The organism is Streptomyces sp. NPDC058664, from assembly GCF_042716635.1.
Lineage (GTDB): Bacteria > Actinomycetota > Actinomycetes > Streptomycetales > Streptomycetaceae > Streptomyces.
Map to the genome: position 1 here is coordinate 57,172 of NZ_JBHXRW010000031.1, position 42,671 is coordinate 99,842.

34 protein-coding genes and 1 pseudogene (1 of these 35 running past the window's edge) are annotated in these 42,671 nt (G+C 71.3%); 14 read left to right on the forward strand and 21 right to left on the reverse strand.

What is annotated here, in order from left to right; translation table 11 throughout:
* The 7 genes from araB to ACFWUY_RS24525 all read right to left on the reverse strand — a co-directional run.
* Window positions 1–621 carry the 5' portion of a ribulokinase gene (araB, locus tag ACFWUY_RS24495; protein WP_384112834.1) on the reverse strand. It extends 1,086 nt beyond the left edge of the window, so the window shows 621 of its 1,707 coding nt (coding positions 1–621); it begins with the start codon at window positions 619–621; its stop codon lies off the left edge, out of view.
* Window positions 622–993: 372 nt separating this feature from the next.
* Complete coding sequence (locus ACFWUY_RS24500) at window positions 994–2,040, reverse strand: LacI family DNA-binding transcriptional regulator (protein WP_384112837.1); 1,047 nt, start codon at window positions 2,038–2,040, stop codon at window positions 994–996.
* Window positions 2,041–2,372: 332 nt separating this feature from the next.
* Window positions 2,373–3,380, reverse strand: coding sequence for a galactofuranose ABC transporter, permease protein YjfF (gene yjfF / locus ACFWUY_RS24505; protein WP_384112840.1), 1,008 nt, complete (start codon window positions 3,378–3,380; stop codon window positions 2,373–2,375).
* On the reverse strand, window positions 3,377–4,486 hold the full coding sequence (locus tag ACFWUY_RS24510) for an ABC transporter permease (RefSeq protein WP_384112844.1): 1,110 nt from the start codon (window positions 4,484–4,486) through the stop codon (window positions 3,377–3,379). The genes yjfF and ACFWUY_RS24510 overlap by 4 nt, the downstream gene beginning before the upstream one ends.
* On the reverse strand, window positions 4,483–6,045 hold the full coding sequence (locus ACFWUY_RS24515) for a sugar ABC transporter ATP-binding protein (RefSeq protein WP_384112848.1): 1,563 nt from the start codon (window positions 6,043–6,045) through the stop codon (window positions 4,483–4,485). Before ACFWUY_RS24515 ends, ACFWUY_RS24510 begins: the two co-directional genes overlap by 4 nt.
* Before the next feature lie 67 nt (window positions 6,046–6,112).
* Window positions 6,113–7,114 carry an ABC transporter substrate-binding protein gene (locus ACFWUY_RS24520; RefSeq protein ID WP_384112855.1) on the reverse strand — a complete coding sequence of 334 codons (1,002 nt, stop codon included), beginning with the start codon at window positions 7,112–7,114 and terminating at the stop codon, window positions 6,113–6,115.
* A 446-nt stretch (window positions 7,115–7,560) separates the two neighbouring features.
* On the reverse strand, window positions 7,561–8,820 hold the full coding sequence (locus ACFWUY_RS24525; RefSeq protein ID WP_384112858.1) for an FAD-binding protein: 1,260 nt from the start codon (window positions 8,818–8,820) through the stop codon (window positions 7,561–7,563).
* A 465-nt stretch (window positions 8,821–9,285) separates the two neighbouring features.
* Between ACFWUY_RS24525 and ACFWUY_RS24530 the strand changes: the two genes are divergently transcribed.
* The gene (locus ACFWUY_RS24530; RefSeq protein ID WP_384112865.1) at window positions 9,286–10,368 is read left to right on the forward strand and encodes an aldose epimerase family protein; all 1,083 of its coding nucleotides are present in this window, start codon (window positions 9,286–9,288) and stop codon (window positions 10,366–10,368) included.
* A 143-nt stretch (window positions 10,369–10,511) separates the two neighbouring features.
* Here ACFWUY_RS24530 and ACFWUY_RS24535 read toward each other — a convergent pair whose 3' ends face one another.
* From ACFWUY_RS24535 to ACFWUY_RS24560, 6 genes and pseudogenes are all read right to left on the reverse strand, one after another.
* Window positions 10,512–11,414, reverse strand: a complete 903-nt coding sequence (locus ACFWUY_RS24535; RefSeq protein WP_384112872.1) for a carbohydrate ABC transporter permease — start codon at window positions 11,412–11,414, stop codon at window positions 10,512–10,514.
* Window positions 11,411–12,373, reverse strand: coding sequence for a carbohydrate ABC transporter permease (locus tag ACFWUY_RS24540; protein WP_384112875.1), 963 nt, complete (start codon window positions 12,371–12,373; stop codon window positions 11,411–11,413). Before ACFWUY_RS24540 ends, ACFWUY_RS24535 begins: the two co-directional genes overlap by 4 nt.
* Window positions 12,370–13,707, reverse strand: a complete 1,338-nt coding sequence (locus tag ACFWUY_RS24545) for an extracellular solute-binding protein (RefSeq protein ID WP_384112879.1) — start codon at window positions 13,705–13,707, stop codon at window positions 12,370–12,372. The genes ACFWUY_RS24540 and ACFWUY_RS24545 overlap by 4 nt, the downstream gene beginning before the upstream one ends.
* Window positions 13,708–13,802: 95 nt before the next feature.
* Complete coding sequence (locus ACFWUY_RS24550) at window positions 13,803–15,332, reverse strand: alpha-N-arabinofuranosidase (RefSeq protein WP_384112882.1); 1,530 nt, start codon at window positions 15,330–15,332, stop codon at window positions 13,803–13,805.
* 111 nt (window positions 15,333–15,443) lie between these two features.
* Window positions 15,444–16,442: an arabinan endo-1,5-alpha-L-arabinosidase gene (locus tag ACFWUY_RS24555; protein ID WP_384112885.1), complete on the reverse strand. Its 999-nt coding sequence runs from the start codon at window positions 16,440–16,442 to the stop codon at window positions 15,444–15,446.
* A 177-nt stretch (window positions 16,443–16,619) separates the two neighbouring features.
* Window positions 16,620–16,733, reverse strand: a pseudogene (locus tag ACFWUY_RS24560) (IclR family transcriptional regulator); the annotation flags it as partial.
* A 60-nt stretch (window positions 16,734–16,793) separates the two neighbouring features.
* Here ACFWUY_RS24560 and ACFWUY_RS24565 point away from each other — a divergent pair.
* The gene (locus tag ACFWUY_RS24565; protein ID WP_384112888.1) at window positions 16,794–17,435 is read left to right on the forward strand and encodes a DUF7019 family protein; all 642 of its coding nucleotides are present in this window, start codon (window positions 16,794–16,796) and stop codon (window positions 17,433–17,435) included.
* Window positions 17,436–17,959: 524 nt separating this feature from the next.
* Window positions 17,960–18,550, forward strand: coding sequence for a hypothetical protein (locus ACFWUY_RS24570; RefSeq protein ID WP_384112891.1), 591 nt, complete (start codon window positions 17,960–17,962; stop codon window positions 18,548–18,550).
* Between the two features lie 424 nt (window positions 18,551–18,974).
* Here the strand turns inward: ACFWUY_RS24570 and ACFWUY_RS24575 are convergent, their stop codons facing one another.
* From ACFWUY_RS24575 to ACFWUY_RS24585, 3 genes are all read right to left on the reverse strand, one after another.
* Window positions 18,975–20,033, reverse strand: a complete 1,059-nt coding sequence (locus ACFWUY_RS24575; protein ID WP_384112894.1) for a phosphotransferase — start codon at window positions 20,031–20,033, stop codon at window positions 18,975–18,977.
* A 143-nt stretch (window positions 20,034–20,176) separates the two neighbouring features.
* Window positions 20,177–21,175 (reverse strand): transcriptional regulator TrmB, encoded by a 999-nt coding sequence (locus ACFWUY_RS24580; RefSeq protein ID WP_384112897.1) that lies wholly within the window; start codon window positions 21,173–21,175, stop codon window positions 20,177–20,179.
* A 137-nt stretch (window positions 21,176–21,312) separates the two neighbouring features.
* Window positions 21,313–25,047, reverse strand: coding sequence for a S8 family serine peptidase (locus tag ACFWUY_RS24585; RefSeq protein WP_384112900.1), 3,735 nt, complete (start codon window positions 25,045–25,047; stop codon window positions 21,313–21,315).
* 267 nt (window positions 25,048–25,314) lie between these two features.
* Here ACFWUY_RS24585 and ACFWUY_RS24590 point away from each other — a divergent pair, with 267 nt between their 5' ends.
* The 8 genes from ACFWUY_RS24590 (at window position 25,315) to ACFWUY_RS24625 (ending at window position 35,280) form a co-directional block, all read left to right on the forward strand.
* Window positions 25,315–25,728, forward strand: a complete 414-nt coding sequence (locus tag ACFWUY_RS24590; RefSeq protein ID WP_384112903.1) for a hypothetical protein — start codon at window positions 25,315–25,317, stop codon at window positions 25,726–25,728.
* A gap of 18 nt (window positions 25,729–25,746) precedes the next feature.
* Window positions 25,747–27,198, forward strand: coding sequence for a gluconokinase, GntK/IdnK-type (locus ACFWUY_RS24595; RefSeq protein ID WP_384112909.1), 1,452 nt, complete (start codon window positions 25,747–25,749; stop codon window positions 27,196–27,198).
* A 32-nt stretch (window positions 27,199–27,230) separates the two neighbouring features.
* Entirely contained in the window at window positions 27,231–28,151 is a 921-nt protein-coding gene (locus ACFWUY_RS24600) for a cyclase family protein (RefSeq protein ID WP_384112914.1), read from the forward strand.
* 151 nt (window positions 28,152–28,302) lie between these two features.
* Window positions 28,303–29,883, forward strand: a complete 1,581-nt coding sequence (locus ACFWUY_RS24605) for a GMC oxidoreductase (RefSeq protein WP_384112920.1) — start codon at window positions 28,303–28,305, stop codon at window positions 29,881–29,883.
* Window positions 29,884–30,046: 163 nt separating this feature from the next.
* The gene (locus ACFWUY_RS24610) at window positions 30,047–30,886 is read left to right on the forward strand and encodes an SDR family oxidoreductase (RefSeq protein WP_384112923.1); all 840 of its coding nucleotides are present in this window, start codon (window positions 30,047–30,049) and stop codon (window positions 30,884–30,886) included.
* A 42-nt stretch (window positions 30,887–30,928) separates the two neighbouring features.
* On the forward strand, window positions 30,929–32,398 hold the full coding sequence (locus ACFWUY_RS24615) for a cytochrome ubiquinol oxidase subunit I (RefSeq protein ID WP_384112926.1): 1,470 nt from the start codon (window positions 30,929–30,931) through the stop codon (window positions 32,396–32,398).
* On the forward strand, window positions 32,395–33,453 hold the full coding sequence (locus ACFWUY_RS24620; protein ID WP_384112929.1) for a cytochrome d ubiquinol oxidase subunit II: 1,059 nt from the start codon (window positions 32,395–32,397) through the stop codon (window positions 33,451–33,453). Before ACFWUY_RS24615 ends, ACFWUY_RS24620 begins: the two co-directional genes overlap by 4 nt.
* 63 nt (window positions 33,454–33,516) lie before the next feature.
* On the forward strand, window positions 33,517–35,280 hold the full coding sequence (locus ACFWUY_RS24625) for a cation:proton antiporter (protein ID WP_384112932.1): 1,764 nt from the start codon (window positions 33,517–33,519) through the stop codon (window positions 35,278–35,280).
* Window positions 35,281–35,304: 24 nt separating this feature from the next.
* Here ACFWUY_RS24625 and ACFWUY_RS24630 read toward each other — a convergent pair whose 3' ends face one another.
* Window positions 35,305–37,155, reverse strand: a complete 1,851-nt coding sequence (locus tag ACFWUY_RS24630) for a glycoside hydrolase family 15 protein (protein WP_384112935.1) — start codon at window positions 37,153–37,155, stop codon at window positions 35,305–35,307.
* Window positions 37,156–37,395: 240 nt separating this feature from the next.
* On the opposite strand from ACFWUY_RS24630, the gene ACFWUY_RS24635 reads away from it, so the two are divergent.
* The 3 genes from ACFWUY_RS24635 (at window position 37,396) to ACFWUY_RS24645 (ending at window position 40,987) form a co-directional block, all read left to right on the forward strand.
* Window positions 37,396–38,682: a DUF2254 domain-containing protein gene (locus ACFWUY_RS24635; protein ID WP_384112938.1), complete on the forward strand. Its 1,287-nt coding sequence runs from the start codon at window positions 37,396–37,398 to the stop codon at window positions 38,680–38,682.
* Window positions 38,683–38,992: 310 nt separating this feature from the next.
* Complete coding sequence (locus tag ACFWUY_RS24640; protein WP_384112941.1) at window positions 38,993–39,589, forward strand: potassium channel family protein; 597 nt, start codon at window positions 38,993–38,995, stop codon at window positions 39,587–39,589.
* A 30-nt stretch (window positions 39,590–39,619) separates the two neighbouring features.
* A complete protein-coding gene (locus ACFWUY_RS24645; protein WP_384112944.1) occupies window positions 39,620–40,987 on the forward strand; it encodes a chloride channel protein in 1,368 nt (455 codons plus the stop codon).
* Window positions 40,988–40,990: 3 nt separating this feature from the next.
* Here ACFWUY_RS24645 and ACFWUY_RS24650 read toward each other — a convergent pair whose 3' ends face one another.
* From ACFWUY_RS24650 to ACFWUY_RS24665, 4 genes are all read right to left on the reverse strand, one after another.
* A complete protein-coding gene (locus tag ACFWUY_RS24650) occupies window positions 40,991–41,290 on the reverse strand; it encodes an SHOCT domain-containing protein (RefSeq protein ID WP_384112948.1) in 300 nt (99 codons plus the stop codon).
* Window positions 41,291–41,324: 34 nt separating this feature from the next.
* Window positions 41,325–41,783 (reverse strand): DUF6325 family protein, encoded by a 459-nt coding sequence (locus ACFWUY_RS24655; RefSeq protein WP_384112951.1) that lies wholly within the window; start codon window positions 41,781–41,783, stop codon window positions 41,325–41,327.
* 226 nt (window positions 41,784–42,009) lie between these two features.
* A complete protein-coding gene (locus tag ACFWUY_RS24660; protein WP_384112954.1) occupies window positions 42,010–42,147 on the reverse strand; it encodes a hypothetical protein in 138 nt (45 codons plus the stop codon).
* A gap of 5 nt (window positions 42,148–42,152) precedes the next feature.
* Window positions 42,153–42,551 carry a GAP family protein gene (locus ACFWUY_RS24665; RefSeq protein ID WP_384112957.1) on the reverse strand — a complete coding sequence of 133 codons (399 nt, stop codon included), beginning with the start codon at window positions 42,549–42,551 and terminating at the stop codon, window positions 42,153–42,155.
* Window positions 42,552–42,671 lie beyond the last annotated feature (120 nt).

Here is a 42,671-nt window from a genome sequence, read left to right on the forward strand (position 1 = left end):
GGTCAGCTGCCAGACGATCCAGTCGGCCGCCTCGATCCAGCGGGCGCAGGCGGCGTAGACGGCGGGGTCCTCCTCCAGGACCTGCAGGGCCTTGGCGTACTGCCACTCGGAGGAGATCTTGCCGCCGTACCGTGCGATCCACTTCTCGCCCCGGGCGTGAGCGAGGGCGTTGATGCGGTCCGCCTGGTCCTGGGCCGCGTGGTGCTTCCACAGCTTGGGCCAGGCGTGCGGGCGGTCGGCCCACTCGGGTGTCAGGGCGAGGGGGACGCCGTCCGATGTGGCCGGCAGGACGGTGCAGGCGGTGAAGTCGGTGGCGATGCCGATGACGCGGGCGGGGTCGACTCCGGCGTCGGCGACCGCCGCGGGGACGGCGATGCGCAGGACGTCGCGCCAGTCCTCGGGGTGCTGCAGGGCCCAGTCGGGGCGCAGGGGGGTGCCGGTGAGAGGGAGGCGGTCCTCGATGACGGCGTGGCGGTACTCGTGGACCGCCGAGCCGAGTTCGGCTCCGTCCCGGACCCTGACCACGACGGCGCGTCCGGAGAGGGTGCCGAAGTCGACTCCGATCGTGCACGCCTCGGGGGCGTGACGGTCCGCGAGATCGGGGAAAGCGTGTGGGGTCACGATGCGGTCTCTCTCATCATGGGCAGGGGCGGTGGAACACCTCGCCAATTGTTAGCGCTCACAATTTGGTTCGGCAAGAGCCTGGTGCACTTCTGCCGAACATTCGAGAAGGGCTCAGGGCCTTGGGCGTGAGCGCTCACCCAGGGGGTGCCGACAGTCGCCGCGCCCCGCCCGAGGCGGCCGGCGCGGCGTCCCACGCGCGGGGCTCCCCGCGCGCGGGGCATCGCGCGGGCGGGGCATCACGGGCAGGGCGTCACGCGGACCGCGGGAGCGACGAGAACGGCGACGGAGCGGGCAGACCGGTCACGGACCGCCAGGAGGTGACGCGAGACGAGGCGGCGAAAGACGAGGGGGCGGGAGGCGCCCGTCGCGTCAGACGTCGCCGGAAGGACGCGTGCTCGCGCGCATGATGAGCTGCGGCTCCACCAGGAGATGCTCGGCCTTGCGGGTACGCCCCTCGATGTGGTCCAGCAGGAGCCCGATGCTCCGGCGCCCGATGGCGGTGAAGTCCTGGCGGACCGTCGTCAGCGGCGGAGGGAAGAACTCGGCTTCCGGGATGTCGTCGAAACCGGCGACGGCCACCTGCCCGGGAGTGCGGATGCCGGCCTCGCGCAGCGCCCGCAGGACCCCGAGCGCCATCTGGTCGTTGGCGACGAAGACCGCGGTGACCGGTGTCGCCCCGCGGCGGGACAGCGCGAGTCCGGCGAGCTCCTGCCCCGCCCGGTACCCGGACAGCGGACTCCAGTCGCCCGCCAGTACGCGTGGGGGCTCGATGCCGCTCTCCTCCAGGACCGCACGCCACCCCTCGGTGCGGGCCTCGCTCTCCAGCCAGTCCTCCGGCCCCGCCACGTGCCAGACGGTGCCGTGCCCGGCGGCGAGCAGGTGTTCCGTGACCATGCGGGCGCCGAGCTCCTGGTCGAGGGAGACCCCGGGCAGGTCGAGCTGATGACCTCCCTCCACCGTGACCACGGGGAAGGGTGCGTCGAGTTCGGCGAGCGCCTGCGCGTGCGAGCGCTGGGGGGTGATGGCGACGACGCCCTCCACGCCCCAGGACGCGAGGTGGTCGACGGCGTCCTTGAGCCCCCGCTCCTCCCCCGGGCGCAGATTGACGGTCGAGACGAGATAGCCCTCTTCCCGGGCCGCCTCCTGCAGACCGGTCATGGTGCTGGCCGGACCGTAGAAAGTGGTGTTGACGGCGATGACGCCCAGCGTCCTCGTACGGCGCGTCACGAGGGCGCGCGCGGCGGAGTTGCGCCGGTAGCCCAGCTTCTCGATGGCCAGGGTGACCTGCTCCCTGGTGGCCGCGCGCACGTTGGGATGCTCGCTCAGCACCCGGGACACGGTCTGGTGGGAAACGCCCGCCTCCCGTGCGACGTCGGCCATCGTCGGAGGGCGGACGTCTTCCGCGGGGTGCGCCACGTTCGCTTCCCTTCTGCCTGTTTGCGGCTGGGTGTCGATACGAGAAAAATCCTAGCGCCTCTTGCATCACGACGTTGTGAGCGCTAACAAAAGGCGGAGGGGCAGCCATCGGGAAGCATGGTCGCGGCGAGGCGGGGGCACGGGAGCCGCGGACGGCCCGGCCCCCGTCACCGGACGGAGCGGTGCTCGGGCCCCGACGCCGGAGTCCGTACGCCTGCTCGGGATCCCGACGCCGGAGTCCGTACGCCTGCTCGGGATCCCGACGCCGGAGTCCGTACGCCTGCTCGGGATCCCGACGCCGGGGTCCGTACGCCCGGATCCGGCGGGGACGCCTACGCGGTCGGACGGGAACCTCCGAAGAGGCGCTGGAGGAGGATGAAGACGAACAGCAGGCCGCCGATGACGATGCGGGTCCACCACGAGCTGAGCGTGCCCTGGAAGCTGATGACGGTCTGGATCAGGCCGAGGACCGTCACTCCCAGCGCGGTGCCCAGGACGAAGCCCGAGCCTCCGGTCAGCAGCGTCCCTCCGATGACGGCGGCCGCGATGGCGTCGAGTTCCATGCCGACGGCGTGCAGGGCGTAGCCGGAGAGCATGTAGAAGGTCAGCAGCAGACCGCCCAGGGCGGAGCACAGGCCGCTCACGGCGTAGACCGCCACCTTCGTACGCCCCACGGGCAGGCCCATGAGACGCGCCGAGGACTCGTTGCCGCCCAGGGCGTAGACGCCGCGGCCGAAGCGGGTGTGGTGCAGGACGAGGAAGGCGAGCGCCAGCACGACCAGGGCGACGACCGCCCCGATCGAGACGAACAGGCCCCCGGGCAGGAGGACCCGGGTCTGGGCGATCCGTGTGGTCGTCGGGTCGGTGAGGGAGATGGACTCGGTGCTGATCATGTAGCAGAGGCCGCGGGCGAGGAACATGCCCGCGAGGGTGACGATGAAGGGCTGGATCTCGAAGGCGTGGATCACCCAGCCCATCAGCGCACCGCCCCCGGCGCCGACCAGCAGGACCAGCGGCACGGCCAGGGCGAGCGGGAGGCCGTTCTGTTCGACGAGCCAGGCCGTCAGCATGGTCGACAGGGCCACCATGGAGCCGACGGACAGGTCGATGCCGCCGGTGAGGATGACGAACGTCATGCCGATCGCCACGACGAGCAGGAACCCATTGTCGATCAGGACGTTGAGCAGCACCTGCGCGGAGAAGAAGCCTTCGTACTGCAGGGAGCCGATCGAGAACATCGCGATCAGGAGCGTGGCCGTCACCATGAGCGGCAGACGGGTGGAGTGCCGTGCCGAGAACCGGTGGAGCGGCTTGGTGAGGGAGCTGAGGGTGGTGCTCACGGGTGGACCTCCTGCTGGCGGGCTCCCGCGTCGCCGGCCGCGGGGGCCGGGGCGACCGGTCGGCGACGGCGTGAGAACCGCGCGCGGAACGCGGGCGACTGGACGAGACACACGACGATGACGACCAGGGCCTTGAAGACGAGGGTGGTCTCCGGCGGTACGCCGAGGGTGTAGATCGTGGTCGAGAGGGTCTGGATGATCAGCGCGCCCAGGACCGTCCCGCCGAGGGAGAAGCGGCCGCCCGTGAGGGCGGTGCCGCCGATGACCACGGCGAGGATCGCGTCCAGCTCGATCCACAGGCCCGCGTTGTTGCCGTCGGCGCTGGAGACGTTGGAGCTGATCATCAGGCCGGCCACCGCGGCGCACACGGCGCTGACGACGTAGACCATGACCAGCAGTCCGCCCGCCCTGATGCCGACGAGCCGGCTCGCGACCGGATTGCCGCCCACCGATTCGATCAGCATGCCGAGTGCGGTACGGCGGGTGACGAGGGAGGTGATGACGACGAGGGCCGCGGCCAGCAGGACGGCGAAGGGCAGGGTGAGCCAGTAGCCGCCGCCGATCATCTTGTAGGCGCTGCTCGACACGCTGATGATCTGCCCGTCGGTGATCAGCTGGGCCACACCGCGCCCGGCGACCATGAGGACCAGGGTGGCGACGATGGGCTGGACGCCCAGCCGGGCGACGAGGAAGCCGTTGAGCAGTCCGATCGCGGCGGCGACGCCGATCGCCACCGCGATCGCCGACATGACGGTGCCCAGGCTTCCGGGGTCCTTCGCCGTGGCGATGTGCTCGCACGCGAGGGCGCCGGCGATGGCCACCGTCGAGCCGACCGAGAGGTCGATGCCCCGGGTGGCGATGACCAGCGTCATGCCGAGCGACACCAGGATCAGCGGGGCGCCGAACTGGAGGATGTCGACGAGGCTGCCGTAGAGGTGTCCGTTCTGGACGCGGACGGCGAAGAAGTCGTGGGTGAGGGCGACGTTTCCGAGGAGCAGGGTGGCGAGGACGGCGGCGGGCCAGAAGAGGCGGTGCTGGGTGAACCGCCGGGCGCCGGGCGCCGGGGCCGGGCGCGTCCGGGCGCCCGTGTCGTCGGGTGGGGTCATGAGGTGGCTCCGGTGGCGATGGCGCCCAGGATCCGGTCGGGCGTCAGGGCGGGGTCGTTGGTGAGGGTGGCGACGAGCCGGTGGTCGCGCAGGACGCCCACGCGGTGGCTCAGCCGGAGCACTTCCTCGAGTTCGGCGGAGATGAAGAGGACCGCGGTGCCTTCCGCGGCCAGGCGGGTGACCAGCTTCTGGATCTCCGTCTTGGCGCCGATGTCGATGCCCCGGGTGGGTTCGTCCAGGATCAGCAGCTCGGGGTCGGTGAGCAGCCACCGGGCGAGCAGCACCTTCTGCTGGTTGCCGCCGCTGAGGTTGCGGACCTGTGCCTCGGGGTCGGCCGGGCGGATGTCCAGGACCTCGATCCACCGGGCGGCGATCTCGTCCTGCCGGGCGCGTGAGAGGGGCCTGGTCCAGCCGCGTGCGGCCTGGAGGGCCAGCACGATGTTCTCGCGGACCGTGAGTTCGCCGATCAGGCCCTCCGCCTTGCGGTTCTCCGAGCAGAAGGCGATCTTGCGGGCGATCGCGGTGCGCGGGGACCGCAGGGCGGTGCGTTCGCCGTCGATCCGGAGTTCGCCTTCGTCGGCGTGGTCGGCTCCGAAGAGCAGCCGGGCCGCCTCGGTGCGTCCGGATCCGAGGAGTCCGGCGAGGCCGATGACCTCGCCGCGGTGGATGTCCAGGTCGTAGGGCTGGACGGAACCGGTCCTGGCGAGCCCGCGGGCGCTCAGGAAGGGGGTGTCCGCGGGGCCCGAGGTGGCGGTGGGGCCGGTGTGGGAGGTCTCCGCGAGCTCGTCGAGGGTGCGCAGTTCGCTGCCGACCATGCGGTGGACCAGGGAGACGGGGGTCAGTTCGTCGATCCGGTACTCGCCTTCGAGGCGTCCGTTGCGCAGGACGGTCACCCGGTCGCACAGGTCGAAGACCTGGTCGAGGAAGTGGGTGACGAAGAGGATCGCGACGCCCCGGTCCCGCAGCCGGCGCACCAGGGCGAACAGCTGGGCGACTTCGTCCCGGTCGAGGCTGGAGGTGGGTTCGTCGAGGATGAGGACCTTCGCCTCGATGTCCACGGCGCGGACGATCGCGACGAGTTGCTGGACGGCGAGGGAGTGCGCGCTCAGCGGCAGGCGGACGTCGAGGTCGAGCTCCAGTTCGGTGATGAGCCGTGCCGCGCGCTCGTGGAGGGCCGACCAGTGGACCAGGCCGAGGCGCCGGGGTTCACGGCCGATGAGGATGTTCTCGGCGACCGAGAGGTTGGGGCACAGGTTCACCTCCTGGTAGACCGTGCTGATTCCGGCGTGCTGGGCGTCCAGCGGCTCGGCGAAGCGCTGTGGGGCGTCGTCGACGGAGACGGTTCCCCCGTCGGGCGGGTGGACCCCGGTGAGTACCTTGATGAGGGTCGACTTGCCGGCGCCGTTCTCGCCCATCAGCGCGTGGACCTCACCCGGGAACAGGCGCAGGTCCACGCCGTCGAGGGCGAGGACGCCGGGGAACGCCTTGCGGACGCCGCGGGCTTCCAGGACCGGCCGGTCGGCGCGGGTGGGTGTGCGGGGGGTGGGTGGGGCTGCCATCCGCCCTCCTCTCCTGAGGGATCGGGGCGGCACGAGGGCCGCCCCCGGAATCGGTGCGGGCGGAAGGTCAGTACTGGCGGCCGGGCAGGGCCGCCGCGGCCTGGTCCTGGGTGAAGACGCCCTCCTTGACCTCGACCCGCCGCGGGACGCTCTCCCCCGCCGCGACCTTCTTGACGAGGTCCATGAGCTGCTCGCCGAGGAGCGGGTTGCACTCGACCACCACGTTGATCTTCTTCTCCCGCATGGCGACGAAGGCGTCCTTGATGCCGTCGATGGAGATCACCTTGATGTCGACGCCCGGCTTCTTGCCCGCCTCCTCGATGGCCTGGATGGCGCCCAGGGCCATGTCGTCGTTGTGGGCGTACAGGACGTCGATGTCCTCGTGGGACTTGAGGAAAGCCTGCATGACCTCCTTGCCCTTGGCGCGGGTGAAGTCGCCGGTCTGGGAGGCGACGACCTTGAACTTGGGGTCGCCCTTGATGACCTCGGCGAAGCCGGCCTTGCGGTCGTTGGCGGGCGCGGAGCCGGTGGTGCCCTGGAGCTCGACGACGTTGACCGGCTCGGAGGTGCCCTCGTACTCCTTCACGAGCCACTTGCCGGCCTCCTGTCCCTCCTTGACGAAGTCGGAGCCGAGGAAGGTCCGGTAGAGGGAGGTGTCCTCGGAGTCGACCGCGCGGTCGGTGAGGATCACCGGGATGCCGGCGTTCTTGGCCTCCTTCAGGACGGTGTCCCAGCCGGACTCCACCACCGGTGAGAAGGCGATGACGTCCACCTTCTGCTGGATGAAGGTGCGGATCGCCTTGATCTGGTTCTCCTGCTTCTGCTGCGCGTCGGAGAACTTCAGCGTGAGACCGGCCTTCTCGGCGGACTCGCGTACGGACTTGGTGTTGGCGGTGCGCCAGCCGCTCTCGGCACCCACCTGGGCGAAGCCGAGCACCAGCTTGCCGTCGGAGGAGCCCTTGCCGGCGCCACCGGTGCTGCCGGTGTCCACGGGCTCGGTGGTGCAGGCGGTCAGCACCCCGCCGGCCAGAACGGCGGCGGCGACGGTACGGAGGGCTCTGTGGGCCATGTCGTGTTTCCTCTCGGGACGTGCGTGACACCAGGCGGAGGCCTGAAGGCGATGGGTCCGGTGGCGGCGTGGCCGCGTGCGGGTCGGTCGCGGCCGACGAGGCAGGTGAAGCGTCCGCCCCGGCGGCCGGCGGGCTGGCGAGTGGGACACATTGTGAGCGCTAACAGAGATGTAACTCAAGGGTTCGCACCACCGTTACCCGTTCTTGATATGCGAGATGGGCCCTACTGCCGCCTAGCGAGGCATCCAGGACATCAAGCGCTGAGCTGAATCTTGTGAGCGTTAACACGCTTGGTCGTCTTCCCACGCCGTGACTCGTGAGGTGAAGCCACTGATCGGCGAAGTCCGACCTGTACGTGGCGGCCGGGGCGGCGCCGGGGGCGGGGCCGCCCCGACGCCGCCCCGACGCCGTCCCGACGCCGTCCCGGTCGTGTTCCGCGGACGGTTCACCGCGGGAAGCAGCGGGCGATGAAGTCGTTGCGGAACTTCCCCGCGGGGTCGACGTCCGCCGTCAGCCGCGCGAAGCGGTCGTGGTGGGGGTAGAGATCGCGCAGGGCGTCGGGCTCCGTGGCGAAGAGCTTGCCCCAGTGCGGCCGGGCCGCGAAGGGAGCCAGGGCGCCCTCGATCACGTGCAGGGCCTTCGTCACGGCGGTGGGATCGGGCAGCCAGGTGAAGTGGAAGGCCACCGAGTCCCGCCCGTGGGCGGGACTGAGCCAGAGGCCGTCCGCGGCCACGCTCCGGATCTCCCCCACCCTCAGGTGCGGGGCGAAGGCCCCCCGCACGGCGTGCAGGGCGTCGAAGGCCGCGACGGCGTCCTCACGGGCGACGAAGTACTCCGACTGCAGTTCGTCGCCACTGCTCGGGGTGTGCTCCAGCCTGAAGTGCGGCAGCCGGTACGGGGACGGGCCCGACAGTCCCAGCTGCGGGGTGCAGGAGCCGGCCGGCATGCCGGGGACGGGGTGCCTCGGCCCGTCGGCCCGCACGGCACCGAGCCATCGTGCCGGCGCGGTCGCGGGCCCCGGGGCGTCCGCGCTCCGCTTGAGCCACACCTGGTCGATCAGGGCCCCCCGCCAGCGGGTGAAGAGGCTGACGCTGTACGCGGCGGACATCACCTCGTCGAAGGCGTCGCGGAGGGTGGTGACGGGCAGCCCCTCGTAGACCCACTGCCGGACGTCGAAGGCCGGTACCAGGTCCAGCGTCAGCGCGGTGACGACGCCGAGGGCGCCGAGGGCGACCACGGAGCCGTCGAAGTCCTCGTCACCCCGCTCCGTCGCCACCAGGTCGCCGGAGGCCGCGACGTACTCGACGGCCCGTACGGCCGCGGCGAGGGTGCCGTTGCCGTCCCCCGACCCGTGCGTGCCGGTCGCACAGGCGCCGGCGATCGAGATGTGCGGCAGGGAACCGAGGTTGTGCAGGGCGAGCCCGGCCTCGTGGAGGACACCGGTGATCTCCCCGAAGCGGGTTCCCCCGCTCACGGTGACGGCGCGGGCCCGCCGGTCGATGTCGAGCACGCGGGGCAGGCGTGCCGTGGACACCAGGTCGCCCGACGTGTCGGCGATCGCGTTGAAGGAGTGGCCGGTGCCCAGGGCGCGTACGGCGCGGGAGCCGGCCACCAGCTCCTGGAGCTCCTCGACCGAGGTGGGGGCCCTGAGGCGTTCCGCGCCGAAGGTGATGTTCCCCGCCCAGTTGGTGAGGGTGTCGCTCATGTCCATCCTCCGAGGAGGGACCGACGTCCCCCCGTTTCGTGGCCCTCGGGCGTGTCCGGGGCGAATCGGTGGTCGCGTCCTCGGCGCCGGGATCGGCCTCCAAGGCGACGGCCCTTGCCGTGGACGCGACCCGGGTGCGCTCCCCGCTGCCGGGAGCGCGGTCGACCGGTCCCTCCCTGCCGTTCGTCATATCGAACGGTGTTCCTGATCTCGGTCGCCGCAGGCTAGGATCGCCCCTCCGGTGCGGTCAAGGGTCACCTCCCCGCCCGGTAAATCCCCCGTCGCGCGCGACCGTTGACATCGTCGCGCCGTGCTTCGTACTGTCGCGGCAAGATTTCGAACGCTTGTCGAAATATCGAACGACGGGAGTCCCCGGCGTGCGCATCACCCGGATCAGCACCCACGTGGTGGGCACGCCCCGGCGCGATCTCACCTACGCCTGATCCCCTCGACATCCGGAACGCGATGATGACACCCCACCACCCGCCCCTGCCCCCCGTATCCGAACCCTTCGGCCATCTGCCCGACGGCACGAGGGTGCGCCGGTGGTGGCTGGAGAACGGCGGAACACGCCTCGCGGTGCTCAGCCTCGGCGGCATCGTGCAGTGTCTGGAGAGACCCGACCGGGACGGCCGCCGCGCGAACGTGTCGCTGGGCTTCGAGGAGGTCGACGACTACCTCGCCTCCTCCGCGTACTTCGGTGCCGTCGTCGGTCGCTACGGCAACCGGATCGCCCGGGGACGGTTCGACCTGGACGGCACGCGCCACTTCCTGTCCGTCTCGGGCGGTGAACACACCCTGCACGGCGGTGCCCGGGGCTTCGACCGGCGGAACTGGACCGTGCACGGGTTCGTCCGCGGCACCGACGTCGGCCTCGTCCTCACCCTCACGAGTCCCCACGACGACATGGGTTTCCCCGGGACCCTGAACGTACGCGTGGTGTACACCCTCACCGAGGAGGGCGACTGGCGCATCGACTACCACGCGGTCACGGACCGGCCCACGGTCGTCAATCTCACCAGCCACGTCTACTGGAACCTCGCCGGCGAGTCCGCCGGCTCCGTCCACGGCCACGAACTGTCCATAGCGGGTTCGCGGACGACCCCGGTCGACGCGGAGCTGATCCCGACGGGCCGTCTGGCTCCGGTGGCCGAAACGCCGTTCGACTTCCGGACGCCCAGGACGATCGGGCCGGGACTGTCGGCCGACGACCCCCAGCTCCGGCACGCCGGGGGCTACGACCACAACTGGGTGCTCGACAAGGGGATCACCGCCGCCCCGGAACCCGCCGCCACGCTGTACGAGCCGGTGTCCGGCCGGATGCTGCGCGTCACGACGACCGAGCCCGGTGTCCAGTTCTACTCCGGGAACTTCCTCGACGGCACCTCGACGGGGAGCGGCGGCCGCCCCTACCGGCGCGGGGACGGGCTGTGCCTGGAGACGCAGCACTTCCCCGACTCCCCCAACCAGCCGGAGTTCCCCAGCACGGTCCTGCGTCCCGGCGAGACCTACCGGTCCTCGACCGCGCACTCCTTCACCACGCTCTGACCACGCGCTCCCGCGCGAAGGGACCGTTCCTCCCTCAGGAGGAACGGTCCCTTCGCGCGGTGCGGGGCACGGAGGTCGGACGGGAACCGGCCGGAGCGATGCCGCGGTGTCCACCGGGCCTGCCGGCGGGCACCGCGGCGGATTCACTGACCGGCCAGGCCCGTGTGGGCGATGCCCCGCACGATCTGCCGCTGGAACAGGGCGAAGACGAGCAGCAGGGGCAGGCCCGCGATCACCAGGGAGGCCATGATCTGGGCGTACCGGACCCCGAAGCCGGACTGGACGTTGACCAGTCCCACCGGGAGCGTCATGGCCTGCGGGTCCGTGGTCACGAGGAACGGCCACAGGAAGTTGTTCCACGTGGAGATGAACGTGAAGATCGCGACCGCCGCGAGAACGGGCCGGGACAGCGGCATGACGATCGTCCAGAAGACCCGCCAGCGCCCGGCACCGTCGACGAAGGCGGCCTCCTCCAGTTCCCGGGGAACCCCCTCGAAGAACTTCACCAGGATGAACACCATCGCGGGTACCGCGACTTGAGGGAGGATCACCCCCCAGTAGGTGTCCACGAGCCCCATGCGGACCATCTGGGTGAACAGCGGCGCGATGAGGACCTGGGGAGGCACCATGATCCCGGCGAGGACCAGGCCGTACAGGACCCTGCGCCCCCGGAACACGGTCCGGGTGAAGCCGTAGGCGGCCATGGCGCACAGGACGACGGTGAACAGGGTGGTGAGCCCCGAGACGACGAAGGAGTTCACCGTCCACCGCAGGAGGGTGCCCGACTCCCACACCTTGGCGTACGCCTCGAAGGTGACCCGCGAGCCGATCCACTCCAGCGGTGTCCCGGTCGTCTCCCCCTCCGGCTTGAGCGAGGTGGCGACGGCCCAGAGCAGCGGCAGCAGCCAGGCGGCGGCCAGGACGAGTGCCACGGCGAGCAGCGCGATCCGGCCCCCGGTCCAGCGGGGCCGCCGGCTCTCGGTGCGGGACGCTCGTGCGGTGCGGGTCGCTCGTGCGGTGCGGTCACGGACGGCGGCGAGGCTCATGTGCCGGCCTCCTCTCTGCGCCGGGCCAGTACGGGCTGGACCAGGGAGACGATCAGGATGAGAGCGAAGAAGACGTAGGAGACGGCGGACGCGTAGCCGATCCGGTAGCCGGTGAAGCCCTGCTGGTAGACGTACTGCAGGATCGGCCGGGTGGAGTCGTCGGGTCCTCCGCCGGTCATCAGGTAGACCTGGTCGAAGATCTTGAGCGAGGCGAGCGCCTGGAGGACGAGCACGAGGCCGGTGGTGCGCCGCAGGAGCGGCAGGGTGATGTGTCGGAGCCGCCGCCACGCGCCGGCGCCGTCGAGCTCCGCCGCCTCGTACAGGTGCTGCGGGACGGCCTGGAGCGCCGCGAGGTAGAGCAGGAAGTTGAATCCGACCGTCCACCACACCGTGGTCAGGACGATGGAGAGCATGGCGTAGCGTTCGTCGCTCAGCCAGCCGATGCCGGGTTCCAGTCCGGCGGAGGCGAGAAGCTGGTCGGCGAGCCCGAATCCCGGCGGGAATATCATCTGTGCGAACAGCATGCAGACGACGCCGGAAGGCAGCAGGAAGGGCGCGAACCAGCTGATCCGCCACAGCCACTGCACGACGCGCAGCTGGTGGGCGAGCAGGGCTAGCACGAGTCCGACCAGCACGAGCGGGATGGTGGAGAGCACCGTGAACCAGACGGTGTTGCCCAGCGAGGACCACATCTGCGGGTCGGCCAGCGCCTCCGCGTAGTTGTCCAGGCCGATGAACTCCGCCTCGGTGCCGGTGATGTTCTCGCTGGTCAGGCTCATCCCGAGGCCGCTGATCAGGGGCCAGACGAGGAAGAGGCCGTAGACGACCAGGAAGGGGGCCACGAAGACGAGGCCGTGCTCGGTCCACTTCCTCCGGACGGCTCCGGAGCGGGCCGTGTCGGCGCTGCGGCCCGCTCCGGAGGCCGGGGGCGCCGGAGCGGCGGGGGTGAGCGTGGTCATGACGCGACTCCGGGGAGGGGGTTGCGGGTGTCGAGGAGGCGCCCGAGCCGGAGCTTCGCCTCGGAGAGCGCCTCACGGGGGGTGCGGGAGCCGGTGAGCAGTGTCGAGAACACCTCGCCGAGTTCGATCCACATCCGGGAGGCGGACCCGGCGAACCAGGCCGGCTCGTCGAGCACGACGTCGTCGATCACGTCGCGGTAGGCGGACTGCGGATCGAGGGCGAGGTAGGCGGGATCCGTGAGAACGGGCCGGTACGCCGGGACGTGGCCGCCCGCCGCCCATTCGACGGAGTTCTTCAGCATCCAGGCGACGAAGGCGCAGGCCGCCCGGTCGGTCTCGGTGTCGCGGCCGCGCTGGTGCGGCAGGACGAAGGCGTGGGAGTCGGCCTGTGCCGTGGCCCGTCCGAACAGGGCGGGGATCCTCGCCATCGAGAAGGGTGTCCCTCCCGTGCGGAAGGTGGTGACCTCCCAGTCCCCGTTGAGGTGGAACGCCGTTCGTCCCTGGTTGAAGATGCCCACGGACGCCCCGTAGTCGGCGCGGCGCGTCCACAGCCCTTCCTCCACGAGCGAGGCCATGTACTCGAGCACCCGCAGGGCCTTGGCGTCGTCGAGGGCCAGCCCCCCGCCGTCGGGGGTGAGGACGGTCCCTCCGGTCTGGGAGTAGAAGGTGGAGAAGATGCGCCACGGGGTGATGCAGTCGGGGCCGAGGGTCTCGGTGACGAGGGCGGCCGCGCCGGTGACCTTCTTGGCGGCGCGCAGGGCCTCGGTGAACTCCGTCGCTCCTCCGATGTGCTTGAGGCGCTCCCCGTCCATCAGGCCGGCCTTGCGGCAGATGTCGGTCTGGTAGTAGAGCACGAGGGGGTGGGTGTCGAGGGGGACGGCGTACTGGCGGCCGTCGATCTGTCCCCGCCGCCAGAGGTCCTCGGGAAAGTCCGCCGGGCGGATGCCGGCCTCGGCGAGCAGGTCGGGGTCGAACGGGTCGACAAGGCGTCCGGGGCCGAACCCGGCCAGCCGGGCCATGTGGAGCGCGGCGACCTCCGGCGCGCGGCCGCCGGCCCCCGCCATGCCGAGCTTGGTGTAGTAGGGGGCGCCCCACTGGAGGGTCGTGGCCTCCAGTTCGACGTCCGGGTGGGCGGCGCGGAAGGCATCCAGCATCTTCTGCATGTTGACGCCGTCACCGCCGCCGAAGAGGTGCCAGAACCGGAGCCGGGTCCGGCCGGACGCGGCGGCCGAGGGCACCGCGCAGCTCGCGGTCGAGGCGAGGAGGCCCGTGGTGGCGAGGGCGCTCAGGGAGCCGGCGAGCACACGGCGCCGGCTGGGGTGGGATGGTTGCATAGCGGCTCGTCTTCCCGGGATGCGGAGGAGGGCGGCTGTCGGCCGCCCTCCGGTGCGGAGCCGCCCGGAGGCGGCTTTCCTGCAGGGGCGGCCCGTCAGACCAGGCGGATCATGGTCCAGGACAGCGGTTCGAGGGTGACGCTCAGCACGGAGCCGTCCAGCACGGCTCCCTCGCCCTGATGGGGCGTCACGCGGTCCGGCGCGTCGCGGGTGTTGCGGGCGTCCGGGTCGGCGTCGGCGAGGACGGTGTGCTCGACGATCTCTCCGAGGTCCATGCCGCCCAGTGCGACGCGCAGCGGCAGAGGGTCGCGCTGCGCGCGGTTGACGGCGAAGACGGTGACCGCGCCGGTCCGCGGGTCCCGTACCGCGGTGGCCTGCAGCAGCGGCACGTCGCCGTAGAGGGCGGTGGGGTACGTGGGCGAGTCCACGCGCACGTCGAGGACCTCACCACGGCCGTGGCGCGCGGCGTGGGCGAAGGGGTGGAAGGTGGTCTGGCGCCAGGCCGGGCCGCCGGGTTCGGTCATGATCGGGGCGATGACGTTGACGAGCTGGGCGAGGCAGGCGACCGTCACGCGGTCGGCGTGCCGCAGCAGGGCGATGATCAGGGAGCCGAAGACGACGGCGTCGGTGACGGAGTAGTTGTCCTCGAGGAGGCGGGGGGCTTCCGGCCAGTCGAGCGGCTTCTCCGCCGCCTCGGCCTCGAAGCGGCTCTGGTACCAGACGTTCCACTCGTCGAAGGAGAGGTTGATCTTCTTCTTGGACTTCAGCCGGGCGCCGACGTGGTCGCAGGTGGCGACCACGTTCTCGATGAACGACTCCATGTCCACGGCGGAGGCGAGGAAGGAGTCGCGGTCGCCGTTCTTCTCCTCGTAGTAGGCGTGCAGGGAGATGTGGTCGACAAGGTCGTACGTCTCCTCCAGGACCTTCGCCTCCCAGGCCGCGAAGGTGGGCATGGCCTGGCTCGACGAGCCGCAGGCGACGAGTTCGAGGCCCGGGTCCATCTGGCGCATGGCGCGCGCGGTCTCGGCCGCCAGCCGGCCGTACTCCTCCGCCGTCTTGTGGCCGGTCTGCCACGGCCCGTCCATCTCGTTGCCGAGGCACCAGAGGCGGATGCCGAACGGCTCCTTGTCGCCGTGGGCGATCCGCAGGTCGGAAAGGGCGGTGCCGGCGGGGTGGTTGGCGTACTCCTGCAGTTCGAGGGCCTCCGCCACACCCCGGGTGCCGAGGTTCACGGCCATCATGGGCTCGGCCTGGGGACCGACCTTCTTCAGGAAGGCCATGAACTCGCCGAGTCCGAAGCGGTTGGTCTCCGTGGAGCGCCAGGCGAGGTCGAGGCGGCGGGGCCGGTCCTCGACGGGGCCGACGGAGTCCTCCCACCGGTATCCGGAGACGAAGTTGCCGCCGGGGTAGCGGATGGCCGTGACGCCCAGCTCGCGTACGAGGTCGAGGACGTCGGTGCGCAGGCCCGCCTCGTCCGCCGTGGGGTGGTCGGGTTCGAAGATGCCGGTGTAGACGCAGCGGCCGAGGTGCTCGACGAACGAGCCGAAGAGGCGGGGGTTCACCTCGCCGACGGTGAACGCGGGGTCGAGGGTGAACCGGGCGGCGTGGTCCGGGTTCGGGGTCATGACTTCCTTTCGTGGGGCGGGGGTCCGAGAGGCCGGGGGCCGGAGGGACCGACCTCGGAGGGACCGAAGTCGGAGGAGCCGGGTTCGGAGGGGTCGGGCGGCCGGGCGCGGTCAGCGGGTGAGCGTCGGCCGGCCGTCGGCGCTCCAGGAGAGCGGAACGAGACCGAGCTTGGGAGTGCCCTGGTCCTCGGCGTCGTAGTAGTGGTGGACGAGGACGTCCCGGCCGCGATCGCGGAGCACCGACTGTCCGCCGGGTCCGAGGTACTTCCCGTGGGCGGCCAGCAGCAGGTCGCCGCCGCCCTCCGTCATCGGCCTGCCGTCGCGTCCGGTGTAGGGGCCGGTCGGCGAAGTGGAGCGGCCGACGCGGATGTTGTACGTCGAAGCGGTGCCCGCGCAGCAGCGGTCGTAGGAGACGAAGAGGTGGTAGTGGCCGTCCCGGTACACGATGTACGGGGCCTCGACCGCGTAGGGGGCGTCGGGCCGGGTGGCCAGGTGGTGGACGGGGGCCGCGGGGAGGGGGTGTCCGGTGCGGCCGTCCAGCTCCACCATGCGGATGCCGGTCCAGTAGGAACCGAAGGACATCCAGAGCCTGCCTCCGCCTTCGACGATGCCCGGGTCGATGGCGTTGTAGGGGTCCGTCGTACCGCTCGTGAAGATCTCTCCGTGGTCGGTCCATGTGCCAGGCCTGCCGCTGGGCGAGGTGGCGAGCCCGATGGCGGAGTGGTTCGAACCGAAGGAGGAGACCGCGTAGTAGAGCCAGTAGCGGCCCTTGCGGTGGACGATCTCGGGGGCCCAGGGATCGCTTTCCGCGGAGTAGGAGCGCCACCAGGCGGGGAGCGTGGTGAAGGCGGACCCCGCGCGTTCCCAGTGACGGCCGTCCCGCGAGGTGCGCGCTTCGAGGCCGCCGTGCGTGGAGTAGACCACGTAGGTTCCGTCCTTGAGCCTGATCGCCGCCGGATCGTGGACGACGACGTCCCCGGTGACGGGCAGCGGATCGGGGTAGGCGGCCGACGGAGCGGCCGACGCCGGGGGGACCAGACAGGCGAGGACCGCGGCGGTGGCGGCCAGGAGTGCCGCGGTCCGGCGACGGACGGGGCGCCCGACAGGCATGGAAAGGCTCCTTCGAGAAGACGACCGGAAGAAGTGCGTTCGAGATTACGAACGGCTTTCGTAACTTCGAATCGCGAAATTAGACGGCCCGCAACACAGCGTCAACGGATTGGGCAAAATCTCGAACGACGTTCGATACCACGAACAAAAGAAGGCGTTTCCCTGCTCCGGGTCAGCCGTCCGGGACAGCTGGAGTCCGCGCACGATGTCGGGCGCGGCCGGTGCGCCGTCCCCTTCGGGGAAGAGTTCCAGAATGTCCAAGGCCCGGCTCACGTACGGACCGGCCCGCACGGCGGACGCGGAACACGGCGCAGACTGGAGCCAGTCGTCCACATGGATGGGGTGGGGTTCATGCAGGGAGATGCCGGGCGCACCGGGCACGGCCCGTCGCCACGCTACGTCTACATATCGCCGAGCGGGCCGGGGGCTTTCGTGCCCCAGGCACCGGCGCCGCATCGCCGTCTCCTTCAGGCGAGGATCAAGATGGCGGCGGTCGCTGCCGGGAAAGCCGGTTCCGGCTTCCCGGCGGGGAGCGTCGCCAGGGCCGCGGTTCTCCGTGGCTACCTGGACAGGCGGCGGAGCTGGGTGGGAACGGTGGCCGAGCCGGGCCTCTACGTGAGAGGTGCCGCTCGGCTTCGGCATGGCGTTCTCCGGGACTACGCCGCCGAACTGGCCGTCTTCGCCGGTGTCGCGGACGGGGTGAAACTGGCCTTGATCGGCTCCCCCGACGGCCTCGGCGACACCAGCTGGGAAGCCCTGACGGACCACGGTCTCGACTACTACCTCCTCCTGTACATGAGGCGGGACGCCGACCGTGCTCGAACAGACGGCGAGGAATGGCCGGGGCCGCGCTACGAGGCCGCGGTCGACAGCATGCTGAGGCCCGGTGTGCTGCCGGCGGGCGGGGCCCGCCTCGAGTTCCTCGCCAAGCCGCTGTTCCACAGGGCCGGGGTGCTCGTCGCCACGCCGATCCACGTCACCCGCTCCACCTGACGGCGAGCCCGGGCGCCGACGGGCCGGCTCTGCTGAACGCCCACCAGGCGGTCCAGCGCCTGCTGAACCTTGCCGTTCCCATGGATGAGTTCCAGGTCGGCGCGGAGGCGCAGGCACCGACTCCGGCAGAGGCGCAGGGCATGGTCGCCGCCTCCCGAAGGCTACGGTCAGCCCTGATGACCCGTAGTGGTGTTCCGGCCTCAGGGCCGTGGAGCTTCGGTCCATGACATGGGCCATCGCCCAGTAGATCTGGGAGGCGGCGGTGTGACCGAGTCTGTGATCTGGCTGGTGCCGCATCGCGGAGGTCGACCGGGCGCTGTGAGCGAGAACCGGCGGCCAGGTCCGCTCAGCGTGGCCTGTCCGTCGCCTTCTGCTCGGCGGCGGTCAGGTCTAGGCTGGATCGCATGACTCCCGGTTGGCTTGTACGGCCCGGACCTGACGGTGACACAACCGACCTCGTCTTCCGTGAGACCGGCGGTTCGCGCGGCCACGCGGTGCTGATCGCACTCGCTTCTCTGGTACGAATGGCGATCCTGTTCGGCTGCGCGGGAACCGTGATCATGATTTTCGTGGCCTTTTTCGGTGTCGACTTCCCCGAGGCGCTCATCGTGGCCGGCCTGGTCGCGACGGCCGGTTCTCTGATCGCCGCACCGTTCGTCGTGTCCGGCGCGCTGCGTCATGTCCGTCGAGTTCGGTTCGCCCTGGCTCAGGACCCGCCCCGGTTCCGGTTGATCCGGGCGGGCAGGCCAGATCCCTGGATGCCGATCGCCGACCTCGCGCGCATCGATCTGGTCGAGAGCGTCACCGAGCCGTACGAGGGCGACCCGTTGCCGGCCACCCGAACGCTGATGGTCGTATTGGTCAGGGCCGATGACTTGGCCGAGCTGGCTTGTGGTCACCCGCGGCATACGGACGGACAGCAGTTGAAGGAGGCCCTGGACGCGCTCCTGTCGGATGTCGGGGTCCCCGTTCAGCTGCAGACACGGCGCACCCGGCGGCCCAAGCCTCCGCCGAAACCTCGTCGGTCAGGTTCGGCTCATGCAGGCGTGATCGCCAACTCCGGGTGGTCGAACGGTCCGGGATCCGGCAACGTAACTGGCTCCGGCGGCTTCTGAGGACCGCCCCCGAACCGACCGTGGGTGGCCACCGACGGTCCCCGGCGCGAGGCCGAGGTCGGTCAGCGCGGCCCCACGACCGGCGTGAGCGCCCCGGGAACCGCGCACACCAACCTTTTGAACCGCGACTTCAAGCCGGCGAAGGCTCACTGCGGGGCGAAGGTCAGCAAGCGGAGACGCCTTCCAGGTGAAGCAGTGCACCGCCCCGGTAGCTGCTCGCCACCCTGTTCACCTCCGGAATCGCACACGGCGTGCCCGGCTTGGCACAGACGCACCGGCCCGAGGGGTGTACCCGTCGGTCTCTCTGTCCGCAGGGCGCGGAATGCCCGTGCTGCGGCTGCTCCTCCGACGACGTGACGGGCAAGCGACAGCGTCATCACCGACCACGCCCGCGGCAGTCCGGAGGTCATGTGCGGGACACCCCTCAGTACCAAGGGCGGGCGTCATGCGTGGGCAGCGGACGCAGCTTCGGCCAGCGTTCGAGCAGGCGGTCGGCCAGGGCGGAGCCGAGGCGGCCGACGGCGTGCAGGTGATCGTGGTCGCGGGTCATGTCGGCGACCACGCCCAGGCGGTGGACGAGCCGCTCACGGGCGGAGACGTAGCCCCATGCGAAGTCCTCGGCGGGCACTCGGGCGAGCTGGTCGGCCGTTCCGCGGTGGGCCCGCTCGACGAGCGCGTCGCCCTGGATCAGCCAGCCTGCGCACGCGTCGGCGAGGTCACCCGGTACGTCCTTCCCGGTGAGGCCGCGCCAGGTGGTCCGGTAGACGTCCTCGACCTCCGTGAGCGGGGCCGCGGTGACCGACAGGGCGCACCAGCAGGTGGGGAAGCCGATGCGGAAGTAGGCGAGTTCGATCAGGCCGTTGCCGAGCGAGGCCCGCTCGAAGTCGACGAAGCGGACGCCGTCGGCGGTGCGCAGATCATTGCCGGGGCAGGGGTCGCCGTGCAGCAGCGCGTGGTGCGGTGTGGGGTCCAACCGCTCCAGGAGACCGGCGAGTTCATCGGGAACCGTGGACGGCACGGGCACGTCGAGCGCCCTGGCCAGGCTGAGGAAGGACTCCGCGTCGGTGGCCGTGGGCCCCGACCAGGCCGGTAGTGCGCCCGCGTCGGCGGGCCCGGTCAGGGCGTGCAGCCGGGCGAGCGACTCGGCGTATCCCGGCATCCAGTCGTCCGTCCTGCCGAGGTCGTCCACGTGCTCGAGGACCATCACCCGCGAGGACAGGTCCGTGGCGAGCACCGCGGGGGCCACGGCGGGCCCGGAGGCCCGCCCCGCCAGGCGCAGCCCGGCGACCTCCCGCGCGAAGCGCGTGTTCGCGTCGGCGCCGGTGTCCCCAGCGTCGGTGATCTGCTTGACGATCACCAGCCGCCGGTCCGCCAGCCGCACCCGCCACACCCGTGACCGCGGGCTGCTGTCCAGGAGTTCGGTCTGCTCGGGGGTGCCCACGGTGGAGAGCAGCGCCTCATCGAACGGAACACGGTTCAGCATGTCGACGAGCATAACCGTCCGTGGTTTCCCACATGCGAGCGGGAGCCCTGGCCCGGCAGCAGCTCAACCCCGACCTGGTAAGCGCCGGTTGGCGGCCCCGCTACGTCGGCTACCTCCACTCCGTCCCCCGTGCCGTCATCCGGTCACGCTCGCGGGGACTCCGTCCAGCCGTTCCGCACGGCGTGGGCGCCCAGCTGCATCCGGGTCCGGACCCCGGCCATGTCCATGAGGTGGCGCAGGCGCCGGTGCAGCGTGCGCGGTGAAAGGCCGAGCTGGGCCGCGGCCGTCAGGTCCGTGAGACCGGCCAGGAGCAGCGCGAGGATCTTGCGGTCGAGTTCGGTCGGGCCGTGCGGACCGACCTCGACGGCGGCTTCGGATTCGCCTCCCGTGCCCGACAGTTCGAGTGGCTGGGCCGTGCGCCACACCGTCTCGAACAGCGCGTCCATCGCGTCCAGAAGGCCACTGCGGTGCAGCAGTACGGCGCCGGGCTCTCCCGCCGGTGTGACCGCGAGCGGGACCAGGCCGAGATCGGCGTCGGCCAGCACGAGTTTCATCGGCACGTGGTCCGCGACACGCAGTTGTACGCCGTTGCGCAGGGAGTCGACGGCGTCGCGGACGATGCCGGGCTCGGCCAGCACCTCGCGGTCCAGTACGGCGCGGAAGAGCACCCCGCGGTCGAGGGCCATCGGCTCGGCCGTGTTCTCGTCGGGCGGCAGCGCGACGAACGGTGCGGTGATGAAGGAGCGGACCTGGGTCCTGGCCGCCTGCTGTACCTGGAGGAACCGGTGGCGGATGGCGTCGACGCCCGTGACGATCTCGATCAGGTCGGTGATGCTGCTGTCGGTCATCGCGGCCCGGTGTTCCTCGGCGAGGGTCACCAGTGCCTGCTCGGCCGTGCGCAGTCCGTCCCGGCGCTGGCCGATGAGCGCGCCGAGTGCCATGGCCGGCGGCGCGGCGGTGAACCGGGCGTCCGCCGTCCTGGTCGCCAGCCCCCACTCGACCAGGCGCGTCAGGGCCTTGTCGACGTGGGCGTGGGACAGTGCGAGCAGGTCCGAGAGAAGGACCGCGGTGGTCGTCGGTCGTCCGACCAGCGCCCTGTAGACGCGCTCCTCATCGGGTTCGAGGCCCAGAGCATCCAGCATCGGCGATCGACTCTCTTCCGCTTGCCGCAGCGGGGAGAGTATGCGCCATGGGGGCAGACCCTGGAAAGGCCCTGCTGGGAGTGGGTGCGGGAGGAAGGGCCCCGGGAAGTCGCCTTCCCGGGGCCCGGCGGTGCGGCTCATCGAAGGCCGTACGCCCGGATGATCTCGTTCTTGACGCCGAAGCCGGCGTCGGTCCCGGCGCTCGCACGGACCGAGACGAAGCCGCCGGGCTTCCTCGCCGTGGTGAACGACCCCGTCCAGGAGCCGTCCGCGCCCCTGACCAGGGGCACCTTCCGCCAGGTGGCGCCGTCGTCGTAGGACACGTCCAGCGTGACCGTGGTGACGGTGCCCGGTACGGTGCCCAGGTCCGTCGAGACCGGCTTGAGCGCGATCCGCTGGGCCGCGCCGGCCCTGACGTCTCCGTGCAGGTCCGTCTCCAGCCCGTAGTCCAGGTTCAGCGCCGAGAACGGCTCGAAGGAGTTCGAGTCGACGGTGTCGGACAGGAAGGTCCACTCGGTGTGGGTGCGGGTCGACAGCCGGAAGGCGTCGGCGGGCCGCTCGACGTCGAGGACGGCGCGGTAGGGCAGGTTGCCCGGCGGCACCTCCACCCACTGCATGTCCCCGCCGACCGGGTTGTCGTGGATCAGCCTGTCGCCCTGGAAGACCTGCAGATGGGAGGGCGTCTCGCCCCACGGCAGGTAGCCGCCGAGCCGCATGGAGTCGCTGGCGGAGGCCCACGCCTGCACGTTCCAGGTCATGAAGTTCTGCCAGCGGGAGTTGTACACCCCGAAGGACTCGCTCTGGCCGGGGCGGGTCACGGGGGCGAACCAGTCGAGCCGGGTCGTGCTGCCCTTCGCGTACGTGTTGTCGCCCGACACCATCGTCCACGGCAGCGGCCCGTCGACGCCCTGGGCGTGGAACTCCCTCCAGACCTGGCCGGGCGTCACCCACTCGGTGCGGGTGCCCGGGTGCCATTCGGTGTCGGGGAAGTTGAAGGACGGGCTGAGGGTGAAGTCGGAGCGGTAACCCTCCGCCCGCCGGCCACCGGCGGCCGCGTAGTAGCGGGCGTCGACACGGGCGAGGTCGCTCTTGGAGGGCTTGTAGACGAGGGCCCGGTCCGGCACCCGGCCGGGGTAGTCCCGGGTCAGGTCGTAGACGAACGGCGTGTACTCGGTCTGCTTCACGGTCAGCCTGGACCTGCCGCTCTTCGCCATCGCGAGGAGGGCCCTGCCCGCGTCACGGTGCACGGAGGCGACCGGGACGGCCGAGTCCCCGACGTACTCCACCAGGGCGCCGACACCGTCGTTGACCACGATCAGTGCCTTCGCGCCGGCCGCGGCCGCGGCCTCGGCGCGCTCCTGCGGCGAGACCTCGTCGCTGCGCTCGACGACGGCGACCTTGCCCTTGGCGTCGGTCTTCTCGTACGCGGCCGCCGCGCCGTCGCCGGCGTGGACGACACCGAGCCGGTCCGTGGCGGTCCCCACGGCGCTGCCCGCCTGCACCTGCGTCTCGAAGCGGAGCCGGCCGTCCGGCGTGCTCAGGCCGAGCAGCGGCTCGCCCTTGCGCCAGCGGGTGACGAGCATGAACTCGCCGTGCGCCATCGGCTCCGTCGGCGCGACGTAGACGTCGTCGTACGTCGGCGGCAGCACGTAGGCACTGCGGTAGTCCATGTACGGGTCGAAGCCCTCGTAGTGGACGTTGAAGTCGACCTTGCGCTGGCGGTCCTCGGTGAGCTGCGGCGCCTCGGTCTCCAGCAGGCGCGCCTTGCTCGCGTCCAGCACCACGTCCGCGGGGCCGTCCTTGAGCACGGTCTCCGGGTCGACCAGCACGGCCAGGCCCGAGCGGTCCGCCTTCTCCCCGGCCACGTCGAGGTATCCCGCGACGGTGTACAGGCCGGGAGGCATGCGCATGGTGGTCGATCCGTCGACGTAGACGTTCCACGGCCAGTTGTCGCCGGCCAGGTTGATGCCGACCCAGCCGGCGGCGGGCTTGCCGTCCCGGCCGACCAGCTCGATGTTCAGGTCGTAGCGCTCCTCCTCCTCGAGCAGCGCCACGGACGTGCGGGTCACCGGCTGTCCGGTGGCAGTGTCGGTGGCCGTCACGTAGCCGGTCTGCCGGCCCACCGGGGCGGCCCCCGGGTCACCGGTCACCGGGACGGCGGCGGTGCCGCCCGCGGGGACCTTCACCGTGGTGGCTCCCAGGGTGAAGGGGCCGCCCTCGGCGGTCAGCGCCAGGTCCAGCGTGACGTCGGCGGAGCCGGTGTTGGTGAAGGTCAGGTCCTTCGTGACGGCGACGTCGCCCGGCTCGTGCGGCCACGTGTGGTTGCCGAAGAAGAGCGACCCGGTGGCGCGGACCGTGGTGCGCACGGCGGCGGCCACGTCGAGACGGCCGGTGCCGACCTCGTACGGCGTGTATCCGCCGTCCAGGCCCTTCGCGGTGCTCGTCAGGTGTTCCTTGAGCTGCGCGCCGGTCCAGTCCGGGTGCTGCTGGGCGAGGATCGCCGCCGCGCCGGCCACGTGCGGGGTGGCCATGGAGGTGCCGCTGATGGTGCGGTAGAGGCCCTCGCCCCCGCCGGTCATCTCCTGCGAACGGGCCGCGGTGATGTCGACGCCGGGCGCCGCGATGTCCGGCTTCATTCCGCCGGAGTGGGCCAGGGGGCCGGTGCTGGAGAAGGACGCGAGCAGGTCCTGCTTGTCCGTGGCGGCCACGGTCAGCGCCGACGCGGCCGCGCCCGGGGCGGAGATGCTCTCGGGACCGGCGTTGCCCGCGGCTATGACGAACAGGGTGCCGTACTGCTCGGAGAGCGTGTCGACCATCTGCGACATCGGGTCGCTGCCGTCGGTGGGGTAGGAGTTGCCGAGACTCATGTTGACGACGTCGGCACCGGACTCGGCGGCCCACTGCATGCCGGCCATGACCCAGGAGTCCTGGCCGGAGCCTTCCGCGCCGCCGAGCACCTTGCCGACGTAGAGGTCGGCGTCGGGGGCGACGCCCTTGTTGTCGCCGCCGGACGCGGCACCGGAGCCGACGATCGTGCCGGCCACGTGCGTGCCGTGCCCGTTGACGTCGGTGACGCCCTCGTCCGGCACGAAGCTGGCCGTGCCGTCGATCAGACCGGCGAGGTCGGGGTGGTGGACATCGATGCCGGTGTCGAGCACCGCGACCTTGACGCCCTTGCCGGTGTGGCCGGCCTCCCACGCCTCGGGCGCGCCGACCAGCGGCACGCTCTCCTTCAGCGCGGCCTTCACGCGACCGTCGAGCCACAGCTTCGCCACGCCCGCGCCCAGCGTCGTACCGCCCTGCGGCACGACGGTGTTCCAGAAGGTGCGGGCCTGCCGCTTCTCGGTGCTGAGCGCGGCGCCGCCGATGCCCTTGAGCTTGCGGGTCAGCCTGCTGCCCCGGGGGGCCGTCGGCTCGACGGCCGCGCGGGTCTTCGACCGGGTGTACGTCGCGATCAGCGGCACCGCGGACGACTTCTTGTCGTCGTAGCCCATCTCGATCAGGTCGGTGACGTTGAACAGCCGCCGGTCCAGCGTGCCCGCGCCCAGCAGCGGCACGGCCTCGTCCGGGATGACGAACAGGTCGCCCTTGACCTGCTGGAGCCTCACGCCGCCGACGGCGCTGTCCGGCCGGTCGACGTCGGCGAGCTGCCTGCCGTCGGCCGTCGTGGTGACCGTGACCACGTCGCCGGTGACCAGGGTGACCTTGTGGGTGGCCGAGGGCTTGACGGGGACGGTGGGCTTGCTCGGAGCGGCTTGTGCGGGTGCCTGCAGGACGACGAGCCCGACCGTCAGAAGGGGCACCGCGGTGGCGGCCGCGATGAGCTGCCGGCGCCTGCGCCGGAGGGAAGCGGCATGTGAGAGGGAGTGCATGCCATGGGTCTACCGACCGGCGAACGGTGTCGTGAAGGCCTCGTGCTGGCAAGTCGTCGCCATGGCAAGCACTTGCCGGCACGTGCCGGCCGGAACCACTCGATTCCGGACGTGAGGGGTTGCGCCGCGAGGCCCTGGACCGGGGTCTTCGCCGTCGCCGAGGGGCGCCGACATGCGCCGGGTGCCGCCGGGGGTCAGATTGGAGGTATCCGCCCCAGGGGACGGTGACGTCCCGGCGGGCAGCCGGACGACATGGAGGAGCCTGTCATGACGACCCACGCGAGTGCGCCGGGCCGGCGCGACGAGACGCACACCAGCGGTTGGCTGGTGTTCGCCGCCGTCATCATGATCTTCAGCGGCATCATGACGCTGCTCGGCGGCATTTCGGCCATCGCTGAGGACGACGTCTTCCTGGCCACTCGTAACTACGTCTACGAGCTCAACCTGACCGGATGGGGCTGGATCCATCTCATCCTGGGCATCCTGATCGCGCTCGTCGGAGGAGCCCTGCTCACGGGCGCCACATGGGCCAGGGTCATCGGCGTGGTCCTTGCCGGTCTCAGCATGATCGCCAACTTCATGTGGCTCCCGTACACCCCGTGGTGGGCGCTGGTGTTCATCGCCATCGACGCCCTCGTCATCTGGGGGCTGTGCGTCGCGCCCAAGCCGGTGAGGGACTGACGCAGGGGACCGACGCCCATGGCGCACGGAACGACGACCGGGTGCCCGCCGCGGCTGGTGCTCGTCGTCGGCGTCGCCGGCTCGGACAAGTCGACGGTGGGGCGCCTCCTCGCCGATCGGCCGGGCTGGGCCTACCGGGACGCCGACGAGTTCCACTCCGCGTCCGACCGCGCCAGGACGGCCGCCGGTCACGCCCTCACGGACACCGACCGGCGGCCGTGGCTCGCGGCGATCGGGGAGTGGATGGACGATGCGATCGCCGCTGGTCAGCAGGCCGTCGTCACCTGCTCCGCGCTCAAGCGCGCGTACCGGGACACGCTCCTCGCGGGACGCCCCGAAGTACTCCTGGTGCACCTGCGCGGCTCGCGCGAGCTGTTGGGCTCGCGGTTGGCCGCGCGGCACGGCCACTTCTTCCCCGCAGAGCCGCTGGAGAGCCGGCTCGCGGACCTCCAGGAGCCGGAACCCGACGAACACCCGTTGGTGGTGGAGATCGACCGGCCGCCGGAATCCGTCGTCGCCACGGTGCTCGCGCTGATGCCCCGGGCGTCCCCCGGCCCCACGGGCGAGTCGTGGCGACTGGTCCACGGAGCACAGAGCGCGGTGGTGGTCCAGCTGGGCGGCGCCCTGCGTGACTACGCGGTGGACGGCCGACCGCTGCTCGACGGGTTCTCCCCCGGATCCGCCATCACGGGCGGGAGGGGACAACTGCTCGTCCCGTGGCCCAACCGCGTGGGTGACGGACGCTACGACTTCGGCGGCAGGAGCCTCCCACTCCCCCTGACCGAGGTCGAGAAGAGCACCGCGATCCACGGACTGCTCCGCTGGACCCTGTGGGATCCGGTCGCCCGCACCGACGACGCGGTGACGCTCGGCACGACGCTCTGTCCCCAGCCCGGATACCCGTTCCTCCTCCAGGTCCGTGTCGAGTACCGGCTGGGGTCCGAAGGGCTCGGCACCACCGTCCGCGCCACCGACACCGGTGCGGAACCCGCCCCCCACGGAGTGGGGCAGCACCCCTGTCTGACGGTCGGCACCGACCTCGTGGACAGCGCCGTGCCGACCGTCCCGGCCCGGTACGTCCTGCGGACCGACGACCGGGGGCTGCCGGTCGGCCGGGAGCCCGTCGAGACGGGCCCGTACGACTTCCGTGCCGCCCGCCCCCTCGGAGATCTGCGGCTGGACACCGCGTTCACCGGACTCGACCGCGCTCCGGACGGCCGGACGGTCGTGCGGCTCGCGCATCCCTCCGGGCTGCGGGGCGTCGAGCTGTGGCTGGGCGAGGGCTCCCGCTACGTACAGGTGCACACGGGTGACACCCTCGCCGAGCCCGAACGGCGACGGCGCGGCGTCGCCGTGGAGCCGATGTCCTGTCCGCCGGACGCCTTCCGCAGCGGCACGGACCTCACCGTCCTGGAACCGGGCACGACGCACGTGCTCCGGTGGGGCCCGAGCCCCTGGGGGCACGCGTGACACCGTCCACGGAGCCCACGGTGGCACCCGGCATGACCGCACGCGGCTTCCGGACGCTCTACGAGCGCCTGCGGCTCCGGGCCGCGGCGCGACCGACGGTGGACGGCCGGTGCGGCGCACTCCGTCATCTGACGCCTCAGCGGGTGGCGGCGGCCGTCGCGGAGGTCCGCCTGGGACGCACGGTGTCGCTGGCGGCCCCGATCGAGACCGTGCCGGGCCCCGACGACCCCGAACCCGCCGTGCACCGGATGACGGGGCCGGGCCCGGCCGATCTCGGCTCGGACGGACTGCACTTCGCCACCGACCGTTTCGCGATGAACGTGCACGGCGACGCGGACAGCCATCTCGACGCCCTCTGCCATGTGGTGTTCGACGGCGAGCTCTACGGCGGCGTGCCCGCGAGCACCGTGACGGCCGAGGGGGCCCGTGCCCTCTCCGTGGACGTGCTCGGGAACGGCATCGTCGGCCGGGGCGTGCTCCTCGACGTACCCCGGTCGCGTGGCGTGCCCTGGCTGGAACCGGGCGACCATGTGACCTCGGCCGACCTGATCGCCGCCGAGGCCGCGCAGGGGGTCCGCGTCGGACCGGGAGACCTGCTCTTCGTCAGGACGGGGCACCGGCTGCGGCGTGCCGAACTCGGCTCCTGGGACGTGGCCGGGGCGCGGGCCGGTCTTCACCCGACCGCCGTGGAGTTCCTGGCCGAGCGCGAGGTTGCGGTCCTCGGTGGGGACGGCAACAACGACACCGCGCCCAGCGCGGTCGCGGACGTCGCCTTTCCCGTACACGTCCTGGCCATCCAGGCCCTGGGCGTGCACCTCATGGACTACCTGCGGTTCGAGGACCTCGTGCCGGTCTGTGCGGCGGCGGGGCGCTGGAGCTTCCTGTGCGTGGTCGCCCCCCTGCGGCTGTCCGGCGGCACGGGTTCGCCGGTCAATCCGATCGCCGTGCTGTGACGGGCGCCCGTGACCGCCACTCCGGTCGCCGACGGCGGGGAGGACGGATACGTTCGGTTCGCAGGAGGGCGGGGCCGCTGGATCCCGGCCCAGCGGGACGCCAGGTGCCTGACATCAGGTCGGGGCCGTGATCCCAAGGACGGTGGCCGCCATGGGCGACGCCCCTCACTACGACGTCGTCGTCATCGGCACCGGCGCCGGCGGAGGCACCCTCGCCCATCGGCTCGCCCCTTCGGGCAAGCGCGTCCTCCTCGTGGAACGCGGCGGCCACCTGCCGCGCGAGCGGGACAACTGGGACTCGACGGCCGTGTTCGTCAAGGCCACGTACCGGGCCCCGGAGTTCTGGCTGGACAAGGACGGCACCGAGTTCCCGCCCGAGGTCAACTACTACGTCGGCGGAAACACCAAGTTCTACGGCGCCGCCCTCTTCCGGCTGCGCCCCGAGGACTTCGGCGAGATCCGTCACCACGGCGGACCCTCGCCCGCCTGGCCGATCCGGTACGAGGATCTGGAGCCGTACTACACGCAGGCCGAGCACCTCTACCGCGTCCACGGGCGGCACGGCGAGGATCCCGGCGAGGGGCCGGTGAGTGCGCAGTACGCCCATCCGCCGGTGGAGCACGAGCCGCGCATCCAGCGGTTGAGCGACGACTTGGAGAAGCGCGGCCTGCACCCGTTCCACCTGCCGATCGGCGTCGACCTCACCCAGGAGGACGGCGGGCGGGCCGCCCACTCCAGTGTCTGCATCCGGTGTGACCGGGTCGACGGCTTCCCGTGTCTGGTGCGCGCCAAGTCCGACGCCGAGGTGATCTGCGTCGAGCCGGCTCTGGAGCATGCCAACGTCGAGATGGTCACGCACACCCAGGTGGTCCGGCTGGAGACCGACGCCCGGGGCCGCCGTGTCAGCGCGGTCGTCGGCCGGCTGGCGGACGGTTCGGAGGTCCGGTACACGGCGGACGTGGTCGTCGTCTCCTGCGGGGCGGTCAACTCCGCCGCCCTGCTGCTGGCCTCGGCGAACGAGCACCATCCCCGTGGTCTCGCGAACAGCTCCGACGTCGTCGGCCGCTTCTACATGCGGCACAACAACCTGGCCCTGATGGCGGTGTCGAAGGAACCCAACGACACCAGGTTCCAGAAGACCCTCGCCCTCCACGACTGGTACTTCGGCGCGGACGACTGGGACTTCCCGCTGGGCGGCATCCAGATGCTGGGCAAGTCGGACGCCGAACAGATCCACGGCGAGGCCCCGCGGTGGGCCGGCGCGGTGGCACCGGACATGCCGTTCGAGGTGATGGCGCATCACGCCGTCGACTTCTGGCTGTGCGGTGAGGACCTGCCCCGGGCGGAGAACCGGGTCACCCTCGACGGTGACGCCCGCATCCGGCTCGCTCTCGACGAGAACAACAACGTGGAGGGCCTGAAGCGCCTGCGGCACAAGCTGCAGGGCATGCTCGGCCACCTGAGCATGCACGAGCACCATCTGCTGTCCCGCAGCATCTACCTCCACAAGGGCATGCCGATCGGCGCGACGGCGCACCAGGCGGGCACGGTGCGCTTCGGCACCGATCCGGCCGACTCCGCGCTGGACGTGAACTGCAAGGCCCACGACCTCGACAACCTGTACGTCGTCGACACGAGCTTCTTCCCGAGCATCGGCGCGGTCAACCCGTCATTGACGGCCATCGCCAACGCCCTGCGGGTCGGCGACCACCTCCTGACCCGCCTCGGCTGAGACGGCCGTCCGCTGGGCCGTCCGGACGAACCCGCTCGACCCGATGGCCCAGTGGCGACGCACGGGAGATGCCGGCCGCCGGGTCCGGTGGTTGCGTGACCGTGCCCGGCCGCACTGACGCCGGGCGGGGCGCAGCCGCGCGCGGCTGGGGAGGCAGGACGGCATGGGTTCCACCAGGGAAGCACCGCGGGACGTGATCCCGGCGCGTCTGCTGCACGGCCAGAAGGCTCTGGTCACCGGTGCCAACTCCGGCATCGGCAAGGCCACGGCCATCGGTCTGGGGCGGGCAGGCGCCGACGTGGTCGTGAACTACGTGGCGGATCGCGAGGCCGCCGAGGAGGTGATCGCGGAGATCACCTCGTTCGGGGTGCGCGCCGCGGCGTACGAGGCCGACGTGTCCCAGGAGGACCAGGTCGTCGCCATGGTGGACCGGATGGTCGAGGAGTTCGGGACCGTCGACGTCCTCGTGGCCAACGCGGGGCTGCAGCGGGACGCCCGGTTCACGGAGATGACGCTCGCTCAGTGGCAGAAGGTCCTCGACGTCAACCTCACCGGTCAGTTCCTGTGCGCGCGGGAGGCGACCAAGGAGTTCCGGCGCCGTGGAGTGGTCCCCGAGGTGTCCCGCTCCGCCGGGAAGATCATCTGCATGAGTTCGGTGCACCAGCTCATCCCCTGGGCGGGCCACGTGAACTACGCCTCCTCCAAGGGCGGTGTGCAGATGATGATGCAGACCCTGGCCCAGGAGCTCGCGCCGGAGAGGATCCGGGTGAACGCGGTCGCCCCGGGGGCGATCAAGACGCCGATCAACCGCGCGGCCTGGGAGACGGCCGAAGCGCGGGAGGACCTGCTGAGGCTGATCCCGTACGACCGGATCGGGGAACCCGAGGACATCGCCCACGCCGTGGTCGCCCTCGCCTCCGACCTCATGGACTACGTGGTGGGCACCACCCTGTACGTCGACGGCGGCATGACCCTCTTCCCGGGCTTCGCCACCGGCGGCTGACCCTCCCCCGGTCTTTCACCCCCACGAACGGCGAAGGCGCGTATGCCCACCTCGCTCCACCTGCTGGCGGACGCCCCGTCCCAACTCCTGCCGGCGCGGGAACTCATGGCCTTCACGCTGGCCTCCCACATCATCCTGGTGCCCCTCGGCGTGGCCTTCCCCTTCATCACCCTGGTCATGCACTACCGCGGGCTGCGCCGCAAGGACGCCGCGGCACTGCTCCTGGCGCGCCGCTGGTCGGCCGTCATGGCGGTGCAGTTCGCCCTCGGCATCGTCACCGGCACGGTGCTGTCGTTCGAGTTCGGTCTGCTCTGGCCCGGCCTGATGGGGCGCTGGGGTGACGTCTTCGGCATCGGCTTCGGCGTCGAGGCCTGGGCCTTCTTCCTGGAAGCCGTACTCATCGCGATCTACCTGTACGGATGGCGGCGCCTGAAGCCCAGGACACATTTCCTGCTCGGGCTGCCGCTGCCGTTCGCCGCGCTGCTCGGAGCGTTCGGCATCCTGGCCGCCAACTCCTGGATGAACACGCCCCAGGGCTTCTCCCTCGACTCCGAGGGCGACCCGGTCGACGTGGACGTCCGGAAGGCGATCTTCACCCCGATGTTCGGCCCGCAGTACTGGCACTTCGTCGTGGCGATGATCATCACCGCGGGCTTCATGGTGGCCGGTGTCTACGCCGTGGGCCGGCTGCGCGGCCGCCGGGACCACTACCACCGGCTCGGCTTCACCGTTCCGTTCACCATCGCCGCCGTCGCCACACCGGTGCAGTTCGTCCTCGGCGATTCCATCGCCCGGTCGGTGTTCCACGAGCAACCGGTGAAGTTCGCCGCGATGGAGATCGTCTGGAAGACCGACACCCGTGTGCCGGAGTACCTCTTCGGGCGCCTCAACGAGGACGGCACCGTCTCGGGCGGGATCAAGATCCCGCTGCTCGACTCGGTCCTGGCCGGATTCAGCCCGGACACCGAGGTCGTGGGGCTGACCTCCGTCCCCGCGGACCAGCGCCCCACCGCCCTGCAGGCGACCATCGCCCACTGGGCCTTCGACATCATGGTCCTGATCGGCTCCGCCCTGGTGCTGCTCGCCCTCTGGTACGGGCTCGTGTGGCTGCGGCACCGCCGGCTGCCGGCCTCGCGGTGGTTCTACCGGTCGGCGGCCTGCGCCGGCGTCGCCTCCGTCGTGGCCGTCGAGTGCGGCTGGATCGCCACCGAGGTGGGACGTCAGCCGTGGATCGTCTACCAGAACATGCGGGTCGCCGAGGCCGTGACGTCGACCCGCTCCACCACCCTGTGGATCATGCTCGCCGTGGTGATCGTGGTGTACGTGTTCCTCTTCGGGTCGTTCCTCGCCATCCTGCTGAAGATGCGCACGCGGTGGAGGCTCGCCGACGAACAGCGGGCCACGACCGGTACGGGCCACACACCGGAGGACGACATCCCCTACGGGCCGCGGGCTCCCCTGCCCGCGGGTGACGTCCCGTCCTCGGGCGGTCCCGGAGGAGACCGACCGTGACCGCCGACCTCATCGCCGTGGTGCTGCTCCTCGCCGTCACCGCGTACGCCTGCGCGGGCGGCACGGACTACGGAGCCGGCTTCTGGGACCTGACGGCCGGAGGGACGGAACGCGGACGCCGCCCCCGATGGCTCATCGACCACGCCATGGCACCCGTGTGGGAGGTGAACAACGTCTGGCTGATCTTCGTTCTCGTCATCATGTGGACCGGCTTCCCCGTCCTGTTCCAGACCGTGTTCTCCGCCCTGTGGCTCCCGCTGGCGCTGGCCGTCATCGGCATGGTCCTGCGCGGCGCCGGCTTCGCGTTCCGCAAACCCTCCCGGCGGCCGGCGGAACGGCGGCTGTACGGGGCCGTGTTCGCCGTGGCCTCGGTCGTCACCCCGTTCTTCCTCGGTGCCGCCGTCGGCGGGGTCGCGTCGGGGCGGGTGACGCCCGGCACCGAGGCGTCGGCGGACGCCTGGGCCAACCCCACCTCGCTCGTGTTCGGGCTGGTCGCCATCGCCACCACGGCCTTCCTCGGCGCCGTGTTCCTGACCGGGGACGCCCGCCGGTTCGACGCGCCGGACCTGGTCGGCCACTTCAGGCGGCGGGCACTGGGCAGCCTCGCCGTGCTCACCGTCCTGGCAGTGGTCACCGGGTTCGTCACCCACGAGGACTCCCCCTACATCTGGCACGGACTCACCCACGGGCTCGGACTGCTCTTCGCCCTCGTGGCCGGAGCGGCCGCTCTCGCGACCGCCTGGCTGCTCCTGCGGACACCGGGGGCGTGGACGCGCGTCACCGCGGTCACGGTCGTCGCGTCCGCCCTCATCGCCTGGGGCATGGCCCAGCGCCCCTACCTGCTCCCCACCTCGCTCAGCGTGACCGACGCCGCGGGCGCGCCCGCCACGCTGACGTGGCTGGCGATCGTCACCCTGGTGGCCCTGGTACTGGTCGTGCCCGCCGTCGTCCTCCTCTACTGGCTCGACACCCACGGCGAGCTGGAGGAGCTGACCGACTCCGAACTGCGCGGAGGTGACGGCCCGGCAGGTGACGGCGCGGCACCCGGGAGCTGACCGCCTGCTCGTACCCGTCCTGGACATCCACCCCGCGCCCGGGCTCCGAGGAAGGAAGCCGCTGTGACCGACGACGAGATCCTTCTCGGCCTCGCCCTGACGGTGGTGCTCGCCACCGGCTCGCAGATCCTGGCGAGCAAGATCCGCGTACCGGCCCTGATCATCCTGCTTCCCGTCGGGTTCGCCGCCGGTGCGATGACGGACGTCATCCACCCGGACAAGCTGCTGGGGCCGGACTTCTCGGCCCTGGTGTCGCTGTCCGTCGCGGTGATCCTCTACGACGCCGGTCTGGGACTCGACCTGCGCAAACTCGCCGGCCACACCCGGGGGATCGTGGGCAGGCTGCTCGCGTACGGCCTGGTGCTGACGTTCCTCGTCGTCGGGACGGTGGCACCGGCGATGTTCGACATGCCCCTGCGCGTGGCCGCGATGCTCGGCATGATCCTCGTCGTCTCCGGGCCCACGGTCGTGGGGCCGATCCTCGACTTCGTGCGGCCGAGCGACAAGGTGCGGCGGATCCTCATCTGGGAGGGAACGCTGACCGACCCGATCGGCGCCATCCTCGGCGCGCTCACCTTCCACGCGGTGGCCTCCTCGCACCAGATCGACATCGGCCGGGGCTACCAGATCGGCCAGTTCGCCCTCAGCCTCGCCTTCGGCCTGGTCGGCGGGGCCGTGGCAACAGCGCTGCTGTGGTTCACCCTGCGCACCCTGCGACTCGGCGAGACCCTCGGCACCCTGGCACAGCTCGCCATCGTGATCGGCGTATCGGCGGGCTGCGACATCGTGCGCGACGACACCGGGCTCATCGCCGCGATCGTGGCGGGCCTGGCCGTCTCCAACATCCGCGGCTTCGACATGCCCGCGCGCCGGCCGTTCCTGGAGACCCTGGTCCAGCTGATCATCGGACTGCTGTTCATCTCCATCTCCTCCACCGTCACCCCGGCGTCCCTGGTACCGGTGCTCCTCCCCGCGCTCGGCCTGATCGCGATCCTCGTCCTGGTGGTCCGACCGGTCGTGGCCTTCGCCGCCGCGGCGCGCACGGACCTCTCACGCGGGGAACGCGCCTTCGTCGGCTGGATGGACCCACGCGGCATCGTCGCGGCGGCGACGGCCTCGGCCTTCTCGGCCGGCCTGGTCGAGCGGGGGGTGACCGGGGCGGCGAAGATCCTCCCCGTCACCTTCCTGGTGATCGTGGGAACCGTCCTGCTGTACGCGCTGACGGCGGCGCCCGTGGCCAGACGACTGGGCGTCGTCAAGGCGGAGGGCACCCGGGTCCTCCTGGTCGGGGGCGAGCCGTGGGTGGTCGACCTGGGACGGGCCCTGCGGTCCGCCGGCCTCGACGTGCTGATGTGGGCGGGAGGCGACGAGGAGCGGGAGGAGATCGGGCGGACGGGCCTCGAGCTGGCCCAGGGCGATCTACTGGCCACGGCGATCAACCCGGGGGCCCGCCTGGAGGGCGTGACGGCCGTATTCCTGGCCACCGACGACGACGACTTCAACGCGCTCGCCTCGATCGTGATGGAGGACAACGTCGAGGGTCCGGTCTACCGGGTGGGACCACCGCACGACAGCCGCGGCGTGGTCGCTCCGTACACCGGCGGCGACATCCTCTTCGGCCGGTCCCTCGTCCGTCACGTCCTGGCGGACCGCCACGAGCGGGGGGCCCGGTTCCTGGTCCGGCCGGCCGGTGCCCCCCTGCCGCCGGAGCACGACACCCTCTTCGTGGTGCGGGCAGACCACCGGCTGGACCCCGTCACGGAACGGCGCAGGATCGTGCCCGAGGACGGCGACACCGTCGTCCTCCTCGGGCCCGTCCCACGCTGAGGACGGGCGCGGCGGCTCCGCGGGCTACGCCTTGCCCCTCCGTCCGTCCTGGAGCATCGAGTCCAGGGTGATCGCCGCGTCGATCAGCGCCAGGTGTGTGAACGCCTGCGGGAAGTTGCCCAGCTGGCGACCCGTCAGGTCGATCTCCTCGGAGTACAGGCCGAGGTGGTTGGCGTACGTGAGCATCTTCTCCAGCACCAGCCTGGCCATGTCGAGACGTCCGGCCCGTGCCAGGGCGTCGACGTACATGAACGTGCACAGGGAGAAGGTTCCCTCGGAGCCGCGCAGCCCGTCCGGGGACGCCTCCGGGTTGTAGCGGTAGACCAGGCTGTCGCTGACCAGCTCGCTCTCCATCGCGTCCAGGGTGGACTTCCACATCGGGTCGTCCGGCGTGATGAAGCCGACCGTCGGCATGCGCAGCAGCGACGAGTCGAGCACGTCGTCGCCGTAGTGCTGGACGAACGCCTGCTTCTTCGGGGCCCACCCCCGGTCGAGGACCTGCGCGAAGATGTCGTCCCGCGCCTCCACCCAGCGGCTGCCGCCCGCGGGACGACCGTCGTCGTAGGCGATGCGCAGGGCACGGTCGAAGGCCACCCAGGACATCACGCGTCCGTAGGTGAAGTCCTTCCGGCCGCCACGGGTCTCCCAGAGCCCCTCACCGGGCTGGTCCCAGTGGTCGGCCAGCCAGTCGAGCAGGGTGTGCAGGGCTTTCCAGCCCCCGTTGTCGAGATGCATGCCGTGCTGGTGCGCGAAGTAGATGCTGTCGAGCGCCTCGCCGTAGATGTCCAGCTGGAGCTGGGTCGCGGCTCCGTTGCCGATGCGGACCGGGGCGGAGCCTCGGTAGCCCTCCCAGTGGTCGAGGGTCTCCTCGACCAGGTCGGCGGAGCCGTCGACGCGGTACATGATGTTCAGCGGCCCGGAGCCGTTCCCCTGGCCGGCCTCCTGCTTCACCCGGTCGTGCAGCCAGTTGATGAACGCGGCCGCCTCCTCCTTGAACCCCATGCCGAGGAGGGCGTAGACGGAGAACGACGCGTCACGGATCCAGGTGAACCGGTAGTCCCAGTTGCGTTCTCCGCCCAGTTGCTCGGGAAGCCCCGCCGTGGGGGCTGCGACCAGGGCTCCGGTCGGCGCGTACGTCATGAGCTTCAGCGTCACGGCCGACCGTTCCACCGCCTCCCGCCAACGGCCGGAGTAGGTGGACTGTCCCAGCCAGGAACGCCAGAAGTGGACCGTCTCGTCGAAGAGCTGCTCGAACTCCTCCACGCGGACCTCGTGCGGGGGCCCTCCGGGAGAGGATTCCATGACCAGACCGCGCTGCTCTCCTGCCCGCAGGCGCAGCGAGAAGCGCAGGTCGTTGCTGTCGACCGAGAGGATGCTCAGCAGCCGCTCGTCATGCGGCTCGCGGACGAGGTGGACGGCGAGGTCCAGGTCCTCCGAGGCGAACAGGGCCCCGTGCTCCGTGAGGTGCAGCTCGTGCGGCTTGCGGCCGTAGTCGAAGCGCGGAGCGATCTCCCCCTCGAACGTCATGCTGCCGCGTACGCAGCGCAGCATGCGGACGAGGCGGTGCCGGTCGGTCGCGGTCGTTCCGGTCACCGGCATGAAGTCGACGACCTCCCCCGCCCCGTCCTCGGTCATGAAGCGCGTCACCAGGACGGCGGTGTCGGGGTGGTAGAGCTGTTTGGTGGTGTACGCGTCCACAGCCGGCCGTACGGTGAAGTGACCACCCTTGCTCCGGTCGAGCAGTGCGCCGAAGACGCTGGGCGAGTCGAACCGGGGACAGCAGAACCAGTCGATCGTCGCACCGGTCGTCACGAGGGCGGCGGTCTGCAGATCGCCGATCAGACCGTGGTCCTCGATCAGGGGGTAGTCGTCCATCGTGGCCCCTTTCAGCCCGGTCGACCACAGGGCCCACCGTCACGCGGCGGACCCGGCGACACCCGATCAGCTTAGGTCGGCGATGTCCGTTCCGTCCTGTCGGGACCGTCGCACGAGCGCCGGTCGGCGGTCTGCCGCTGCGCCGGTCCCGCGGTCCCCCTACCGTGGGACGACGGCGGTCCCGAGCCGCTCCGTGTGCCCGCAGAGCACCCGACTCCTCCGGACGAAGGGGGGCGTGACGTGGGTGTCCCGACGTCCTGGGCGGCCCGATTCAGGCTGCGGCAATACGTCAAGGCAAGCCTGTGGATCGTGCCGATGTCCGGTCTCGTCCTGGGCGCTCTTCTCGCCGAGCTGGCCCTGGCCGCCGACAGCGCGGGCCGGCCGCCGAGCGGCTGGCACTACTCCGCGACGACGGCGAGCGACGTCCTCACCGCCATCGTGGGGGCGATGGTCGCCCTGCTCGGATTCGTCGTCACCATCGGCGTACTGGTCGTGCAGCAGGCCACGGGCACCCTCTCCCCCCGCTACATGCGCCTGTGGTACCGGGACCGGCTGCAGAAAGCGGTTCTGGCGACCTTCACCGGGACGTTCGCGTTCGCCTTCTCCCTGCTGCGCAGCATCGAGTCCGGCTCCGTGCCCGACCTCGGAGTCACCCTGGCCGGCGCGGCGGTGGCCGTCAGCCTCGTGCTCCTCCTCATCTACCTCAACCGCTTCACCCACAGCCTCCGTCCCGTGGCCATCGCCGAGCTGGTCACGCGGATGGGAGAGGCCGTCTTCACCGCCGGGGCCGAGGCGATCCGGGGCGCCGCGCCGCGTGGCGACGGGGCCGTGCCGTCCGACGGTCCGGTGATGCGCATCCGTACCGCACGCGGTGGGGCCATCCAGGCGTTCGACGTGCCGGGCCTCGTCGCGGAGGCGGCCCGCCACGACTGCGTCTTCGTCGTGACACGGCTGATCGGTGACTTCGTACCGCCCGGCACGGTGCTGGTGGAGGTCCACGGGGGCACCTCCGGACCCGACCCGGAACGGGTCACCGGTCTCGTCGCCCTCGGGCCCGAGCGCACCATCGAACAGGACCCCGCCTTCGCGCTGAGGGTCCTCGTCGACATCGCCATCAGGGCCCTGTCCCCGGCGGTGAACGACCCCACCACCGCGGTGCAGGTGATCAATTACATCGAATGGTTCCTGCACACGGTCGGCACCACCACCCTCCCCGGCCGCTACGTCCTGGCCGATCGGCAAGGGACCGCCCGGCTCGTGCTCCCGGGGCGGGACTGGGACAACTACCTCCAGCTCGCCGTCTGCGAGATCCGCGACTACGGGAGTTCGTCCGTACAGATCTGCCGAAGGCTCCGCGCCCTGCTCGACGGCCTGCTCGAGGCCCTGCCGGTCCAGCAGCACCCCTCCGTACGCACGCAGATGGACCTGCTCCGCGAGTCCGTCGAGCGGGAGTTCCCCGACCCGGCCCGCCGAAGCATCGCGCAACGGGCCGACCACCAGGGCATCGGCGGGCAGTACCCCCCGTGACGGTCTCTCCGCCAAAAGGGGGGCCGGGGCGTCGCTCCGGTCGCGGGCGCGGGAAGGAGCGCCTTTGCTGGACTGACGGCGGGTGCTCCGCCGCTCGACGTCACCCGCGAAGCGTCCTGCAGGAGACCCGTATGGAACCCCAGCCCAGCCGGCCGGATCCGTCACGCCGGGCCCCTTCCGCGGGCACGGTCCGGCGGGCGGGTGCCGGCGGTAGCACCTCCGTGCGGGGCGCCGCCTCCTCGAGCGGCCCGCGGCCGGGCGCGGCGGACCTGCCGTGCCGGAGAGCCGGTGAGAAGGAACCACTGCCCTCATGAGCGACACGCCGCCGGAAGGTGGGACGCGGTGGCGGCGACGCCACCCGGGCCGTCTGCGTTTCCTCCTTCCGCTCCTGCGCTCCGTCGCCGTGGTGGCGGCGACCACCGCCCTGTACTTCCTGCTCCCCCTCAACCGTGACCTCGACCAGCACACCGCCGTGGTGCTCGCCCTGGGTCTGCTGGGAATCGGCGCGCTCCTCGCGCTGCAGACGGTCGGCATCGTCGCGTCGCCCTATCCCCGGCTGCGGGCCGTCGAAGCGCTGACCACGGCCGTCCCGCTCTTTCTGCTGCTGTTCTCGGCGACCTACTTCCTGTACGCGCACGAGCAGGGGCCGCACTCCTTCTCCGAACCGCTCAGCCGGACCGACGCCCTGTACTTCTCGGTGACCGTGTTCGCGACCGTCGGATTCGGCGACATCGTGCCCGTCTCGCAGACGGCCCGGGTGCTGACCACCCTCCAGATGGTGGTCGGCCTCCTTCTCGTAGGGCTGGTCGCCAAGGTCATGGTCGGAGCGGTACGGCTCGGGCTGGAGCGGCGCGAGTCGCCCGAGTCGCCCGAGTCGCCCGAGCGGCCCGAGCAGCCCGAACCGTGACTTCCCCGCCCCCGTCCGGAGGACACCCCCATGACGAAGCCGAAGGCCCGCCCGGTCCCCTCCGAAGAGCCGGAAGGGACCTCTGAAGCCGACCACTTGCGGGACCTCCTGCGGATGCCCGCGTACCGCAAGGTCCTGGTGTTCAGCGCGCTCATCGGCGTCCCCGTCTCCCTGGCCGCCTTCTGGTTCCTCGTCGGCCTGCACGAGCTGGAGCACGTGATGTGGGCGGACCTGCCGGAGGCACTCGGACGGGACTCCCCGCCGGCCTGGTGGCCGCTGCCCCTGCTCGCCGTGGCCGGAGTGGTCGTGGGGCTGGTGGTGACCCGTCTGCCCGGCGCGGGCGGTCACGTCCCGGCGTCCGGCCTCCACGCCGGCGGGGCCTCGGCCGCCGCCCTGCCCGGGGTGGTCATCGCGGCGGCGGCGAGTCTGCCGCTCGGTGCCGTCCTCGGCCCGGAGGCCCCCCTGATCGCGCTCGGCGGCGGTCTCGCCCTGCTCTTCCGGACTCTCGTCCGGGCTCCCGCCACCCCCGAGAGCACCGCCCTGCTGGGCGCGGCGGGCGCGGCGGCGGCCATCGCCGCCATCTTCGGCAATCCGCTCGTCGCCGCCGTCCTTCTGATCGAGGTGGCCGGAGTGGGCGGGCCGCAGCTGTTCGTCGTGATGCTTCCCGCTCTGCTGTCGAGCGGCGTCGGAGCCGTGGTGTTCACGGGCTTCGGACGCTGGACCGGTCTCGAGACGGGAGAGCTCAGCGTCCACTTCCCCACCGCTCCCCCGCGGCTGGACGTGGGGGACGTGGGCTGGTCGATCCTGCTGGCGGCAGGCATCGGTGCGCTGACGCACCTGGTGGTCATCGGGGGACGGCTGACCGCCGCCTACGTGGCGGCCTCCCCGTTCGTCCGTACGGTGATCTGCGCGGTCGCCGCCGGAGGGTGCGCCGCTCTCTACGCCGTCGTCACCGGTCGTAACCCTGTGGACGTCGCCTCGTCGGGCCAGGCGACGCTGGCCGGGCTCGCCGCCGATCCGCATGCCTGGGGCGTCGGTGCCCTGCTGGCCGTCCTGCTGTTCAAATCGGCCGCGTACGCCCTGTGTCTGGGCAGCCTCCGCGGCGGACTGGTGTTTCCCGTGCTCTTCCTGGGCGCGGCGGCAGGTGTGCTGCTCTCTCCGCTGCCCGGGTTCGGGGTGATCCCCGCCGCCGCAGCGGGCATGGCCGCGGCGGCGGCGGCCGCCATGCGGCTTCCGGTCAGCAGCGCGGCCCTGGTGGTCCTGGTGCTCGGGAACGCCGAGACGGTCCCGGTGGTGATCCTGGCGGCGGTGACGTCCTTCGTGACCTCCGAGCTGCTTCCGCGGGGCCCGTCGGACGCACCGCGCCGCCCGCGCGGGAAGGCGCGGGCGGCTGGGTGAGGGTCAGGCGCCGAGGATGCGGCTCTTCTGGGCCTCGAACTCGGTCTCGGAGAGCACCCCTTGTTCCTTGAGCTGGGCGAGCTCCTTCAGCTGGGAGATCTTGGTGTCCATCGACTCCCCGGCCGGCGGTTCGGATGCGGGCGGCTGAGCGGTGTAGGCCTGCTGGGGCACCGCCGGGGCGGAGCGCTCGTAGTCCTGCTGCGCCCATCGGCCGGCCTGTCGGCGCGACACGCGGTTGGACACGGCGGTGGCGGTACCGGAGATGACCGCGGTGCGCGCGACACCGCGAAGGAGACCAGGCATGACAGAGTCCTTGTCGTCGGGCGGCCGTCGGCCGTCAGGAGGCGGATCCGGTCCCGGCCTCGAGGGCCTCCAGACTCGCCAGGAGGTCCTCGGCCGGGATCCTTCCGTTGGCCACCATGCGTGCTCCGCCGCGGCGCAGGGCGGCCGCCAGCGGCGCGGCCCACAGGTTCTCGTACACGAGGACGCCCGCGGAGTTGCCTGGGTCGAGGACGGCGGCGGCCTCCTGGAGGTCGTCCTCGCCGAGCAGGCCGGAGGAGGCGCCCTCGAAGACGGCCAGGTCGAGTTCCCCGTCGCCGTCCATGTCGGCGATCTTCAGCGCTCTGACCGAACCGTCCTCGTCCTTGCGGACGAAGGACAGGTCGAGGACGCGGATGACGCGCCGTTCGACGAGGTCGAGCAACAGGGGCAGTGCTTCTCCGGTCATGCGGTTGCCCGGGAACTCCAGGATCAGGTAGTCCACGGGGCCCATCTCGGAGAGTTCGTCGACGCTCATACCGACTCCTCGCTGGCGGCCTTCGGCCTCCGACCGTGCGGCAGCCACTCCTCCGGCCGCGCTCGTTGCGCCTCCCATTCCAGCACCGCGGGTCCGCGCACGCACCTTCGTGGCGGTCCGGGGCCGCCGCCGTCAGGTGAGTTCGTAGAGGCTGCGGCCGGTCGGAAGCCCAGTGCCGGGGACAGGACGACGACGGCCTGGTCCTGGTGGGTCGTGATCGTACGCATCAGCGCCTGGAGCCTGGCACCGGCGCGAGCGGGCCGGAAGTCGCGTACAGCTCCGTCGCCAGAAGAGTGGAGCTGACGAGCACGCGGTAGAAGACCAGCGTCAGCCACGTGACGGCGTGCGACAGGTCGTCGTTCATCACGGTCAGGGCCCCGCCGCGACCATGCCCCAGGGCTGGAGCAGCACGGCCATGCCGGCGGCCGACCATCCGGAGGCGTTGCGCAGCTTCCCGAGCCAGGCCGACTCTTCCCTGGGGCGGCTCTCCTTGCGCCGTTTGTACGCGCCGTACAGGATCAGGCCGACTCCGAGGGCGAGCTTGGCGGCGAGGGCGGCGGTCGACGGGACGGAGTGCCTCTTGGGCGGCGATCCGTCGGTGAAGAGCAGGACGCAGGCGATCACCAGCACCAGGCACGCCAACCGGGCGAGAACGAAGACCAGCCCTTTGCGCAGCCCCTTGTCGGTGGACAGCAGCAGGATCAGTGCCATGACCGGCAGCGGGTGGAGTGCGATCGCCAGGCCGATGAGGATCATGTCGAGTGTCATCTGCGGGCGCTCTCGTCGTTGTGCGAGCACCTGGGAGAAGCCGATGACGGACGAGTCGATGGAGAAGCTGGCCACGGAGGCATGGCTCTACGGATACCCGCTGGTCACGGCGGCCGTGAC

What these genes read in the sequence shown, in the direction of transcription:
- ACFWUY_RS24510 (WP_384112844.1), bottom strand. Translation starts at nt 4,486, where the DNA reads ATGACCCCACCCGACGACACGGGCGCCCGGACGCGCCCGGCCCCGGCG.
- ACFWUY_RS24515 (WP_384112848.1), bottom strand. Translation starts at nt 6,045, where the DNA reads ATGGCAGCCCCACCCACCCCCCGCACACCCACCCGCGCCGACCGGCCG.
- ACFWUY_RS24520 (WP_384112855.1), bottom strand. Translation starts at nt 7,114, where the DNA reads ATGGCCCACAGAGCCCTCCGTACCGTCGCCGCCGCCGTTCTGGCCGGC.
- ACFWUY_RS24525 (WP_384112858.1), bottom strand. Translation starts at nt 8,820, where the DNA reads ATGAGCGACACCCTCACCAACTGGGCGGGGAACATCACCTTCGGCGCG.
- ACFWUY_RS24530 (WP_384112865.1), top strand. Translation starts at nt 9,286, where the DNA reads ATGATGACACCCCACCACCCGCCCCTGCCCCCCGTATCCGAACCCTTC.
- ACFWUY_RS24535 (WP_384112872.1), bottom strand. Translation starts at nt 11,414, where the DNA reads ATGAGCCTCGCCGCCGTCCGTGACCGCACCGCACGAGCGACCCGCACC.
- ACFWUY_RS24540 (WP_384112875.1), bottom strand. Translation starts at nt 12,373, where the DNA reads ATGACCACGCTCACCCCCGCCGCTCCGGCGCCCCCGGCCTCCGGAGCG.
- ACFWUY_RS24545 (WP_384112879.1), bottom strand. Translation starts at nt 13,707, where the DNA reads ATGCAACCATCCCACCCCAGCCGGCGCCGTGTGCTCGCCGGCTCCCTG.
- ACFWUY_RS24550 (WP_384112882.1), bottom strand. Translation starts at nt 15,332, where the DNA reads ATGACCCCGAACCCGGACCACGCCGCCCGGTTCACCCTCGACCCCGCG.
- ACFWUY_RS24555 (WP_384112885.1), bottom strand. Translation starts at nt 16,442, where the DNA reads ATGCCTGTCGGGCGCCCCGTCCGTCGCCGGACCGCGGCACTCCTGGCC.
- ACFWUY_RS24565 (WP_384112888.1), top strand. Translation starts at nt 16,794, where the DNA reads ATGCAGGGAGATGCCGGGCGCACCGGGCACGGCCCGTCGCCACGCTAC.
- ACFWUY_RS24570 (WP_384112891.1), top strand. Translation starts at nt 17,960, where the DNA reads ATGGCGATCCTGTTCGGCTGCGCGGGAACCGTGATCATGATTTTCGTG.
- ACFWUY_RS24575 (WP_384112894.1), bottom strand. Translation starts at nt 20,033, where the DNA reads ATGCTGAACCGTGTTCCGTTCGATGAGGCGCTGCTCTCCACCGTGGGC.
- ACFWUY_RS24580 (WP_384112897.1), bottom strand. Translation starts at nt 21,175, where the DNA reads ATGCTGGATGCTCTGGGCCTCGAACCCGATGAGGAGCGCGTCTACAGG.
- ACFWUY_RS24585 (WP_384112900.1), bottom strand. Translation starts at nt 25,047, where the DNA reads ATGCACTCCCTCTCACATGCCGCTTCCCTCCGGCGCAGGCGCCGGCAG.
- ACFWUY_RS24590 (WP_384112903.1), top strand. Translation starts at nt 25,315, where the DNA reads ATGACGACCCACGCGAGTGCGCCGGGCCGGCGCGACGAGACGCACACC.
- ACFWUY_RS24595 (WP_384112909.1), top strand. Translation starts at nt 25,747, where the DNA reads ATGGCGCACGGAACGACGACCGGGTGCCCGCCGCGGCTGGTGCTCGTC.
- ACFWUY_RS24600 (WP_384112914.1), top strand. Translation starts at nt 27,231, where the DNA reads ATGACCGCACGCGGCTTCCGGACGCTCTACGAGCGCCTGCGGCTCCGG.
- ACFWUY_RS24605 (WP_384112920.1), top strand. Translation starts at nt 28,303, where the DNA reads ATGGGCGACGCCCCTCACTACGACGTCGTCGTCATCGGCACCGGCGCC.
- ACFWUY_RS24610 (WP_384112923.1), top strand. Translation starts at nt 30,047, where the DNA reads ATGGGTTCCACCAGGGAAGCACCGCGGGACGTGATCCCGGCGCGTCTG.
- ACFWUY_RS24615 (WP_384112926.1), top strand. Translation starts at nt 30,929, where the DNA reads ATGCCCACCTCGCTCCACCTGCTGGCGGACGCCCCGTCCCAACTCCTG.
- ACFWUY_RS24630 (WP_384112935.1), bottom strand. Translation starts at nt 37,155, where the DNA reads ATGGACGACTACCCCCTGATCGAGGACCACGGTCTGATCGGCGATCTG.
- ACFWUY_RS24640 (WP_384112941.1), top strand. Translation starts at nt 38,993, where the DNA reads ATGAGCGACACGCCGCCGGAAGGTGGGACGCGGTGGCGGCGACGCCAC.
- ACFWUY_RS24645 (WP_384112944.1), top strand. Translation starts at nt 39,620, where the DNA reads ATGACGAAGCCGAAGGCCCGCCCGGTCCCCTCCGAAGAGCCGGAAGGG.
- ACFWUY_RS24650 (WP_384112948.1), bottom strand. Translation starts at nt 41,290, where the DNA reads ATGCCTGGTCTCCTTCGCGGTGTCGCGCGCACCGCGGTCATCTCCGGT.
- ACFWUY_RS24655 (WP_384112951.1), bottom strand. Translation starts at nt 41,783, where the DNA reads ATGAGCGTCGACGAACTCTCCGAGATGGGCCCCGTGGACTACCTGATC.
- ACFWUY_RS24660 (WP_384112954.1), bottom strand. Translation starts at nt 42,147, where the DNA reads ATGAACGACGACCTGTCGCACGCCGTCACGTGGCTGACGCTGGTCTTC.
- ACFWUY_RS24665 (WP_384112957.1), bottom strand. Translation starts at nt 42,551, where the DNA reads ATGACACTCGACATGATCCTCATCGGCCTGGCGATCGCACTCCACCCG.